At 65.4% G+C, this 47,893-nt stretch carries 39 protein-coding genes and 1 pseudogene; 23 read left to right on the top strand and 17 right to left on the bottom strand.

Going from position 1 to position 47,893, the window contains the following annotated elements; genetic code table 11:
* The first annotated feature begins 764 nt into the window (after window positions 1-764).
* From AB0J29_RS31805 to AB0J29_RS31850, 10 genes and pseudogenes are all read left to right on the top strand, one after another.
* The gene (locus AB0J29_RS31805) at window positions 765-1,760 is read left to right on the top strand and encodes an alpha/beta hydrolase family protein (protein WP_364794257.1); all 996 of its coding nucleotides are present in this window, start codon (window positions 765-767) and stop codon (window positions 1,758-1,760) included.
* A gap of 566 nt (window positions 1,761-2,326) precedes the next feature.
* Window positions 2,327-2,449: pseudogene (locus AB0J29_RS31810) on the top strand (alpha/beta hydrolase-fold protein); the annotation flags it as partial.
* 489 nt (window positions 2,450-2,938) lie between these two features.
* Complete coding sequence (locus tag AB0J29_RS31815; RefSeq protein WP_364794216.1) at window positions 2,939-3,976, top strand: alpha/beta hydrolase family protein; 1,038 nt, start codon at window positions 2,939-2,941, stop codon at window positions 3,974-3,976.
* Window positions 3,977-4,263: 287 nt separating this feature from the next.
* Entirely contained in the window at window positions 4,264-6,015 is a 1,752-nt protein-coding gene (locus AB0J29_RS31820; RefSeq protein ID WP_364794258.1) for an alpha/beta hydrolase-fold protein, read from the top strand.
* Between the two features lie 102 nt (window positions 6,016-6,117).
* Window positions 6,118-6,654: a DUF732 domain-containing protein gene (locus AB0J29_RS31825; protein WP_364794218.1), complete on the top strand. Its 537-nt coding sequence runs from the start codon at window positions 6,118-6,120 to the stop codon at window positions 6,652-6,654.
* On the top strand, window positions 6,651-7,643 hold the full coding sequence (locus AB0J29_RS31830) for a cutinase family protein (RefSeq protein ID WP_364794220.1): 993 nt from the start codon (window positions 6,651-6,653) through the stop codon (window positions 7,641-7,643). Before AB0J29_RS31825 ends, AB0J29_RS31830 begins: the two co-directional genes overlap by 4 nt.
* A 283-nt stretch (window positions 7,644-7,926) precedes the next feature.
* Window positions 7,927-8,916 carry an LLM class F420-dependent oxidoreductase gene (locus tag AB0J29_RS31835; protein ID WP_364794259.1) on the top strand — a complete coding sequence of 330 codons (990 nt, stop codon included), beginning with the start codon at window positions 7,927-7,929 and terminating at the stop codon, window positions 8,914-8,916.
* 194 nt (window positions 8,917-9,110) lie between these two features.
* Entirely contained in the window at window positions 9,111-11,027 is a 1,917-nt protein-coding gene (fadD32, locus tag AB0J29_RS31840; RefSeq protein WP_364794222.1) for a long-chain-fatty-acid--AMP ligase FadD32, read from the top strand.
* A 219-nt stretch (window positions 11,028-11,246) separates the two neighbouring features.
* Window positions 11,247-16,523 (top strand): polyketide synthase Pks13, encoded by a 5,277-nt coding sequence (gene pks13, locus AB0J29_RS31845; RefSeq protein ID WP_364794260.1) that lies wholly within the window; start codon window positions 11,247-11,249, stop codon window positions 16,521-16,523.
* Window positions 16,524-16,543: 20 nt separating this feature from the next.
* On the top strand, window positions 16,544-18,088 hold the full coding sequence (locus AB0J29_RS31850) for an acyl-CoA carboxylase subunit beta (RefSeq protein ID WP_364794224.1): 1,545 nt from the start codon (window positions 16,544-16,546) through the stop codon (window positions 18,086-18,088).
* 60 nt (window positions 18,089-18,148) lie between these two features.
* Here the strand turns inward: AB0J29_RS31850 and AB0J29_RS31855 are convergent, their stop codons facing one another.
* The gene (locus tag AB0J29_RS31855) at window positions 18,149-18,646 is read right to left on the bottom strand and encodes a peptidylprolyl isomerase (RefSeq protein WP_364794226.1); all 498 of its coding nucleotides are present in this window, start codon (window positions 18,644-18,646) and stop codon (window positions 18,149-18,151) included.
* Window positions 18,647-19,005: 359 nt separating this feature from the next.
* On the opposite strand from AB0J29_RS31855, the gene AB0J29_RS31860 reads away from it, so the two are divergent.
* Entirely contained in the window at window positions 19,006-22,350 is a 3,345-nt protein-coding gene (locus tag AB0J29_RS31860; RefSeq protein WP_364794261.1) for an arabinosyltransferase domain-containing protein, read from the top strand.
* A gap of 223 nt (window positions 22,351-22,573) precedes the next feature.
* On the opposite strand, the gene AB0J29_RS31865 is transcribed toward AB0J29_RS31860, so the two are convergent.
* Both AB0J29_RS31865 and AB0J29_RS31870 read right to left on the bottom strand, forming a co-directional pair.
* Entirely contained in the window at window positions 22,574-22,735 is a 162-nt protein-coding gene (locus AB0J29_RS31865; protein ID WP_364794228.1) for a hypothetical protein, read from the bottom strand.
* A 64-nt stretch (window positions 22,736-22,799) separates the two neighbouring features.
* Window positions 22,800-23,201, bottom strand: a complete 402-nt coding sequence (locus tag AB0J29_RS31870) for a helix-turn-helix domain-containing protein (protein WP_364794230.1) — start codon at window positions 23,199-23,201, stop codon at window positions 22,800-22,802.
* Between the two features lie 111 nt (window positions 23,202-23,312).
* On the opposite strand from AB0J29_RS31870, the gene AB0J29_RS31875 reads away from it, so the two are divergent.
* The gene (locus AB0J29_RS31875; RefSeq protein ID WP_364794232.1) at window positions 23,313-24,242 is read left to right on the top strand and encodes an NADP-dependent oxidoreductase; all 930 of its coding nucleotides are present in this window, start codon (window positions 23,313-23,315) and stop codon (window positions 24,240-24,242) included.
* Between the two features lie 360 nt (window positions 24,243-24,602).
* Here the strand turns inward: AB0J29_RS31875 and AB0J29_RS31880 are convergent, their stop codons facing one another.
* From AB0J29_RS31880 to AB0J29_RS31895, 4 genes are all read right to left on the bottom strand, one after another.
* Entirely contained in the window at window positions 24,603-24,824 is a 222-nt protein-coding gene (locus AB0J29_RS31880) for a hypothetical protein (protein WP_364794234.1), read from the bottom strand.
* A gap of 247 nt (window positions 24,825-25,071) precedes the next feature.
* Window positions 25,072-25,353, bottom strand: a complete 282-nt coding sequence (locus tag AB0J29_RS31885; protein ID WP_364794235.1) for a hypothetical protein — start codon at window positions 25,351-25,353, stop codon at window positions 25,072-25,074.
* A gap of 38 nt (window positions 25,354-25,391) precedes the next feature.
* Window positions 25,392-25,985 (bottom strand): hypothetical protein, encoded by a 594-nt coding sequence (locus AB0J29_RS31890; RefSeq protein ID WP_364794236.1) that lies wholly within the window; start codon window positions 25,983-25,985, stop codon window positions 25,392-25,394.
* Between the two features lie 206 nt (window positions 25,986-26,191).
* Entirely contained in the window at window positions 26,192-27,367 is a 1,176-nt protein-coding gene (locus AB0J29_RS31895; RefSeq protein ID WP_364794237.1) for a helix-turn-helix transcriptional regulator, read from the bottom strand.
* A 331-nt stretch (window positions 27,368-27,698) separates the two neighbouring features.
* Here AB0J29_RS31895 and AB0J29_RS31900 point away from each other — a divergent pair, with 331 nt between their 5' ends.
* Together AB0J29_RS31900 and AB0J29_RS31905 are read left to right on the top strand one after the other, a co-directional pair.
* Window positions 27,699-27,935 carry a hypothetical protein gene (locus tag AB0J29_RS31900; protein WP_364794238.1) on the top strand — a complete coding sequence of 79 codons (237 nt, stop codon included), beginning with the start codon at window positions 27,699-27,701 and terminating at the stop codon, window positions 27,933-27,935.
* A gap of 137 nt (window positions 27,936-28,072) precedes the next feature.
* Complete coding sequence (locus AB0J29_RS31905; protein WP_364794239.1) at window positions 28,073-28,480, top strand: hypothetical protein; 408 nt, start codon at window positions 28,073-28,075, stop codon at window positions 28,478-28,480.
* On the opposite strand, the gene AB0J29_RS31910 is transcribed toward AB0J29_RS31905, so the two are convergent.
* Window positions 28,464-28,937, bottom strand: a complete 474-nt coding sequence (locus tag AB0J29_RS31910) for an NUDIX hydrolase (RefSeq protein WP_364794240.1) — start codon at window positions 28,935-28,937, stop codon at window positions 28,464-28,466. The genes AB0J29_RS31905 and AB0J29_RS31910 overlap by 17 nt on opposite strands.
* 115 nt (window positions 28,938-29,052) lie before the next feature.
* Here AB0J29_RS31910 and AB0J29_RS31915 point away from each other — a divergent pair, with 115 nt between their 5' ends.
* Window positions 29,053-29,436 carry a Scr1 family TA system antitoxin-like transcriptional regulator gene (locus AB0J29_RS31915; protein WP_364794241.1) on the top strand — a complete coding sequence of 128 codons (384 nt, stop codon included), beginning with the start codon at window positions 29,053-29,055 and terminating at the stop codon, window positions 29,434-29,436.
* A 257-nt stretch (window positions 29,437-29,693) separates the two neighbouring features.
* Window positions 29,694-30,413, top strand: coding sequence for a DUF3558 domain-containing protein (locus AB0J29_RS31920; protein ID WP_364794242.1), 720 nt, complete (start codon window positions 29,694-29,696; stop codon window positions 30,411-30,413).
* A 259-nt stretch (window positions 30,414-30,672) separates the two neighbouring features.
* Here AB0J29_RS31920 and AB0J29_RS31925 read toward each other — a convergent pair whose 3' ends face one another.
* The 4 genes from AB0J29_RS31925 to AB0J29_RS31940 all read right to left on the bottom strand — a co-directional run bounded on the left by AB0J29_RS31925 (window position 30,673) and on the right by AB0J29_RS31940 (window position 36,805).
* Entirely contained in the window at window positions 30,673-30,909 is a 237-nt protein-coding gene (locus AB0J29_RS31925; RefSeq protein ID WP_364794243.1) for a hypothetical protein, read from the bottom strand.
* A 243-nt stretch (window positions 30,910-31,152) separates the two neighbouring features.
* Window positions 31,153-31,482 carry a DUF6247 family protein gene (locus tag AB0J29_RS31930; RefSeq protein WP_364794244.1) on the bottom strand — a complete coding sequence of 110 codons (330 nt, stop codon included), beginning with the start codon at window positions 31,480-31,482 and terminating at the stop codon, window positions 31,153-31,155.
* Between the two features lie 130 nt (window positions 31,483-31,612).
* Window positions 31,613-34,897, bottom strand: coding sequence for an arabinosyltransferase domain-containing protein (locus AB0J29_RS31935; protein WP_364794245.1), 3,285 nt, complete (start codon window positions 34,895-34,897; stop codon window positions 31,613-31,615).
* Between the two features lie 69 nt (window positions 34,898-34,966).
* Entirely contained in the window at window positions 34,967-36,805 is a 1,839-nt protein-coding gene (locus tag AB0J29_RS31940; RefSeq protein WP_364794246.1) for a glycosyl transferase, read from the bottom strand.
* Between the two features lie 56 nt (window positions 36,806-36,861).
* Between AB0J29_RS31940 and AB0J29_RS31945 the strand changes: the two genes are divergently transcribed.
* Window positions 36,862-37,077, top strand: a complete 216-nt coding sequence (locus tag AB0J29_RS31945) for a hypothetical protein (RefSeq protein ID WP_364794247.1) — start codon at window positions 36,862-36,864, stop codon at window positions 37,075-37,077.
* Window positions 37,078-37,134: 57 nt separating this feature from the next.
* Here the strand turns inward: AB0J29_RS31945 and AB0J29_RS31950 are convergent, their stop codons facing one another.
* Window positions 37,135-37,728 (bottom strand): TetR/AcrR family transcriptional regulator, encoded by a 594-nt coding sequence (locus AB0J29_RS31950; protein ID WP_364794248.1) that lies wholly within the window; start codon window positions 37,726-37,728, stop codon window positions 37,135-37,137.
* Between the two features lie 52 nt (window positions 37,729-37,780).
* Between AB0J29_RS31950 and AB0J29_RS31955 the strand changes: the two genes are divergently transcribed.
* The 4 genes from AB0J29_RS31955 (at window position 37,781) to AB0J29_RS31970 (ending at window position 40,243) form a co-directional block, all read left to right on the top strand.
* Window positions 37,781-38,671 carry an SDR family oxidoreductase gene (locus tag AB0J29_RS31955; RefSeq protein ID WP_364794249.1) on the top strand — a complete coding sequence of 297 codons (891 nt, stop codon included), beginning with the start codon at window positions 37,781-37,783 and terminating at the stop codon, window positions 38,669-38,671.
* Between the two features lie 177 nt (window positions 38,672-38,848).
* Window positions 38,849-39,019: a three-helix bundle dimerization domain-containing protein gene (locus AB0J29_RS31960; protein ID WP_364794250.1), complete on the top strand. Its 171-nt coding sequence runs from the start codon at window positions 38,849-38,851 to the stop codon at window positions 39,017-39,019.
* Window positions 39,016-39,774, top strand: coding sequence for a hypothetical protein (locus tag AB0J29_RS31965; RefSeq protein ID WP_364794251.1), 759 nt, complete (start codon window positions 39,016-39,018; stop codon window positions 39,772-39,774). Before AB0J29_RS31960 ends, AB0J29_RS31965 begins: the two co-directional genes overlap by 4 nt.
* Before the next feature lie 16 nt (window positions 39,775-39,790).
* On the top strand, window positions 39,791-40,243 hold the full coding sequence (locus tag AB0J29_RS31970; RefSeq protein ID WP_364794252.1) for a hypothetical protein: 453 nt from the start codon (window positions 39,791-39,793) through the stop codon (window positions 40,241-40,243).
* A gap of 195 nt (window positions 40,244-40,438) precedes the next feature.
* Here the strand turns inward: AB0J29_RS31970 and AB0J29_RS31975 are convergent, their stop codons facing one another.
* Window positions 40,439-40,897: a helix-turn-helix domain-containing protein gene (locus AB0J29_RS31975; RefSeq protein WP_364794253.1), complete on the bottom strand. Its 459-nt coding sequence runs from the start codon at window positions 40,895-40,897 to the stop codon at window positions 40,439-40,441.
* A gap of 83 nt (window positions 40,898-40,980) precedes the next feature.
* Between AB0J29_RS31975 and AB0J29_RS31980 the strand changes: the two genes are divergently transcribed.
* Complete coding sequence (locus tag AB0J29_RS31980) at window positions 40,981-42,198, top strand: MFS transporter (RefSeq protein ID WP_364794254.1); 1,218 nt, start codon at window positions 40,981-40,983, stop codon at window positions 42,196-42,198.
* A gap of 138 nt (window positions 42,199-42,336) precedes the next feature.
* On the opposite strand, the gene AB0J29_RS31985 is transcribed toward AB0J29_RS31980, so the two are convergent.
* The 3 genes from AB0J29_RS31985 to AB0J29_RS31995 form a co-directional block, all read right to left on the bottom strand.
* Window positions 42,337-44,496 (bottom strand): arabinofuranosyltransferase, encoded by a 2,160-nt coding sequence (locus AB0J29_RS31985; protein ID WP_364794262.1) that lies wholly within the window; start codon window positions 44,494-44,496, stop codon window positions 42,337-42,339.
* Between the two features lie 367 nt (window positions 44,497-44,863).
* Window positions 44,864-45,625, bottom strand: a complete 762-nt coding sequence (locus AB0J29_RS31990; RefSeq protein WP_364794255.1) for a decaprenylphospho-beta-D-erythro-pentofuranosid-2-ulose 2-reductase — start codon at window positions 45,623-45,625, stop codon at window positions 44,864-44,866.
* Window positions 45,622-47,076, bottom strand: a complete 1,455-nt coding sequence (locus tag AB0J29_RS31995; protein WP_364794256.1) for an FAD-binding oxidoreductase — start codon at window positions 47,074-47,076, stop codon at window positions 45,622-45,624. The genes AB0J29_RS31990 and AB0J29_RS31995 overlap by 4 nt, the downstream gene beginning before the upstream one ends.
* A 242-nt stretch (window positions 47,077-47,318) precedes the next feature.
* Between AB0J29_RS31995 and AB0J29_RS32000 the strand changes: the two genes are divergently transcribed.
* Window positions 47,319-47,753 (top strand): GtrA family protein, encoded by a 435-nt coding sequence (locus tag AB0J29_RS32000; RefSeq protein WP_364794263.1) that lies wholly within the window; start codon window positions 47,319-47,321, stop codon window positions 47,751-47,753.
* Window positions 47,754-47,893 lie beyond the last annotated feature (140 nt).

Below are 47,893 nucleotides of genomic sequence, written 5' to 3' on the forward strand. Positions count from 1 at the left end.
CGTCGAGACTCGCGACTTCGTCGCATGCGCTTCGACGACTCGGACGCGAGACGGGCCGCGAACGGTCGCTCGTAAGACTCGCTCCGTGGTGGTCGGTTGGGGCGGGGCGTTCGGCACTTGGTGCGCGCGCGTCGAGACTCTCGCGCGTGGGGCGCATGTGCTTCGGTGACTCGGACGTGTGACGGGCCGCGAACGGGTCGCTGGTAAGACTCGCTCCGTGGTGGTCGGTTGGTGGCAGGTTGTTGGGCACCTGATGTATGCGTGTCGGCACTCGAGTCTTGTCGGTCGCGTGCGCTTCGACGACTCGGACGCGAGACGGGCCGCGAACGTCGCTCGTCAGACTCGCTCCGAGCGGGGCGGGTAATACCGTGAGGTGACCGCCTGGTGTGTTCGCACACCAGGCGGTTTTTTTGTTTGCTGGCTCCGTTCGAAACCCGGGTTGACAACGAATCGGCTGCTGGATGTCTTCGGTAGTTGTGGGGCGGATCACTTTCCAGCAACATAGACGCATTCGCTTGTGATTGATGCATGAACAGCATGTCTACAGGTTGAATGTCCGTTTTAGGCAGAGTGAACCGTATTTGTGCCCCATGAGGGGGTCAGTCGAAGTTGCTTGAAATTTGCCGACTGGCCGTCTGGATGAAAGGTCGAGTCGAATGCGAAGTGTGCGCTGGCAACGTAGGCCCGGAAGCTCGGCCAGTTCCTCGGCTGGGGCAGCCAGTGGTTCCTGGGCGAAGAAATGGGTGCTCGGTCTGGCGACGGCAATGCTGTTACCGCTCGGGATCTGCATCGCGGGCAGTGGCGCTATTGCGACGGCGGGCTTCAACCCGGCGGCCTTCGACTTCTGGGTCGATTCCCCGGTGATGGGTCCGATCAAGAGCCGGGTGCTGCGCGCGGCGGACGGCAATACCAATCGCGTTGTCTACGTGCTCGACGGCCAGCGGGCACCGGAAACGCTCAATGGCTGGGAGATCGAGACCAACGTCCCCGAGATCCTCGCGAACTCGAATATCAACGTGGTTATGCCGGTCGGCGGCATGTCGAGCTTTTACGCCGACTGGAACGCGCCGAGTAACTTCTTCGGCGTCACGCCGGGGTCGTCGGGTTCGGCCACCGGATCCGGTGCGACACAAGCCTTTATGGCAGGGCCCGGGAAGAGCTATCGCTACGACTGGGAAACGTTCCTCACCCAGCACCTGCGATCAGCTCTGCGGGATCGCTTGGGCTTCAACCCGAATCGCAATGGTGTGTTCGGGCTGTCGATGGGTGGCAGTGCCGCGCTGGCGCTTGCGGCCTACCATCCGGATCAGTTCAGCTTTGCCGGCTCGTTCTCGGGCTACCTCAACATTTCGGCGCCGGGTATGCGGGAGGCGATTCGGACGGCGATGATCGACGCGGGCGGCTATAACGTGGACTCGATGGCGCCACCGTGGGGCCCGCAGTGGCTGCGGATGGATCCGTTCGTCTTCGCGCCGCGCTTGATCGAGAACGGCACCCGGATGTGGGTCGCCGCCGGTAGTGCGCTGCCGATGCCCGAGGATCTGAATATCCCATTCCCGGTTGCCGCGGATCGTCTCCTCAGAGGTTCGCCGCTCGAGGCAATCGCCTTGGCGAATACCAGGGCATTTCAGGTCCGCATGATGTCGTTGGGAGCGCAGAACGTGGTGTATTCGTTCCCGCCCGCCGGTCTGCATGCGTGGACCAACTGGCAGGACGAGGCCATTCGGATGATTCCGGACCTGTCCGCCAATATCGGCTGAGTATCGACCGCCGCGAACGGTCGCTCGCGCTGCGCGGACGGGTGTTGGGTGACAAGCCGCCCGGTGCACGCATCGGGCGGCTTTGTTCGTTCGGTTCGTATCGATACATTGGCCCGCTTGTTAGCTGAATGATCGCTGATTTAAGAGTTTCGGTCCTTCTGTCCGCCGAGGGTTCGTGGTGTGAGTTCGCGTTGATAATCCTCGGGACTTCATCACGATCCGGCATCGCGACGGCTTCCCCTCGGGTGCTGTTCGAAATTGCCTAGAGAAGAGCGATAACGCCGCACCTTCTACGTGCGTGAAGCATCGGTGTCGAGTGTTGATCCTCATCCGTGACCAGCGGTGAACAACGGTGCTCGCATCAGTGAAACGTCGAATCGATGTGGCCTAGCGGAGTACGCGGAATAGTTGCCATTGGCTGGTTGTGGCGTTCGGGGTGGCGCTCGCGTTGGCATGCCGTTCGGAACCGCCGCCGCCGGAGTGGCCGTGACCAGAATCTGCGCTGGGCCCTGCGCGACCGTCTCGGCTTCGATCCGTACGGCAATGGTGTGTTCGCGCTGCCCGCGGGTGGCACCGTGGCGCTGACGCTCGCGGCCTATCGGGCGGACCAATTCCGTTATGCCGGCTCGCATTCGGGCTGCCTGCATATCTCGGCGTCCGGTATGCGTGAGGCACTGCGGCGGGCGTTGGCGACGATCGTGCTGGCCAATGCGCGTGCCTTCCGGTTCCGGCTGGACTTGCTCGACCCGACGAACGTGGTCTTCGACTACCCGCCGGCGGCGTGCACACCTAGCGCTACTGGGCCGACCAAGTGCTCGCGATCCTGTCGGGTCTGAGCGCGAACCTCGAGTGCGGATTCGGACTCCCTAGTGACCCCTAATCTTTCTTCGAAATTGCCGTTCCGACACGACATCTCCGGACAAACGCGCTAAAGTCACCGCACGATCACAGCTTGTGAACGGGCGGAATTCGGCCACTCGAATACCCCGGTCTTGCTAAGGCTTCGCATGTCGAATAACCTCCAGCGAGCGCAGGTGTGACCAGATCGTTGTAGCGCCGTCACTTGTGCCGGAATATCGGGTACCGGCATGTGACGCGCGTCTCGTTGGCAACACGGGTGTTGCCGGGTCCGCATGGGCTGCGGGCGACACCACAACAGCAGAAAGAGAGCAGGATTCATGCGTTTCGGCAGGGCGGCCGCGCCGAAGAGAACCAAATCGGGACGGCGAGGCACGCCTCGTCGTTGGCGGAATCGAATTCTGGCTGTCGGTGCCGCGACGTTGGCGCTACCGATCGCCGCAGGCGTGACGGGCCCGACCGTTGCCTTGGCCGCGCCGGTGCACGGCCCCGCGCTGCGGACGCCGGCGGGTGGCTTCGAGGATCTGATGGTCCCGTCGCAGATGGGTCCGATCAAGGTCCAGGTGCAGTGGGCGGCCCGTGGTGGTGGCGCGGCGCTGTACCTGCTCGACGGTCTGCGCGCGCGTGACGACCGCAATGCCTGGTCGTTCGAGACCAATGCGCTCGATCAGTTCCGCAATGACAACATTTCGCTGGTCATGCCGGTCGGCGGTCAGTCGAGCTTCTACGCCGACTGGTACGTGCCGAGCAACACCAACGGCCAGAAGACCACCTACAAGTGGGAGACCTTCCTTACCAGGGAGCTCCCCGCCTTCCTCGAGGGCTACGGTGTGTCGCGCACCAACAACGCCGTCGTCGGTCTCTCGATGGGTGGTTCGGCTGCGCTGGCGCTGGCCGCCTACCATCGCGAGCAGTTCAAGTACGCCGCGTCCTACTCGGGCTACCTGAACCTCTCCGCGCCGGGTATGCGTGAGGCGGTCCGCATCGCGATGCTGGACGCGGGTCGCTTCAACGTCGACGCTATGGCCGCGCCGTGGAGCTCCGCGTGGCTGCGGATGGACCCGACCGTTTTCGCGCCACAGCTGCGGGGTCTGCCGATGCGGATCTCGGCGGCCAGCGGTCTGCCGGGTCAGTTCGACAACCCGAACTCCGCCGTCGGTTACTTCAACACCGCCAACGGCATGGCGCTGGAGGCGCTCTCGCTGGTGAACACTCGCGCGTTCCAGGCTCGCCTGAACTCGCTCGGTATTCCGGCCACGTACGACTTCCCCGCCGCGGGAACCCACTCGTGGAAGTACTGGGAGGCTGAGCTGTGGCAGTCCCGCAACGGCATCCTCGACGCCACCGGCGGTTGGTGAGCTAAAGGTCTGAACGGCGAACGGCGCCGTCTGCTTCTGGTCCAGAAGCAGACGGCGCCGTTCGTATCTGGCCAGGTCAACCAGGAGCGTGTCACGGTGAGAACTGATTTCGTGAGCGTGTCCTACCCGGAAACGTGCGGTGGCCGGGGTAGGAAACACTTGTGGCAGCACTCGGATTCGGCAGACGGGGGCGGCGCGGTCAACGTGACGGACGTGTGACCTGCGGTCGGGTCGCGCTGCTCGTCACCGCCATCGCGATCCCACTCGCTTCAGGTTCTTCCCCGACCATCGCACCCGCACATGCCCAGCCCGCCGCCGCACCGGCTGTCGCTGCGGCGGTGCAGCGAGTGGTGTGGCTCACCGATCGGCGGGTCGCGCTGTGGATCAATTCACCGTCGATGGCCACGCCCATCCAGGTGCAGTTGCTGCTGGCACGGGATTGGAATACGCACCCGGACGCCGGGTTTCCGGCCCTGTTCATGCTCGACGGTCTGCGCGCCACCGATGCGGAGAGCGGCTGGACCCACGACGCCGGTGCGGTGGACTTCTTCGCCGATAAGAACGTCACGGTGGTGCTGCCGGTCGGCGGTCAGTCCAGCTTCTACTCCGACTGGCTGCAGCCGGACAACGGTCGAAACTATAAATGGGAAACCTTCCTGACCAAGGAACTTCCGCCGCTGCTGGAAAGCCAGTGGCGGACCACGGATGTGCGTGGTCTGGAAGGCATTTCGATGGGTGGGACGGCCGCGATGTTCCTGGCCGGGCGAAATCCGAACTTCGCGAAATACGCCGCGTCGTACTCCGGTGTGCTCACCACGACCACCCTCGGCATGCCGCAGGCGATCGAGTTCGCCATGCACGATGCGGGCGGATTCGATTCCGCGGCCATGTGGGGTCCGCCAGGTGGTCCGGAATGGGAGAGCCACGACCCATATGCGTTGGCGGACAAGCTCAAGGGTGTCAGCCTGTATATCTCCAGCGGTAACGGCTCGATCGGACCGTTCGACCCGGCCAGCGGTATTCCGGGCGTCAGCACCAATTACGCGGGCATGGGGTTGGAGATCCTATCCCGGCTGACCTCACAGAACTTCGTGACCAAACTCGCCAAGCTATCCATCCCGGCCCAGGTGAATTACCGTCCCTCCGGCACACATTCGTGGCCGTACTGGGATTTCGAAATGCGCCAGTCCTGGCCGCAGGCCGCCGCCGCGCTCGGGGTCGATCCGAATAAACCGGCCTGCGAGACCGGGGGCGCGATCGCCGCGCTGGCGAGTGGCAACAGTTGGCTCGGCGACTGCCTCACCGGTGAGTACCAGGTGGCGGGCGGTGTCGCGCAGGACTTCAAAGGTGGTCGGGTCTTCTATACGCGGACCGATGGCGCGCACGCGGTCGGGGGCATGATCGGCGGCGGGTACCAGGCCGCGCTCGGCCCGAACGGTCCGCTCGGCCTGCCCACCGGCGACGAACGCGGGCTGCCGGATGGCCGCGGACGCATGCAGGCCTTCCAGAACGGCCTGCTCTACTGGACCCCGCAGACCGGCGCCCAGGTGGTACGCGGCGCGATTCTCGACGAATGGGGTAGGCAGGGATTCGAGCGCGGCCCCGCCGGATATCCCGTCGGACCGGAGACCAAGGCCCCCACGAAGGACGGTGTAATCCAGTCCTTTGAAAACGGCCCGTTTTACTACACGGCTAAGAGCGGGGCGCATCCTGTGCAGGGGATGATCTTGGGCAAGTACGCCGAATTGGGTTATGAGAACAGCCAACTCGGTTTCCCCACCGCCGACGAGGCCCCGCTCAAGGATTTAGGCCGCTACAGCAAGTTCGAGGGCGGAAATATCTATTGGAGCCCGCTGTCGGGTGCGTGGCCGGTGCGTTCGGGGCCGATCATGGATATGTGGTCGGTTCTCGGCTACGAGAACGGCAGGCTCGGGTATCCGACCAGTGATGAGTTCGCCGTTCCCGGCGGCATCCAGCAGAATTTTCAGACCGGGTTCATAACCGTGCGCGATGGTAAACCCGAGGTTCACGGGATTTAATTCCAACCGGTCTGTTTGCTTGCCTGCTGCGCCTATGGTTGGCTTTCCTCTAGCCTGGGTGGCGACCCGACCCCTTAGCGAACAGATCGAGGACACGAATTCATGCATCGGATCCGCGGAAAGGTTATCGGCGTAGTCGTGGCGATCGCGGCTACCGGCTTGCTCGCCGCCTGTGGCAATAACGATTCAACGGCGTCGAGCACGCCGACGCTTTCCCACACCACCACCACCACGGCGGCGGCGGCGCCGACCTCCGCCTCGACCAGCGCCGCCGAGACCGGTCAGCCGTCGCAGCAAGCCGCCCCCGAGACGCCCGCCGATACGGCAACGCCGGAGCGCCCGCAGCCGCTACCGACCAATGCCATCTCGCCCGAAGACACGTCGAAGCTCACCGATAAGGACAAGAAGTTCCTCGACGCGCTCAAGGCCGCGGGCGTAACCCCGTCCACCTCGGATATCGCGCTGAGCATCGGCACCTACGTCTGCCAGGGGGCCGCGGCGAATGCCTCCGATCAGGATCTGATGACCTTCGTCAGCGCGATGGCCGGATCGGATCCGTCCTTCGATCCGGCGAAGATGCCGGTGGAGAAGGCCGGAAAGATCTACATCGATACGGCTAAGGCGACGTACTGCCAGTGAGTGTGCGTCGCGGTTCGACGTCCCGTCGGCCCGGAAAACCGGCGGGATGTCTGCTCTTCATCGGACTGGTAGTGCTCGTCGTCATCATCGCGCTGCTGCTGTGGTTCGTACTCGCAGGTCCGCTGCGCAAGCCGAAGCCCGGCCCGAAGCCGCCGCCGGCGCCGCCGACCTCGCAGCCGGCCTGGTGCCCCGATGTGCAGATGATTTCGATACCCGGTACCTGGGAATCGAACAGCAACGACGATCCGCACAATCCGACGGCCAACCCGATCTCGCTGATGCTCAACGTCTCCGGGCCGGTATCGCAGCAGTTCCCGGCGGGACGGCTGGATGTATACACCGTTCCGTATGTCGCGCAGTTCTCCAATCCGATCGCGATCCCGCCGGACGGCCAGCAGTCCTACAACAACAGCCGCTCCGAGGGCTGGCAGCGCGCGCTCGACGCTATGGCGAACCGGTACCGCGACTGTCCACTGACCACCTATGTGCTTGCCGGGTTCTCCCAGGGCGCGGTGATCGCGGGCGATATCGCCAACCAGATCGGCGCGGGCAAGGGGCCGGTACCCGCGGACAAGGTGCTCGGCGTCATGCTGATCGCCGACGGCCGCCGCACCGGTGACAATGGACCGGGTCAGGCCATCCAGATCGGCACCGCGCCCGCGGGAATCGGCGCCGAGGTCGCGCTCAACGGGTTGAAGGTGCCCGGGATCACGATGACCGGTGCCAGGCCGGGTGGGTTCGGCGCGCTGGCCGATCGCACCTACACCATCTGCGCGCCGGGTGATCTGATCTGCGATTCACCCCGAGACGCGTTGAGCCCCCTGAACATCATGGGCAGCGTGCTGACCCTGGTCCGCGCGGTGGGCAACCCGGTACACAGCCTCTACAACGGTTACGCGGTGGACGGCGACGGCACGACCGCGACCCAGTGGACGGTGAACTGGGCCAACGGGTTGATCGAGGGAGCGCCACATCCGGCGCATACTTGACCGCCCATTCGTGACCGATCACAAGAAACCCGCCTCATCGCGGTGCTAGTCACACAAGCCTGGGCGACCACACACCACAACGCTGTAAAGTGCGCCTGATGATCGCGAAGACGGTCCTCGAGCCCCCAGCAGCATGGGCACGATGTGACCCGACCTCGCGCCCACATTTCCTTACAGCCAGGAGCATGAGTTCATGACAGAAGCCGCCGCTAGCGATCGCTTGCGGGCCGCGGAAAACGGCACTGCACCGGCCACCACGGCGAGCCGTGACGCGGATGCCGAGTTGACCGCGCTGGGTACTCCGCTGCGGCCCTTCCGCTTCGCGGCCGCGGGCGAGGGAAATAAACAAGAAGGCGGGGCCAGGAAGTTCATCCAGACCGCGCAGAACGCCGAGGAGTACGGCTTCGACACCTTCGTCGTTCCGGATCATCTGGGTGACCAGATCGGCCCGATCGCCGCACTCGGTGCGCTGACCCAGGCCACCGAGCGGATCCGGCTGGGAACCTCGGTGCTGGCCAACGGTTTCCGGCATCCGGTGGTGCTGGCCAAGGACCTTGCCACCATCGATGTGCTGTCCAAGGGCCGCCTCGAGGTCGGTATCGGCGCGGGCTGGAAGCAGGACGAATTCGTCGCCGCGGGTCTGCCGTACGAGTCGCCGGGCGTGCGCCTGGCGAAGCTCGACGAGACCCTGAGCATCCTCGATGTGCTGCTGCGTGGCCAGGAATGCACCTTCGAGGGTAAGTACTACCAGGTGCACGGTGTCAAGGGCACGCCACGGCCACGGCAGGGGCCGCGGCCGCCGATCTGCACCGGCGGTGGCGGTCCGAAGATGCTGCGCCTGGCCGCCAAACACGCCGACATCATTTCGATCGTTCCGGTCACCACTCAGAACGGCAAGGGTCTGCTCTCCGGCATCACCTTGGACAAGACCATCGAGAAGGTGAACCTGATCAAGGAAGCGGCGGGTGAGCGTTTCGCCGATATCGAGCTGAACTGGGCAATTACCGCGATCGTCATTACCGACGACCGGGAGAAGACCGCCGAGATGGCGCTGTCCGCGATCGAACGCGGACTGCATCCGGACCTCGAGGTCGACGTAAAACTGTCGGTCGAGGACATCCTCGCCTCGCCGTATGTGGCGATCGGCACATTCGAGGAGATCGCCGAACAGATCCGTCAGGTGCGCCAACTCACATCGATGTCCTATGTCGGCGTGTTCCCCACCCAGATGGACGCGTTCGCGCCGATTATTCCGCTGCTGCGGGGGGAGTGACCCGGTCTTCTCTGTAACATGTCTCTGGTTTGAGAACATCTAGCCGATAGCGGTCTACCGCGCAGACCGCAATAAAATCTGCAGGCTGGCTCTCGCATGTAGAGCGCACCCGCGGGCGATAGCGAGTCGGGGCCTCACAGGTAACAGCGGCGATGTAGCCGTCTTGCTGCGTGTGCCTCGGAGGAGATGAAGGAATGGAAGAGACTTTCGACGATTACCTGGATGAGACCGGGAACATCCGTATTCCCGAGGATCACACCCTGGTAGACCACGTCGAGAAGCACACCCGCAACGACGCGAACACGCTCGCGTACCGCTACATCGATTATTCGCGTGAGCGTGATGGTGAGACGCAGGAGCTGACGTGGCGTGAGTTCGGTATTCGGCTGCGCGCGGTGGCCGCTCGACTGCAGCAGGTGACCAACCCGGGTGACCGGGTCGCGGTTCTGGCCCCGCAGGGCCTGGATTACGTGATCTCCTTCTTTGCTGCGATCTACGCGGGCACCATTTCGGTGCCGCTGTTCGACCCGGACGAGCCGGGCCACACCGACCGTCTGCACGCGGTGCTCGGCGACTGCCAACCCTCGGCCATTCTGACCGCGAGCTCCTCCGCGGCCGGTGTGCGCCAGTTCTTCCGCTCGCTGCCCGCCGCCCAGCGCCCGCGCATCATCGCGGTCGACGCGATCCCGGACAGCGTCGGCGAGAGCTGGGTGCGTCCCGATGTCGCCGTCGATGACATCGCCTACCTGCAGTACACCTCGGGCTCCACCCGCGTCCCGGCCGGTGTCGAGATCACCCACCGGGCGGTCGGCACCAACCTGCTGCAGATGGTCGAGGCGATCAACCTGGACTGGAACTCGCGCGGTGTCACCTGGCTGCCGCTGTTCCACGATATGGGCCTGCTGACGGTGATCCTGCCCGCGGTCGGTGGCAAGTACATCACCATCATGTCGCCGAGCGCGTTCGTGCGCCGTCCGTACCGCTGGATCAAGGAACTGGCCGCCCACAACGACGGCGCCGGAACCTTCGCCGCCGCACCGAACTTCGCCTTCGAGCACGCCGCCGCGCGCGGTCTGCCGAAGAACGGCGAGTCGCTGGATCTGTCGAATGTCATCGGCCTGATCAACGGCAGTGAGCCGGTGACCACCTCGTCGATGAAGAAGTTCAACGACGCGTTCGCCCCGTACGGCCTGCCCAAGACCGCGATCAAGCCCTGCTACGGCATGGCCGAGGCGACGCTGTTCGTCTCCGCGACCAAGGCCGAGGACGAGGCCAAGGTCGTCTACGTCGACCGCAACGAACTCAACGCGGGTCGCATGGTCAAGGTCGAGCAGAGCGCCGAGAACGCCATCGCCCAGGTCTCCTGCGGTTATGTCGCGCTGTCGCAGTGGGCCGCCATTGTCGACCCGGAGACCGTCGATTCCGACGGCGGCGGGCACGAGCTGGCCGACGGTCAGGTCGGCGAGATCTGGCTGCACGGCAACAATATGGGCATCGGCTACTGGGGTCGTCCGGACGAGACCGCCGCGACCTTCCACAACAAGGTCACCCACCGTCTGGCCGCGGGGAGCCACACCGAGGGCACCGAGCTCGGCGCCAACTGGATGCGCACCGGCGACTACGGCGTGTACTTCGAGGGCGAGCTGTACATCACGGGGCGGGTGAAGGACCTCGTGATCGTCGACGGCCGCAATCACTACCCGCAGGACCTCGAGTTCTCCGCGCAGGAGTCCTCGAAGGCGTTGCGCCCCGGATTCGTCGCCGCGTTCTCGGTGCCCGCGAACCAGCTACCCGCCGAGGTGTTCGAACAGGGCAGCCATTCCGGCCTGAGTTTCGACGCCGACGATGCCTCAGAGCAACTCGTCGTCGTGGGCGAGCGCGGACCGGGCGCAGGTAAGGCCGATCCGCTGCCGATCGCCGACGCGGTCCGTGCGGCGATCTCGCAGCGTCACGGTGTGACCGTGCGCGATGTGCTGTTGGTTCCGGCCGGTTCGATTCCACGGACCTCCAGCGGCAAGATCGCTCGACGCGCCTGCAAGACTGCTTATCTGGAGGGAACGCTGCGGGGTGGTTACACCCAGCAGGCATTCCCCGATGCACCGGAAGAGTAAATGCCCGAGGGTGGCTCGACCCGAATATCGGCTCCCGGCGTTGCCCCGCACGCCAGGCGTCGATTCACGGCGTGCCCGGTACCAGACAGGTAGCTTGAGGAACTGATGGCTGACAACGAGGGCACGACCGACCAGACGACCGAGATCGTGCGCGCCGATGCGGACGCGGTCGATACCCCCGACGCGGGAGCGGTTTCGCAACCCGCCGCGAGGACCGATATGTCCGTCCCGGAGCTGCGGGAGTGGCTGCGGCGCTGGGTCGCCGACGCGACCGGTCAACCGATCGAGCAGATCACGGTGGACCGGCCGATGGAGGAGTTCGGGCTGGCCTCGCGCGATGCCATCGCGCTCGGCGGCGATATCGAAGAGCTGACCGGTGTGATGTTGGCGGCGACGATCATCTACCAGCATCCGACCATCGCGTCGCTGGCCGAGGTCGTCATCAACGGTGAGCCGGAGTTGCCGGAGGAATCCGCCGACGATTCGTTCTACACGGCCGGATACCAGCCGGGCGAGGCACACGATATCGCGATCGTCGGCCTGTCCACGCGACTGCCGGGCGCGGGCAGCACCCCCGAGTCGACCTGGGAATTCCTGATCAACCGCGGTGACGCGATTCGGGAGCGGCCCGAGGGCCGGTGGGACGAGTTCACCAGCGAGCCCGCGGTCGCGGAGGCGGTCGCCGCGGGCAATACGTTGGGCGGCTACCTCGATCAGGAGGTCGTCAAGGGCTTCGACGCGGAGTTCTTCGCGATGTCGCCGATCGAGGTCGAGCGGGTCGATCCGCAGCAGCGCCTGATGATGGAGTTGACTTGGGAAGCGTTGGAGCACGCCAGAATTCCGGCGAGTGAGCTCAAGGGTGAACCGGTCGGTGTCTTCATCGGCTCGACCAGTAATGAATTCCAGCTGATCGCCGCGCTCGGACTCGGCGCGCCGGATCCGACGGTGCCCGCCTCGGCCGAGGGGTACGCGATCATGGGCAGCGTTTCCAGCATCATCCCCAACCGGGTGTCCTATTTCTTCGACTTCCGCGGCCCCTCGGTCGCGATCGATACCGCCTGCTCGTCCACGATGGTCGCGGTGCATCAAGCGGTGCGTTCGCTGCGCGACGGCGATTCGAATCTGGCACTCGCCGGTGGCGTGAACATGCTCCTGTCGCCGATGGCGACGCTCGGCTTCGACCGCGGTGGCGGTGTCGCCAAAAACGGTCGGATCAAGGCGTTCTCGTCCGATGCTGACGGTATGGTCCGCGCCGAGGGCGGCGGTCTGGTCGTGCTCAAGCGGCTCGCCGACGCCGAACGCGACGGCGACAAGATCTACGCGGTGATCAAGGGTTCCGCGGTCAACAATGACGGCCGGTCCAACGGTCTGCTCGCGCCCAATCCGGATGCGCAGGCCCAGGTGCTGCGCTGGGCCTACCGGGATGCCGGCATCGTGCCGTCGACGGTCGACTACATAGAGGCGCACGGCACTGGGACCCCGATCGGTGACCCGATCGAGGCCGATGCGCTGGGCCGGGTGGTGGGCCGTGGTCGCGATGACGATAAGCCCGCGCTGCTCGGTTCGGCCAAGACCAACTTCGGCCACCTCGAGTCCGGTGCGGGTGCGGCCAGCCTGGCCAAGGTGATCATGGCGTTCCAGCACAATGTGCTGCCGCCGACCATCAACTTCGCCGGTCCGAGCCCCTATATCCCGTTCGACCAGGCGCACTTGAAGGTTGTTGTCGAGCCGACCGAGTTCCCGCGCTACAGCGGCACCGCGACGGTCGGCATTTCCGGCTTCGGTTTCGGTGGTACCAATGCGCACCTGGTGCTGCAGGAGTACGTGCCTGCCGCGCCGGTTGCCGCCGCGCCGGTGGCGACAGAGGTCGACGAGGAGTCGACCGATGTGATCGAGGAAGCCACCGAGATCGTCGAGGCCGCGGAAATCGTCGAGGCCGCGGAAGCGGTTGTGCCCGAGACGGAGTGGTCGACCGAGCGCGAAGAGCCGCTGCCGGTGATCATCGCCGTATCGGCCTATCTGCCCTCGCGGCGTCGGCGCGCCGCTGCGGATCTGGCCGACTGGCTGGAATCCGATGCGGGACGCGATGTTCCGCTCGCGGATGTGGCTCGGTCCACGGCCAAGCGCAGTCACGCGCGCTCGCGCGGCGTCGTGCTGGCCAAGACGCACGAGGAGGCCGTCGCCGGTCTGCGCGCCATCGCGGCGGGTAAGCCTGGCCCCGGTGTATTCACTGCCGACGCCCCCGCCGCCAACGGTCCGGTCTGGGTGCTGTCCGGATTCGGTGCGCAGCACCGCAAGATGGGTAAGCAGCTCTACCTGGAGAACTCGATCTTCCGCAAGACCGTCGACGAGGTCGACGAGTTGGTGCAGGACGAGGCCGGGTATTCGGTGCGCGAGCTGATCCTGGACGACGCCCAGGATTACAACGTCGGCACCTCGCAGGTCGGCATCTTCACCATTCAGGTCGGTCTGGCCGCACTGTTGCGCGCGCACGGCGCGGAACCCGTTGCGGTGGTGGGGCATTCGATGGGTGAGGTGGCCGGGGCCTACATTTCCGGTGGCCTCGCGCTCGAGGATGCGGTGCGCGTGATCTGTGCCCGCTCGCGCCTTATGGGCGAGGGCGAGGCGATGATCAGCGATGACGATGTGCGCAATATGGCGTTGGTCGAGCTGAGCGCCGCCGATATCGAGGCGATGCTGGTCGACTATCCGGATGTCGAATGCGCGGTGTACGCGGCGCCGACTAATACGGTGATCGGCGGTCCGCAGGAACAGGTCGCGGCGATCGTGGCCAAGGTCGAGCAGGCGGGCAAATTCGCCCGCGTGCTGCAGACCCGCGGCGCCGGGCATACCTCGCAGATGGATCCGCTGCTCGGTGAGTTGGCGGCGGAGCTGGCCGGTATCGAGCCGACCAAGTTGACGACGGGCCTGTACTCGACCGTCAACAAGGAAAAGTTCTACCGGCCCGGTAGCGATCCGGTGCACGACGAGGACTACTGGGTCAGGAACATGCGCCACTCGGTGTACTTCACCAATGCGGTGCGGCTCGCGGTGGAAACCGGCCACACCACCTTCCTGGAGTTGGCGCCGAATTCCGTTGCGCTGATGCAGGTTCTGGGCACGACCTTCGCGGCGGGCGTGCACGATGCGCAGCTCATCCCGACCCTCAAGCGCAAGGAAGACGAGTCGGCGGGCGTCATCTCCGCGCTGGCTCAGCTCTATGTGCACGGACATCGTGTCGACCTGCCGTCGCTGCTGCCCGCGGGTGACTACGCCGACATTCCGCGAACCGCATTCCTGCGCAAGCAGTACTGGCCGAAGGTGCAGATGGCCAGCGGCAGCGGCAATGCCCGCGTGCCCGGTGCGCATGTCGCGCTGCCAGACGGCCGGCACGTGTGGGAGGTACAGGCAGCGGCCGTCACCGATCTCGCGGTGCTGGTGAAAACCGCTGCGGCACAGGTGCTCAGCGAGGTGTCGTTGGGCGCGTCGGCCCCACATGCGGTGCTGCCGACCACCGGAACACTGACCACCACGCTGACTCCGCATCTGGGTGGCGCGTCGGTGCAGGTGCATGCGCGCGCGGGTGCGAGCTTCCAGTTGCTGTTCGAGGCGGTCGTCGCCTCGGCTGCGCCGCTGCCGGAACCCGTTGTCGCGGAAGCTGTTCCGGGAACCGGGGTCGCGACCACCGGAGATGCTGACCTGGAGATCGTCGAAACCTTCGGTGAGCGTTGGGATCCGGAGGGCACCCAGACCCTGGAGGAGCGGCTGGCGCTGATCGTCGCCGAGTCCATGGGTTATGCGGTCGAGGATCTGCCGATGGAGATCCCGCTGATGGAGCTCGGCCTCGATTCGCTGATGGCCATGCGCATCAAGAACCGGGTCGAATACGAATTCGATATTCCGCAGCTGCAGATCCAGGCCGTGCGTGATGCCAACCTGAACGAGGTCGGCAAGGTGCTGCACTACGCCATCGAGCATCGCGACGAGGTGCAAGCGATGGCGGATAAGCAAGCGGCAGGTGAGGAGATCGCGGTCGATGGCGGATTCATCGCCGCGGCTCGCGCGGCCGTCGCCACCGGTGCGGATCCCGCCGCCGCGGTAGCGAAAGCCGCTGAGGCCGAAGGGGTTTCGCTGGACGCCGAGAACACCTCGGTGGTGGCGCAGGCCGAGGCTATGGTCGCGGAGGCCGAGACGGCGGCCGGCATCACCGGTGCCGCCGCTGGCACCGCCGTTCCCGCGCCAGCGTCGCCGGAGCAGGTGGCCGCCGCCGAGGCGAACGAAGCTTCGATCGAGCGGGCGCTCGACGATGAGGACACCACCGTTGTGGGCGCGGCCGAGGCGGTTATCGCCGCCGTTCCCGCTGCGGAGGTCGCCGCGACTCCCGGTGCCGCGATCTTCGGTGGTCAGTCTCCGGCCGATGACGACGATGTGCCGCCGCGCGATGCCGCCGAGCGGCTGACCTTCGCCACCTGGGCGATCGTCACCGGCAAGTCGGCGGGAGGCATTTTCAATACCCTGCCGATTCTGGAGGAGGAGGTCGCCGAGAAGATGGCGGCCCGGCTCACCGAGCGGGTCAAGGCGGAGGTCACCGTCGATGACGTGCTCGACTGTGAGACCATCGAGCAGCTCGCCGAAATCGTGCGCAGTCTGCAGGACAGTGGTGCCGATGTGGAAGGGTTCGTACGTCCGCTGCGGCCGCGCGCCGAGGGCTCGAATGCGGTGCCGGTCTTCGTCTTCCACCCGTCGGGCGGCAACACGTTGGTCTACGAGCCGCTGTTGAAGCGCCTGCCCGCCGATACCCCGATGTACGGCATCGAACGGGCCGACGGCGAGATCGAGGAACGTGCCAAGCAGTACGTGCCGCAGCTGCGGCAGATCCAGGGTGACGGTCCCTACGTCCTGTACGGCTGGTCGCTCGGCGCAGTGCTCGCCATGGCTGTCGCACAAATTCTGCGCGGCGAGGGCGCGGATGTGCGGCTGGTCGGCCTGATCGACTTGGCCATTCCGACCGAGCCCGAGGACAACAGCCCCGAGGAGCGGATCCGTCGCATCGAGCGCTACCAAGCCTTCGCGAAGAAGACCTATGGCATCGAAGGCGAACTCCCGCCCGAGCAGCTGGAAGAGCTCGCACTGGCCAGTGACGAAGACCAGTTCAAGATAATCAGCGATCTGGTCAAGATCAGCGGCACGAAGATTCCGGGCGGTGTGCTCGAACATCAGCGCACCTCATGGATCGAGAACCGAGCGGTGCAGAAGACGCGGCCCGCGCGCTACGAGGGTGACGTGGTGCTCTATCTGGCCGATCGCTACCACGACGGCATGATCGAGCTGGAGCCGCGGTACGCGGATCGTCGACCCAATGGTGGTTGGGATGAATACATTCCGAACCTCGAGGTTATCCATATCCCGGGTGACCACCTCCAGATCGTTGACGAGCCGCGGATCGGAAAGATCGGAGCCGACCTCACCGCGAAACTTGTCAAGATTGCCCCATAGGGGTGCACCTGAGGAGAGAAGTGAGCACTACTGCCGAGAAACTCGCCGATCTGCGCAAAAGACTGGAACTAGCGCATGAACCGGCGGGCGAAGCGGGGGTGGCGAAGCGGGCCAAGAAGGGTATTCCGAGCGCCCGGGACCGGATCGATATGCTGCTCGATCCGGGCACCTTCGTGGAAATCGGTGCGCTGGTACGCAAGCCGGGTGATCCGACGGCGCTGTACGGCGACGGCGTGGTCACCGGGCACGGCCTCGTCGAGGGCAGGCCGGTGGCGGTTTTCTCGCACGACCAGACCGTCTACGGCGGTTCGGTCGGAGAGATGTTCGGCCGCAAGGTTGCCGCCGTCCTGGAATTCGCGAACAAGGTCGGCTGCCCGGTGGTCGGCATCAACGACTCCGGCGGCGCCCGGGTGCAGGAGGCGGTGACCTCACTGGCCTGGTACGCCGAGCTGGGGTTGCGGGTGGAGCCGCTGTCCGGGATGGTGCCGCAGGTCTCGATGATTCTGGGCAAATGCGCGGGCGGGGCGGTGTACGCACCGATCAATACCGACGTGGTGGTGGCCACCGACGAGGCCTACATGTTCGTCACCGGGCCGGCTGTGATCCGCGAGGTCACCGGCGAGGATGTCAGCCTCGAGGAACTCGGCGGCGCCGAGAGCCAAGCGCAGTACGGCAATATCCATCATGTCGCCAAGGATGAGCAGGCCGCGTTCGAATGGGTGCGCGCGTATCTGGGCTTCCTGCCGACGAGCTGCATGGAACGGCCGCCGGTCGTGAATCCGGGGCTGGAGCCGGAGATCACCGCATCGGATCTGGAACTGAATTCGATTGTCCCGGACTCGGATAACGCCGGGTACGACATGCACGACATCCTGTTGCGCATATTCGACGACGGTGATTTCCACGAGATCGGCGCATCGGCGGCGCGCAATATCATCATCGGATTCGCGCGGGTGGACGGCCGCAGCGTCGGTGTGGTCGCGAATCAGCCGATGGTGTACGCGGGTGCGCTCGACGCCAAGGCCTCGGATAAGGCTTCGCACTTCGTGCGGATGTGCGACGCGTTCGAGATTCCACTCGTATTCGTTGTCGACACACCGGGATTCCTACCCGGTGTGGAACAGGAGAAGATCGGCGTCATCAAGCGCGGCGGCCGCTTCCTGTTCTCCTACGTCGAGGCCACCGTGCCGAAGGTGACCGTGGTAATCCGCAAGTCCTACGGCGGTGGCTACGCGGTGATGGGTTCGAAACAGCTCGGTGCGGATGTGAATCTGGCCTGGCCGACCGCGCGGATCGCGGTCATGGGTGCGGAAAGTGCGGTCAGTCTGACCGGCCGCAAGCAGATGCAGGCGGTACCGGAGGATCAGCGCGCCGCGGTGCGCCAGCAGATGATCGACTTCTACAACGCGAACGTCGCCACCCCGTGGGTCGCCGCCGAGCGCGGCTATATAGACGCCGTCATCGAACCGTCGACCACTCGCCTGGAACTGCGCCGCGCCCTGCACCTGCTGCGCGACAAAAAGCTGATTCGCAACCCACGCAAACACCACCTGCTGCCGCTGTAGCCGGAATCGGGCCGCATCCCCGACGGGGTGCGGCCCGATTCTGTTCCGTGGCAGCGGAAGTCAGGCGAGAGTCGCCGACTCGATGATGACGTCGTCCTGCGGCACGTCCTGGTGCATGCCCGCCGAGCTGGTGGACACCGCGGCGATCTTGTCGACCACTTCGGAGCCCTCGGCGACCTTGCCGAATACCGCGTAGCCCCAGCCCTGCGGGGTCGGCGCGGAATGGTTCAGGAAGCCGTTGTCGGAGACATTGATGAAGAACTGTGCGGTGGCCGAGTGCGGGTCATTGGTGCGGGCCATCGCGACGGTGTACTTGTCGTTCTTCAGGCCGTTGTTCGCTTCGTTCTGAATCGGGGCCTGCGTACCCTTCTGCCGCATATCGGGGGTGAAGCCACCGCCCTGGATCATGAAACCCGGAATGACGCGGTGGAAGATGGTGCCGTTGTAGTGGCCGGCGTTCACATAATTCACGAAGTTCGCGACGCTGTTCGGGGCCTTCGCGTCGTCGAGCTCGAGCACGATCTGTCCGTGGTTGGTTTCGAGATTCACCTTTGTCATACCCCCCACCTTTCCATCCTCCGGCAGCTGGTCAGCAGTTCGGGCCAGAGTGCGATCCGCAACCACTGTCTCTGCGTCGGTGAGTTCGCCACCATCCGCTGGAGCATGACCAAAGAATCGGACCCCAGGTTTCGAGCGAAGCGAGATCGAGCATGTGCCGTTCGCGGCCCGGCTTGCGTCCGCGCCGGAGGCGCGGCCATCAAACACAGCCGAGTGGCCGAAGCGCTTACGACGGAGTCGTATGTCTCGGCCGCTCGGACGCAAGCCACCCAGGGGCCGCGAACACGTCGCGGCGGAGCCGCGGCCATCAAACACAGCGGATACCATTGCCAACCGTGCCCGACGCCGCTACTGCTGTCTTGACGAAACCGCCCGCCACGCCCGAAGTCGCACCGAGCGATTTCCGAACCGCGCGCCTCGTCGCGCTGGTCACCGGCGTGCTCGGTGCGTTGTTCGCGCTGGCTGCTCCGTTCTTACCGGTCAGCCAGACCACCGCGACGCTGAATTGGCCCCAGGACGGCGCCCTCAACAGTGTGCAGGCGCCGCTCATGTCGCAGGTGCCGATCGATCTGACCGCGAGCATTCCGTGTTCGGCGCTCGAGCAGCTGCCCAGTTACGGCGGGATGCTGCTGGCCACCGCGCCGCCGCAGGGCGACCGGGCATCGCTCGAGGCGATGTTCGTGCGGGTCTCGGACACCTCGGTGGACGTGGTCGACCGCAATGCCGTGGTCGCCTCGGCCGAGCGCGCACAGCTCGGCGGGTGCACGTCGATCACCATCAGCTCCGATATCAATCGGACCAAGGCGTCGTTCGACGGTGTGACCACGATGATCGAGCGGCCGGTCGAGGGCGCGGCGCCCGGGACGACGCAGAAGGTCGAGGTACCGCTCGAGGGGCAGCTGAGCGGTGATCTGCGGCCGCAGGTGGTCGGCGTCTTCACCGATCTGAAGGGCGCGGTGCCCACCGGTCTTTCGTTCCACATGACGGTGGACACCCGGTTCTCCTCCAGCCCGACCCCGGTCAAGTTGATCGCGATGATCGCGGCGGTGCTGTGCACGCTGATCGCACTCGGCGCACTGGCTCGGCTCGACAGCGGCGACGGGCGTGGGCACCGCCGGTTCCTGCCCGCCAACTGGCTGAAGCCGACGTGGGCGGACGGCGCGATCATCGGCACCCTGCTGCTGTGGCATTTCGTCGGCGCCAACACCTCCGACGACGGCTACATCCTGAGCATGGTGCGGGTGGCGCCGCACGCGGGCTATATGGCCAACTACTTCCGCTGGTACGGCGTGCCGGAGGCGCCGTTCGGCTGGTACTACTACGTCATCCAGGCATTCTCGGAGATCTCCACCGCGAGTCCGTGGGTCCGGTTGCCCGCGCTGTTCTGCGCGATTCTGTGCTGGCTGGTGATCAGCCGCGAGGTGGTGCCCCGGCTCGGGCGCGGGGTGCGCAACAGCAAGGTGGCGCTGTGGACCGGTGGGCTGGTCTTCCTGGCGTTCTGGCTGCCGTTCGACAACGGTCTGCGCTCGGAGCCGATCGTCACGCTCGGCGCGCTGCTGACCTGGGTGTCGATCGAGCGGGCCATCGCGACGGGTCGGCTGCTGCCCGCGGCGATGGCGATTCTGGTGGCCGCGTTCACCCTCGCGGCGGCGCCGACTGGTCTGATGTGTGTGGCGGCGCTGCTCGCCGGTATCCGGCCGCTCGTGCGGATCGTGGTGCGGCGGCATCGGCAGTTCGCGGCGCAGGGTATCGGCAAGTGGGGTTCTACGCTGCCGCTGCTCGCGCCGATCGCGGCGGCCGGTCTGCTGGTGCTGATCGTGGTCTACAGCGACCAGACTTTCGCCGGTATCCAGGAGGCCAACCGGGTGCGGCAGGTGACCGGCCCGAATCTGGCCTGGTATGAGGACTACCTGCGCTACTACTACCTGTTCGTGGAGACCGTCGACGGCTCGCTGCCGCGCCGCTTCGCCTTCCTGATCATGCTGCTGTGCCTGTTCACCACGATGTTGGTGCTGTTGCGGCGCAGGCAGGTGCCAGGCATCGCCAGCGGTCCGACCTGGCGGTTGATGGGCGTGGTCATCGGAACCATCTTCTTCATGATGTTCAACCCGACGAAGTGGACCCACCACTTCGGCGCGTACGCGGGCATCGCCGGATCACTGGCCGCGGTGACCGCGGTGGCGGTTTCGGCAAGTGCGTTGCGGGCCAGGAAGAATCGGGCGATCTTCCTCGCCGGACTGCTGTTCGTGCTCGCGATGGCGTTCTCGGGCATCAACGGCTACTGGTACGTGTCCAGCTTCGGCGTGCCGTGGTTCGACAAGCCGATCTCGCTGCACGGCCACCAGTCGAACACGGTGATGCTGGTGCTGTTCGCGCTGGCACTGGCGCTGGTCGCCTGGTCGGCGCTGCGCGAGGACTACGCCAAGCCGCAGCCGTCGGCGAAGTCGGTGCGCGGCAAGCGGATTCGCAAGTTCGCCGCCATCCCGCTGACCGTCGTCGCCGCGCTGATGGTGCTGCTCGAGGTGTTCTCACTGGTCAAGGGCGCGGTGGCGCAGTACCCGGCCTATTCGCTGGCGCGCTCGAATTTCGATGCGGTGCAGGGTAGTTCGTGCGGTCTCGCCAATGACGTGCTGGTGGAATCGGATGTGAACAAGGGCAATGGCATGCTCACGCCGATCATCGATCCGGCGAATCCGCCGAAGAACGGTGATCCGCTGGCCGGCGCCGATCCGGTCGGCTTCGATCCGAACGGTGTGCCGGAGAAGCTCAGCGCCGACACCATCGAGGTGAAGCCGGGCACCGGCAATACCTCCACCCAGTCGGTCGGTCCGGTCGGCGCGGACGGTCAGAACGCCGGCACCGACGGCGGTTACGGCGCGACCGGTGTCAACGGCAGTCGAGCCACCCTGCCGTTCGGGCTCGATCCGGCCACCACGCCGGTGATGGGCAGTTATCAGCAGGGCGTGCAGCAGCCCGCGCATCTGGTCTCCAGCTGGTATCAGCTGGCGCCGCGCTCGGATGATCGTCCGCTGGTGGTCATTTCGGCCGCGGGCCGCATCCTGTCCATCGACGACACCGGTGACACCAAGTACGGCCAGTCGCTGACCGTCGACTACGGCAAGCACCAGCCCGACGGCAGTGTGCAGATGCTCGGCACCTACCTGCCGCGCGATATCGGTCCGTTCCCGTCGTGGCGCAATCTGCGCATCCCGCTCGACGAGATCGCGCCCGATGCCGACGCGGTGCGCATCGTCGCCAATGACCCGATTCTGATCGGCGATCAATGGCTGGCGTTCACCCCGCCGCGGATGCCGAAGTTGACCACGCTCAACAGCTTTATCGGCTCCGAGCAGCCGGTGCTGCTGGACTGGGCAGTCGGGCTGCAGTTCCCGTGCCAGCGACCGCTGGACCACAAGAACGGGGTGGCCGAGGTGCCCGGTTACCGGATCCTGCCGGACCGGCCGCTGGCCATCAGCTCGACGAATACCTGGCAGGCCGAGGAATTCGGTGGCCCGCTCGGCTACAGCCAGATGCTGGCGAAGTCGAGCACCATTCCGACGTACCTGAAGAACGACTGGGCGCGGGACTGGGGTTCGCTGGAGCGGTACGACCAGTACTACCCGAATGCGGTTCCGGCCAAGTTGGATACGGGTACGGCCAGCCGTTCGGGGCTTTGGTCGCCCGGACAACTGCGCGTGTTCTAGTTCGTGAGACAGACAGGCCCGTCGAAATCGGCGGGCCTGCTCTCGTTTTCGGGGACCGGGGTGTACTCAGCGTCCACTTGTGTCCGGATTCCGAGAGAGCCACAGAATCCTGAGGTGGGTGGGCGCTCAGGCCAACAGCGTCCCGCAATGACGAAAGGCCGCGGCGTCGGCTGTAATGGCCGACGCAACGGCCTGGTGGATGGTGTTCGGTGATTCGGCGGGCTCAGACCTTCGTCATACGAACGCCCAGTTCGCGACGGAGTAGCTCCTGCGGGGTTTGGCGGGATAACACACGCAGCACCGCCGGTCGAAGCTCCCGTTGTTCATCTTCGGTGAGCAGTCCGACGAGGTCGCGCAGATCCATATCATCGAAGGCCGCGGTCATGAATAAAAGGTTACGGCCAGCTTCACGGGTGGGAAGGCTTTCGCGACCAACATTTACGACATGGTCACGCTGGTTCACCGTCGTAACGTGTACGGGCCGCCAGCACTTCGTCCATACGCTCTTCGGCCCACATTTTTATGGCGCGCATCACGGGCTGCAGGCTGTGACCGAGCGCGGTGAGTTCGTAATCGACGCGGACAGGCACCTCGGCGGTGATCCGGCGTTCGAGTAGGCCGTCGCGTTCGAGGGTGCGCAGGGTTTGGGTGAGCATTTTGGGGCTGACGCCGGAGATGATGCGGTTGATCTCCGCGTAGCGCAGCGGGCCGTCCGCCAGGGCGTTGAGTATCAGGCTGACCCATTTGTCGCTGATCCGGTCCAGTAGTTGGCGGGTCGGGCATTCAGCCACATAGGCGTCGTATTGCTGTTTTGCCAGGTCGCGGCGTTGTGCCGCGGTCGTTGTCGCCATCTGCTTCCTCCACTGCCCGTTACGCACTTGTGGGTAACTACTACCTAATGCATAGTGGATCGCCCTAGATTTGTCGACGAATTCGTATTTCGACAAGCAATGAGGAGCGTCATGCGTGCAGTAGTAGTCCGTCGACCAGGTCCGGAGGCCCTCGCGGAGCTCGTCGAGGTACCGACGCCCGAGCCGGGGCCCGGTGCGGTTCGGGTGAAAGTCGCTGCGGCAACGGTCAATCCGGTGGACCTCATGGTCCGCACCGGCGTCGGTGGGACCCCGTTCGCCGCCCCGCGTGACCAGTGGGGGGTCGGATGGGATGTCGCCGGTGTCATCGACGCCGTGGGTGCCGGTGTCGATTTCACGGTGGGGCAGCGGGTGATCGGTATCAGCGACCGTCTCGACGTGTCATTGGCCGCCCAAGCCGACTACGTCGTGCTCGAAGCCCAAAATGTCGCCCCCGCACCGACTTCCGTACCGGCGACCGCCGCGGCGACCATCCCGCTCAACGGCCTCACCGCCCTGCAGGCCCTGGCCGCCCTCGACCTGACCGCCACCGATTCCCTCCTCATCACCGGCGCGGCAGGCGCGGTAGGCGGCTTCGCCGTGGAAATCGCCGCCGCCCGGGGCATTCGAGTTATCGCCGCCGCGTCGGCAGCCGATGAGCCCACCGTTCGAGCCCTCGGCGCTACTGACTTCATCCCGCGCGAAGCGGACCTTCCGAATGCCGTTCGAGCCCTCGTCCCCGGCGGCGTGACTGCGGCCCTCGACGCCGCCGCCCTCGGCCCCGATGCCCTCGCCGCTGTCCGCGCCCGTGGCCGCTTCGTCTCCATCAGCGTCCCCACCACCCCGATCCCCCTGCGCGGCACCGAGGTAACCACCGTCCTGGTCCACGCCGACCGCTCGCAACTAGACGAACTTGTCGCCTTGGTCGACAACGGCCACCTCACCCTCCGCGTAGCCGAAACCTATCCCTTGGATCAGGTCGTAACCGCCCAGCGCCGCCTGGCGGCAGGAGGCCTACGCGGCCGCCTTGTTCTTATCCCATGATCGTGCCGGGCGCTCGGGAGAGATATGCACGACTTATCGGCTGGAGTGTGCCCTGCCCCGACGCAATGGACCATCGCGCCCGCCTGATCGATCACCTGCTATCGGGCCCGGATCGGGTCGGCTTTCTTCTGCCCGTCGGACATTGCCTTCAGCGAGTTGTCAGCTGGCTAGCTCATGGCTAGCCAGCTTCACCTCCGCCGCTAAAGGCGGTGACTGGGCATGAGCCGGAGACGGGTACGACCGTAGCCGACGCCTCGAATTGTGGTCACCGGGCGTGAAAACGGCATAGCCGGGGCCGGCGTTCGCTGGGCTTGCTGTCGCAACCAGGAAGCCTGCGGCTGCGGCCAGGGCAGGCGAGTATCAGCTTCTTCGGTGTACCGACTTTGCGCGACATGCATACTCCCCCTGTGGGATCGGTTCGACATCGATATCGACCGGTAGCCCCTCGGCGATCGTGGTGATATCAAGATCCCCGCGAGCGTCTGACAGATGGAACCAAACCAGCGTGTTGTCGGCGTCGTCGAGCTTGATCACGCCGGTACCGTTACGTGGTTTCCAGCGCCACACTGTGCCGGTTTCCATCTTTGCCCCCTCCAGTCGCGGCCTACTCGGCCGCGTTCAATGATCGCTCGAAAGCACCTCGCGCCGAGTCGATTTCATAGCTAACGCATCGAGCTTATGCCGCTGAGTCTCCTCGACTTGTTCCCGCCGAGCGGGCGTCGGTACGTCGCCGATTCTGAATGCCCTAAGTCATCTTCACTCACTTTGTGATTGCTAACCAGCCTGGGCGGTCGTCGACCCACACGTCCGGTCGGGCGAATCAGACGCCCTACCGCTCGACATACGCGCCGGGGCGGAGCGCCCCCGCCTCGACCAGGGTCCAGAACGCTTCATGTTTCGCGCCGCATGAGTCGGCGTCGCAGTTGATGCGCTGACGGAATACGCGGCGCGCTTCGTCGACGCTGTACGGATGGTGCGGTGCACGGTGGCATTGGTCGCGAGCGATACGGGCGAGTATTTCCGGGGCGGGGCGTTCACCATCGACGTGCACCGGGCGGTCGATGAGGTACGGCAGTACGTAGAAGAGCACGACACCCAACGTCAGAACCACGGCGACTGTGGCGCAAACAATTCCAGTAGTGGACACAGCTATTCGACCTCCGCGTCGCCGATCGAGATCGGCTCGACTCTGATCACGGCGTGTTCGTCGAAATCGTGGCGGTCATCCAATGCGACGGCGAACGTCCGGCCGATAAACCCGTGGTCGTCAACTGGCGCCCATGATCCGTCGATGTACTGCAACCAGCCCGCCGGGCGATCGGTTCTGGCGTTGGCGTCGCGCAACGCGAGAACGATTGCATCGCCTGCGCGCTCGATATCGGCCGTGCAGTAGCGGCAAATACCGGTGTCCGGCTCGGCATCCTCATAGGTGCAGCGGGGGCAGAGCTTCGCTCTCGGCTCACCGAGCGCCATGACACGCCCCTCAGGTGGTTCACGCTCACCGATGCCGGAGGACTCGACACCCCGGCGCCGGGACGACACTCCGGTCGCAGGTAGATGTGCCCATTCGCGAACCGCTTCCGCGAACAGCTCAACCACATCGCCCGGTGCACCGCTGTAGGTACCGGGCGGGCCGAGGAAGGGATCACGTTGCGGCAGTTGTGAATTAGCCCGTTTGATCAGCACCGAGAGTTCGGCGTGCTCGTCGTCCGACCCCATGCCTTTGCCCTCCAAGCTCGTCATTGATGAGCACCCGACGCCGAGGGCTTCAATGCCACCGACCACGGGGCTCACATCGCGGTCGGGATGCCGGATAAGGGGTATGGGTTTCGGTCATCACCCGGCGTCGGGGCTATCGCAAGCCTCGCGCCGTGGGTGGGAAGGTGTCTGTGTCACTTCTGGAATCAGTTCACCGAAAGTGACACAAAAATATGTGATGAGCAGCGAATTCAGTACTCGAGACGGACCAGCTCGGCCAGCTCGCGCATGTCGTCGGTGAGGGTGCGACGCTGCTGGACGATCGTCGCGAGGATGTCACGCGCATAGCGCTGCTGCGCAAGCCATTCCGGTGCTGCCGTGCGGAGCTGCTGCAATGTGTGCATGGCTTCGCCGTACTGGCGTAACTGGGTGTGCGCGTTGGCGACGTCGAGCCGGTGCCGGAGCCGACCGGCCGCTGTCGGCGAGAGTACTGCTGTCGGCAGGCTTTCCGCGATGGCGAGCGTCTTGCTCGGCTGCTCGGCGATTACCGCGCATTCGCCGGTGATCTGCGCGACCGTCACAGGCCCGAACAACCTATTCGGATTCGGGTCATACAGCACCTCGCGGCCGATCCGGTCGGCTGCTGCACGCGCCAAGCTCAGCGCATCTTCGGTCTCGCCGGGCGAGTTGTCCCGTACACCAACGTTCGCGACGTACAGCCACAGCCGACCCCACAGCGCGAGTTGTGAAACCGTGGCGCGCGAGAACCGCGGCTCGATGTCGTCGGCCCACTTGACTGCCAACTCGCGGGCAATGTCGAGCCTGCCTTGACGGAGGGCAGACCACACGAGAACATTCACCGCGCCGACCGCTATTCCGCGTTCAGGGGCGGCATCGATGGCTTGGTCCAATGTCATTGCCGCAATATCGAATTGCCGATTCTGCGTCAGCATCCAGCCGGTCATGCTGAGCAGGCGGGCGCGTATCGCGCGGCCTTCGCGATCGGTAAGAGCGTCGGCATCGCGAAGCAGTGCCGGAAGCACCGCCGAGAGCTCCCCGTACCGGTGCTCGTCGATCATCGGCATCAGTGCCTCGTACGCTGCGTGCACACCTGCGTTCGTCGGCTGCTCGTCGATTGTGTCGTTCGCGTCCAGACCGGCGAGTGCTCGGCGTACAGGCTCCCAGATATCCGACGTTTCGGCGTCGGCGTACTCGGCGTCGGCGTGTCCACCCTGAAGCGTCGACGTACGCGTCCGGAGTGCGATAGCGAGCTTTCGTAATGTCTCCAGACGGACACTTGCCCGGTCGCCCTGCTCGAGCTTCCGAATCAACGACAGTGAAACGCCAGAGTTGCTTGCCAATTCGCGCTGGCTCAATCCCCGCCGCTTCCGCGTTGACTTAAGTCGGTCCCCGAGATCCGCACTCATGTCCACCACGCTACGGCTGTTTCACGACCACGTCACTGGGCCGGTCTGGAGACTTCTGGTCCTCCGCACTGCGCGCGTGCTGCGGGCAGTTAGCCCAGCAGGTCCCTGCTGGCATCAGCCGTCGCGGATGGGATCTGTCCAAACCCGGCGAAATCCTTTGTATCCCGAAGTGCCGCATCGAGGCCCCTGCGCGATTGGGTGTAAGTGCGACCTATCCGCGTAAAATAGCCTGCGCGCCGTTCGATCAGCGAGCTGACCGTCGGCACCGGAGTCGGTACCCGCAGCATTCGGGGGATTGCACGGGATGCGCCACCGCTGTAACGTCCACCGTATGCAGGCTGAGGGGGTGCACACTGCGCGAGGGAAGATCTGGCGCTGGAACAGAAAGCGTGCAACTGGGATTGTGGAATCCATGACTGGTGGCCAAATCTGGTTCGGCTTGGATTCTCTGCGCGGAAGAAACTTCGACGAAATCAATATCGGGGATATTGTTGACGTCGATTACGAATTCGCTCAACAGGATTCCCACGATCGACGTGCTGTACTTATAAACTGGGTTGAAGCCTAGACACGTTCAGATCATCAGCAGCGCCGAAACAGCCTGAATTGCAACGAAACTGGCTGGTTGCAGAGTTCACTTGAGCCTGCGACGGCCTGACGTCACGGTCTGCCGCGCGGTTGGACGAATCGTCCTGTGCGACATCCTTGAACGCCGCCGAGCGTGCGTTCGGCCGCGGAGATTCCGGCCGCCCCGAATGGCTGGACTACTTCGATGGTGCGTACCTGTCAGCCAAGACCGCGCACTGCTTTCGGGATTTGGGCGACCTCGCCCGTGCGGCTCGCTATGCCGAACAATCCCTCGACATGTCCGACGGCTATCTGCGAGGCCGGGCATTCAACCTGTGCCTGCTGGCATCAGCCGTCGCGGATGCGGATCCACATGAGGCGGTCCGCATCGGCAACGAGGCGCTTGATCTGGTGGGCAGCCTCGAGTCCCGGCGTAGCTACTCCTACCTTCGCGAGGTCCGGTTCTGCCTCGCGCCGTACGACGAACTCGACGACGTCGCAGACTTCCGTCAGCGCGTGCTCGCCGCGACTAGAGCGACAGACTGATAGCGCGGTACAGCGCGACGACAGTCGCGGCGCCGACAATCTCTTCGCGGTCGATCATTGCGACCGCATCCGGTAGCGGGATCCACTCGATCCGCTCGGCCTCGTTGATGTCCGGCTGATTGTCGGTCAAGTCGGCGCCATGCGCAAGGTAGATCAACTGCGGCTGATCGAGCGTGCCGATCGCGGGCTGGTAGGTGACCAGGTGTTCCATCGTGCGCGGCCGCCAGCCGGTCTCTTCTTCGACTTCCCGAGCCGCCGCCACTGCAACGTCCTCGGCACCGTCGACATAGCCCCCGGGCAGCTCCCACACCCAACGGTCGATGATGAACCGATGGCGATACATCAACAACGCCTCGCGCTTGTCGTTCAGTACCAGGGTCATCGCGCATCGCGGCATCCGCGCCACGTACTGCGTGAACCTGACACCGTCGGGAAGCTCGACATCAACGGTGGACAATCGGATATGTCGATTCTCGTCGACGAGGCGCTCGCCATGAATCGTCCACTGGGTCGGCTCACAAGTCGAAGGTAGCAATCAATCGCGCCTAGTTCGCTGCCATGGCCGCCCGTTGATGGAACTGACGACGAAACACCACGGGGACCGCCGGTTTCACGTCCTGTTAGCCGAGCAGGCGCTACTGACGACCGTTGGCAACGATTCGGTGATGATAGGCCAGCTCGACCGCCTGCTCGTCGCCGCAGGCCTCCCTCGTGTCACCCTTGGCATCGTCCCGGCCATCGCCGAGATTCCGCAGCAGACAACCAATTTCGTGATGTTCGACGATCGCATGACCACCGTGGAAACCATCACGGCCGAGCTTACCGTCACCCAGCCACGCGAGATCGTGACCTATGGGCGAACATTCGACATGCTCGCCAAGTTGTCCGTCACCGGTGACTTCGCCCGCGCGTTGATCCTGGCCGCCGTCGATCGCAGACGAACGACGTCTCAGTAGCGCGGCTACGCGAGCACTGCGTCGACATCGACCAGGCCCGGCGCAGGAGCGACGGGCCGCGAGGCCGCGCATAACATCGACTTCCGCTGTGACGCCGCGAATCTCGCGGAGGGCCGCGACCAATCCACCGCAGGCCAAGCAGACGCGCACCCACGCTCCAGCTACAGTCGGACCGGCACAGCACCCGTCGGTGCGAGCAAAGGGGGCCGATCCAACGGCCGGTCAGCCACCCAGCCTGACAGGGGGACGATTCGAACGTGACTCAGCGCCAGAGTGCATTCGCAGTACGCCGATCACGACGGCTCGGGCAGACTTCCCGGACGGCACCGGCAACAGCTGTCGGCCTCCTCGCTGTCATCGGGCTGCTCGCCGCGTGCAGCACCACCGAGACCGTCGATACCGCACCCGGTACCACCATCGGTGCGTCCGCCGGCCCCGAGTCCTCGACTCCACCGTCCGGGCCAACCCCGGGGTCGGCGGCTATCAAGGTGCCGGTGCTGCCCGCAGCCGACCAGGTCGTGCCCCGGATTGTCGCGTTCGACCCGTGCTTCCGCGTCAATGATTCGCTCATCGACCAAGTCGGCTTCGATCCGGACACCCGCGAACGCTATGCCGCCGAGGTTACGTCCATGCTGACCTTGACACACATCGGCTGCACTTTCCTCCGGTCCCAGACGGTCAACGGACAATCGGCGCTCACTGGCTCCCTCTCCATCACCACCAGCACGAAAAAGTTGGCGGAGGTCAGCGGCTCCGAGCGGAACGAGGTCATCGACTCCAACCCGATCAACGGTCGACCGGCCGTTGTCTACCGATCACCGTTGACCATCCCCACCTGCGATGCCGCCGTCGAGTCACCGGACGGAACGCTCGTGGTCTCGCTGACCGTCCCGCCCGCGCCCGTCCCCGTAGCCGAGCCATGCGGCCAGATCCGTGAGGTGGCCACCGTCATGGCGACGGCGCTCGACAGCAACTGAATAAGTGATTTCAACTCGATGAGTGAACCAACATCGAAACCCAAGGGATCACTCAGTGGTCGACAACATCAAACCAATTTTGGACTAAGAGAGAACTACTCGAACGTCCGCACAAGGATCGCGTTGACCACGTCAACGCCCGGCTAACGTTCGGATCGTCAGCAGCGCCGAAACGGCCTGAACTGCAACGAAACTGGCTGACCGCCGAGTTCACTTGGGGCGATGGACGGTTCTCATCCCCTCGCCCCTCGAATTGTGTTCAGGCCGAAAGAAGTTGACTCACGCGCTGGTGGGAAGTGCCGATCAGTGCCGCTATATCGCGCACGGGCAGCCGCTTTGCGGCCAGCGCCGCCGACTTCGCCGTGGTCTGCTCTTGAATGTCATCGGCCTTGGCGCGCAGTTCCTCTGACCGTCCCAGCGCCTCGGTTGACGCCGCGTCTTCGGTATCCGCTCTGACCAGCTCAGCGAAACTATCGCCGCCGGTCAGCCGAGCCATTGCACGAGCAGCAAATGAACCTCACGTTGCTGCTCGAGCACAAGGTAGACGACCTGACCCGCAGAGCCGGGCCGAACAGTTAGTAGCGGACTGCGCCGTCGGGGTTGGCCGCGTGCTGTGGATGTCCAGCTCGAGGTTGCAGCTCTAGCACGGTCAGCACTTCCGCGTAGTCCGCCAGCGCTGGAACCGGAAGTGCCGCGACCTGTTCGAACGTTTCCGGGTCTGGGATTATTCGGTACAACCTCAGCTGACCTGTCGTCGTGCGATCAGTGCCCGCATATCCTCGATAGAACCTGCGCCCGGATTGGCCCCGAACCGCTGGATCTGCTCAGCCTTGGCCTGTAACCGGAAGTAGGCGCCGGGCTCGCGCACCTCGGTGAATGCGATATGCCGCCATTTGGTCAGCAGTTCGAGGATGCCGGAAAGTTCCTTGCTGTTCTTGGCCCCGTCCAGCACGATTTCCCACTCGTGATCGAACTCGGCGAGCAGTGTGGGAGTCAGCGCCGCACGGATCGCTGCCGGTTCCGACGCGGGGAAAGTCACGGGTTCGGACAACGGTGCGGGAGAAGCCATCCCCCACCATAGCCGCCGATGTCGTCAAACGGCGGCGTCTGGGGCACGCTCCAGCCGTACTACCGTGCAACGGGCGTGCAGGTCAGCGCGCGATGACACGCATGGAGCCGACGGGGAGTCAGCCCACGCGCTATCGGGCTCGGATCGGGTCGGACTTCTTCCAGCCGTTGACCGTTGCGACGGTTGTCGCGATGGTCGCGGGTTCGGCGGTGGGGTCGTAGGGGGTGAATTGTTCCAGGGAGCCCCAGTCTCGCGACCAGTCGTGGTTGAGGTAAGTGGGGATGGTTTGGGATTTCAGGAGTAGACCGGTCCAGCCGAGGGGGCCGCCGCCGATATCGTCCTGCCAGGCATTGGAGGCGTCGGAGCCGACGCGGTCGGGCAGGATGCGCCAGCGGGGGACCTCGGCGACGCCGTCGTGGTGGTCGAACGGGCGCTGGCAGGGGAAGGCCAGGCCGACGTGCCAGTCCAGCAGGACCGGAGCGGTTTCGCCGACAACGGAATTCAGCGTGACCAGATGCGGCAGCCGGGGCGGGGTGACGGCCAACCACTGCTTCTGGGTGATGTCGTTGTCGACCGCGACCAAGCGCACCGCGTTCACTCCGGCGGGCAGCTTGTCCAGTGGCACACGGAGATTGCGCCAGGACGGTGCGGGTCCGATATCGAGCGGATCCACCGAACCCAGCGTCTGTACCTCGCCGTCCGCCCCGCGCACGCCGTACTCGAGATGCAACTCCTGCCCGTAGGTGACCACACCGTCGGCATCGACCGAGCGGATCCGGCCCGCCGCGGTAATGGCGAGCACCTGGTAGGCCGGGTCGTTGCGCATGCTTTCGGTCACATCGAGCCGGTACCACTGCGAGGTGAGCTTGGCCTGCTGCTGGTCGGCCCCCTCCTGGTAGCTGCCCATGATCGGGGTCCGCGCCGGATCCAGACCGAACGGCAATGCCACTGTGCTGCCGGTGATTCCGGCCTGCTGACTGGTGCCGCCACCGGTGCCCGCACCGGTTGTGTTGGTGGTCTTGTTCTTCGAATCCTTGTTCACCGAGTTCGCACCGCCGGTCACCGTTTCCTCGGCATCGGCGGTGAGGTCGGCGGCCACTCCGTTGGGCGTGAATCCCTTTGATTCCGCGGCCAATCCGTCGGCGGGGGAGCCGGTGTAGGGAAGCAGCAATGAACTCGCGGTGTCGGTCTCCACCAGCACCTCGTTGGCGAGCGCACAGGTATTGCCGTTCAGCGATTCGAGATTCGACTTGGCGATCGAGTACGCCGGGTACTGCGTGACCGCGGCCTTGGCCAGCGACGCCACCTCGAACAGCACGAGCAGCGCCGCCGCGATCGTCAACGGTGCGGAGGCGTAACGTTCGAAACGGCTTGGCGCATCGGTCTTCTCGCGATACGGCTCGCGATAGTGCAGCCACACCGCGACGATCAGTGCCACCCCACTGAGCCCAAGGAACAGCGTGGACAGGCCCTTACCCGCGAGCAGTGGCGCCTTGTCCCACCACGGCACACCGTAACTGGATACATACCACCAGCCATTGGAGCCGGTGAAGGTGATCGCCAGCAGGAACAACACCGCCGCCGCGAACAGCGCCCGGTTGCGTGGCGAGCGAATCCCATTGGCACCCACCGCGACCGCCGCCAGCGCCGCCAATGACCCGGCCAGCCCGGCGTATACGCCGAAGTGGTGGGTCCACTTGGTCGGCGTGAACATCATGAACAGCAGCGAGGCGAAGACTATGCCGAGAATCCGCACCGACGGCCCGCGCGAGGTCCCCGGAATCCGGCCCTTGCGCAGCACCTGCAGCACACAGACCAGCAGGCACAGCAGCATGACCAGCACACCGAACCGCCGCGCCAGCGATCCGTCCGGTGAGAGCATCAGCAGCGAATCCCACCGCGTCCGCTCGTCGAACCAGGCCACATTCGGCCCGACGAGGGTGCGCACCCGAGTCGCTTCCATGACCGTCGCCAGCGTCTGATCGGCGAAAACGACCACCAGCACGAGTGTTCCGGCGGCGAGCCCCGGTGCCAGCAATGCGGCATACCGGAAGAACGTGGCCGAGCGCGAGGTGCTGCGGTCGGTCCCATCCGCGAGTGAGCCCGCGGCATCACGCGCTCGCCGAATAATGATCTGTAGCACCGGCCGCGAACCCGCGATCAGTGCGGCCACACAGATCAGCCCCGTCGGACCGGCGGCCAGCGAGAACCCGGCGATCAGCACCCCCACCGCGGCGGGCAGCAGCCGTCCGGTCGCAATGGCCCGCTCGATCGAGCACCAGGTCAGCAGCGCACCCGCGGCGATCAGCGGTTCGGGTCGCAGTCCGTTGTCGTAGGGCAGCCAGAAGGCGAGGAAGACCAGGCCGGCGGTCCACAGCGCCACCTTGTTCCTGCGCACCCGAGCGCCCAAGCGCGGCAGCACCTCTCGGCTGATCACCATCCAGCACACGATTCCGGCGGCCAGCGTCGGCAGCCGAATCCACGGGCTGGCATCGGAGATCTTGGTCATCCAGGCCAGCACCTCGTAGGACCAGCCGAACGGCGCCTCGGGCACCGCGAACCACCGGTAGTAGTTGGCCATGTATCCGGAATGCTCCGAGGCACGCGCCATATTCAGGATGTATCCGTCATCGGAGGTGTTCGCGCCGATGAAATGCCAGAGCACCAGGATGCCGAGTATCGCCGCATCGGCCAGGGTGAACCGCCACCAATGCGCGGGCAGGAACCGGCGCGCCCGCCGACCATCGGCATTGTCGAGCAGGTGCAAGGCGACCAGCGCGATAATCGTGCAGATCGCCGCGGCGGTCATCGCACCCAGCTTCAGCGCGGACGGAGTCGACGAGAAGCGGGAATCGATATCGGCGTGCAGCTTCGCACCAGCGAGCTTCGCGGCGTCGAGATCGGTGAAGACGCCGACCACCTGCGGACGGATATCGCGCGTGACGGTGTTGCGGAAGGGCGTACCGTCCTGACGCTTCGCACCGACGAATTCGACCGAAGTCGCCGCCGCCGAGGTAGTGATGGTGACGGCCTCGCAGCCGGCGATCTCCGCGACCGGCGCGGACAACAGCGGCACATCACGCTGCAGCACCGCGAGCGTGCCATCGGTGACCGAGACGATCAGTCCCTTGGCACTGGCCTGACCCGAGGCGTGCGGAATCGTCGACAGCACGGTGCCCGATCCGGCGGCGGTCACCACCGAACACGGCAGCGTCGCATTCAACCGCAGCGGCACGTACGAAACCAGCGGCGCCTCGACACTGGTACTGCCCGCCTGGGGCCAGTCGAGCGCGGCCTGATCCTGTTTCACCGGAAGCAACGGCGTCAACAGCGCCAGCACGAATCCGAGCAACCCGGAGACGAGGGCGATCAGGCGGTTGCGGGTGAACGCTGCAGAAGTTCGGTCCGGTCGCACGAGGCACCATGCTAGCCACCCGCGTTGGTGACGCTGGCCACGAGATGATCCACGGTGTGCGCTGCTCGCCTATCGTAGCGGCCGGACGTCCCAGAGCCACACGTCATCGACCTGTCGCGGCGCTATGCCGAGCAGCTGCGTCACGGTGGTGCGCAGCACCTCGGAGTTCTTGGTCGCAGGCAGGACCACCACGTCGGCCTCCCAGAAGCGCAGATCGTCCAGAGCCTGGGCGCGGGTGTCGGCGTCGATGGGCGGTACGACGCCGGAGTCCTGCGCACCGACGAGCAGGGCCGTGGTCGGGCGGAAGTCCGGTCCGTAGATGCCCTTCTTGTTCGCGCCGGTCGGGCCGACGAAATAGCCACCGGCGAGCGCGAAGTCGAAATTCGCGTCGACCTGCCAGCGCAGGGCCTGCGCCTCGGCGGGACGCGGCGGCGGCACCAGCACCACGGAACCGCCGCTCACGTACTGCTTTACCGTCCCGTTGGCGAAGAACTCCGGAGTCGGTGCGCGCTTGATCACCGGAAGGACGGTCGGGACGAGCGGAACCAAGGCCAGGGCGAGCGCCGGGAACCAGGCGAGCGGACGCCAATCGACCGGCGACTGCCGCCACCAGGTGACCGCCCGCTGGGTCGCCAGGGCCAGCACTGCCGCGATGGCCGGAATCGCGGCCATGGTCAGCCGGGTCTCCAGCACTGTATTGAGCAGCGGAACATGTTCGGCCCAGCGCCACGGCAATTCGATCCCGGTCGACTTCTTGCCGAGCATGGCCACCGCACCCAGCGACAGCACCCCGAAGACCACCATCACCGCGGTCGCGGCGCGGACCACCCGATCGCGCCACAGCAGCGCCACCGTCACGAGCAGCAACAGCAGCAGTGGCCAGCCGAAATAGGCGTTCTGCTCGGTGTCGTTCATGGACACGTACTGGCCCGGCGCGAACATTCCACCGAGCGATTCGGCGGGGAACTGCACGATGGCCTTGAGATCGTTGCCCATCGGCCCGTGGTCGATCGAGCGATAGCTCTGTGGCCCGAAGAACTGCCACCACAGCGGAATTTCGGTGAGCATCAAGGTGATCACCGCCGCCAACGCGACGGTCGGGGCGAGCGCGCGGACCACCCGCCAGCCCGTGCGCGGTGTGTGCAGGTAGTACCCGACACCGAAAAGTCCGAAGGCGAGCGCGAAGATCAGCAGCGGTTCCTCGCCGAGTGCGATCTGCGTCGCCACCAGCAGACCGAGTGCGACCGCGTCGCGAACTCGCCTGCGCGGCTTCGTATCCGCATGTGCCACCCGTCGCGCCATGCGGATCAGCAACAACGCGATCACCGGAAGCAGCACCAGCAGCACGAAATTCGGGTGCGCGTTGGCATGGGAGATCATCGCGGGCGCGAAACCGCAGAACAGTCCGCCGATCGCGGCAGCAAGCCGGGACTGCACCAGTTCCCTGGCGAACAGCCAGTACCACGCCAAGGCGGTGGAGGCGAGGCCGAGGGTGAGGACGAGTACGAAGGTGACGGTCGGTCCGAACAGCAGCGTCACCGGCGTCAACGGCACCCCGACCCCGAACATGGCCGTATTGGCCATCATGTTCACCCCGGCCGGGAAATTCTGCAGATTCGTGCCGAGCGGATTCTCCAGGTGCGCCACCGAATGCGCGGTGACCGCGAAGAACCACTCCCACATGGTCTGGTCCTGACCGCTCTTGATCAGGTACCCGCTCTGAGTATTGCGCCACTGCCCGGACAGCACCGTGAATGCCGATGCCAGATAGCCCACCGCGACGACCAGATCACTCCGATCGACCCGGAGCCGTCTGCGCTCGGCGGTGCGCTGCGCGGATCTGGCCCCGCCAGCCGTTGTCGATTCCCCTGTGACGACGCCTACTGCTGGTGGTGCCTCGACCTGCAAAACAAACTTCTCCCCGTCAGTGGTCAGATCAGCGGTCCACGGTAACCGATCCCCCGGTGAGCTGTCCCGTCTTCCCGCGCCCTGGACTGATACTCACCGCCCCAGGCTGGCATGCAGCGGACGCGGAAGATTTCGCCGATACTGTCGGAGCCATCCGGCGCGGCATGGACAGCCAGGTGTCCGACGGCGTCCAGCGGGCACTGGGTCGCCCGGCCCGCGATTTCACTGAGTTCGTCAAGGCTGTGGTCGCAGCGGGGGGCTGGAACAGCTGAACGACCAGAATCTCCGCCGCATCAGATCCACCGTCGACTACCCAAGCCAGGCAACGGCTACGTGCTACGGGCCTGCTGGTCGATCATGGACACCAGGGTGGAGACGAGTTCCTCGGCCGTGGTGTGCCACTTGTCCGCGGACAACTGCCCATTGACCTCCATGACCGTTATCCCGTGCGCGCTGGTCAGCAGTAGAGCGGCGAATCGATTGACGTGCTGTGCGCCGACCAGATCGCTGACGATGGCGAGGAATTCGTCCTGGGCGCGTTCACCTGCGAGAGTCGCCGCACCGATCGCGGCCGGATCGCCGGCCGGATAGGTGAACATCAGCAGGTACAGGTGCGGCTGCCGACGGCCGATCGTCATCAGAGCGGTCAGGGCGCGGTGCAGCTTGTCGGCCGGGGTCGCGTGTGGGTCAGCGTGCACGGCCCGCACATCGTCGGCGAGCCGGTTCAATGCCTCGGTGGCGATGGCGGTCAGCAGGCTGTCCTTGTCGGGGAAGTGCCGGTAGGGGGCCCCGCGGGTGACCCCGGCGCGCGCCCCGACCTCGCGCAAGGTAACCGCGTCCGGACCGCCGCGGTCGAGGAGAGCGGAGGCCGCGTCCAGCAGGGCGCGTCGCGTCGCGGCGGTTGATTCGACGCGGCTGACCATGCCACTCACCATACTGTTGACACTGTCATCTGAGAAACCTACCGTCTTTGAGATGACAATGTCATCTGAAAGATCGTCGGAAACCCGAGGCTGTGTCGTCGTCACCGGGGCCTCGACCGGGATCGGCGCGGCCTCCGTGCGCGAACTGGCTCACCGCGGGTTCCACGTCATCGCCGGAGTCCGCCGCGACCAGGACGCCGACGCGCTTCGCGCCGACGGCATCGAGCCGGTCATCCTCGACATCACCGAGCCGGACCACATCGCGCAGCTGGCCGCGCGCCTCCGCGGCGACTCCCGACCAGGTGCGCTGCGGGCACTCGTGAACAATGCCGCCATCCAGGTCAACGCCCCCGTCGAGACCTTGCCGTTGGCGGAGTGGCGAAAGCAGTTCGAGGTCAACCTCTTCGGTCACATCGCCGTCACCCAGGCACTGCTGCCCGCGCTGCTGTGCCACTCGGGCCGGGTGGTCAACATCAGCTCGGTCGGCGGGCGGGTCGCCATGCCCACGTACGGCCCGTACGCGGGTGCGAAGTTCGCCCTCGAGGCGGTCAGCGACTCATTGCGCAGGGAACTGGCGCCGCTGGGCGTGCACGTGGTCGTAGTCGAGCCCGGCGCGGTCCGCACGCAGATGTCGGACCGGGTCATCGCCGCCACGAATCAGCAGGCCGCCGCCATGTCACCGGATCAGCGCGACCGCTACGGCAGCCTGATCCAGGCGGTGAATGCGCATGCCGCCCACCACATTCCGAACGGCAGGACCGCCGCCGACGCGGCCCGGGTGATCGCGAAGGCCGTGACTGCCGGAAAGCCGCGCACCCGCTATACCGTGGGCCTGGACGCGGCCATGATCACCCGCCTGTCACGGGTGTTGCCGGACCGAGTGCTCGACCGCGTCCTCGCGATCAACCTCCGACCGCACTACCCGAAGGCCACCGCCGCATGATTCCCGTGGTCCTGAACGCGGCAGCTGATCATGCCTGGTTCCCGACGGTCATGACCCAGGATCGGCAGCGGGCCATTCGTCGTGGCACTACTCGATCGGGCGGGCGCCCCACAGGAACTGGTACTCGACCGGGAATGAACGGTTGACCACCCCGCACGCCCGTGATGCTCAGAAGCCATGGCAACGAATGATGAAGAACAGCAGATCGGTGAGCTCGTCAATTGCCTCAGCCGCAAATATCCCCAGCTCACGGCTGAAGCAATCGCTACGGCAGTGCGTGAAGCGCATGAGCGATTCGTTGGACGCCCGGTCCGCGACTTCGTGCCCCTTCTGTGTGAACGTCGATGAGCACCGCTCTGGGACCGGATTACGCGCTCTACGACCTGTGGAAGCCCATCGCTGCGCTCGGCGCGGTGCCGCAGTACATAACAACCACCGAACGCCGAAAGGCACTGGCCTCCAGTGGTACTGGCCGGAATGTCGGCCTGTTCGAGCTCACCCGCCGTTGGTCCTACCGTCGGCGCGGCGACTACGACGAGACGAAGAGACACCCGACATCACAATCGGGTGTCGAACCGCGCACTGCGAGAAGCGATTCCGGGGGAGCGCCAGGTGGTGTCGATCAGGCTGGGCCGGTGTGTGTCGCGGATGTCGGCGGCGAAGTAGGTGCGGAAGCCGGTCCAGCCCCGATGGAACCAGACTGCGCTTCGGTGCGTCAGAGGAGGTGTAAGAGAACCACTTCGAGCTTCGGGGGCATCATGCACAGCACCAAAACCGGACTGCAGCTGATCGGCGCGATCGCGTTTGTTGCGACGTTCGCCGCGGGCACGACAATCATCGGAATGAGTTCTGCGAGTGCCCTGCCCTCTGTCACAGCATCAGAGCCTGGATGGCAGTTCGAGTTCGCCGCCACGTACCAGGCGACGGTGTCTTGCTATTTCGAGAACCTGGACAGAACCGATGCAACTGGTCCGTTCAAATTCACTGGCACGGGAAAGTCTGAATCAGCGGCAGTGAACGACGCCAAGAGCAAGGCTCAGGCGGCCGTGCCGCAGGGTAAGAAGGTGAAGCACTGCCGCACCGAGAAAGTGCAGAAACGCTGATAGAAGGGACTACTGGATGGATGACGACGATCGCCGCGTCTGGCAGATCGCGGTGGGACTGGGACTTCCTGCGGCCACCGGACCCGGATCCCTTAGCAGCGATGAGATCCACCCGATCGCCTTGCAGCTCGAGGAGAGTGCTCACCGTGTCCGGGGACTCAACCGCATTCCGTGCTACACCGAGTTCGGTCCGGTCCTCGAACTCGACGAGTTCGCGCACCGGTTCCGCGGCGAAGAATACGACCCAGCGAAAGTGCCGGTCGAATGCACACTCGCCGTTTATGTGACCGATACCGAGCTCGACGAACTGCTGCGGACCGTGGTGGCAGACCTCGGCATCGGTGACGACGGATACTCCACCTCGGCGGGCCGAGAGGTCACGGTAGGTTTGCGGGCTATCTCGCTGGAATCACCGGACAACAGCTTCTACCGGCAGCTCGTGGACCAGTTCAATGCGGTCCAGCGGTAGCCGGGCAGTCAGGTGATATCGCCGGAGTGCTGATCGACATGGCCATCTCCACGGGGAAAGAAGCGATCGGTCCGAACTCCGTTCGAGGCCCACCGTTTCTGTCGTTCTGGGGTACACCCAATCCGACGCGCGTTGATCGGCCTGGTGTGCCATCGACGGTTGGACCCGCGTGGCCCATATGGATCCAGCGTATTTCTATCGGGTCTTCTGCACGTGGGTGGTGTCGGTGTCGAGGAGGGTGCCGTCGGCGCCGGTCGGCACGATTTCCGGGACCGGGGTGCCGTGCTGGTCGACAAGGGTGGAGTGGGTCTCGTTGGGGGCGAAGGCGTGGCGTTCGCCCCACTGTCGCAGCGTGACGATGATCGGGAAGAGGTCGCGGCCAGCGTCGGTGAGCACGTACTCCTGGCGGCGGCCCGATGGTGCGGTGCGCTGAGCGAGGAGCCCATGAGCGGTGAGCTTGCGCAGACGGTCGGAGAGGATGTTGCGGGCGATGCTGGTGCGTCGCTGGAACTCCGTGAACGACCGTGCCCCGTCCATCGCGTCGCGGATGACGAGAAGGCTCCATTTGTCGCCGACCAGGTCGAGCGTGCGAGCGGCGGGGCAGTCGGAGTCGGTCCAGCCAGAGTTCGGGGCGCGCATGGTAGTGCGCGACATGACACCTCCCGATGAGTTGCGGATTGAAACCATTATGCCGTAGAAATTGGTTGCAATCTGCTACTGATTGGAGTGTGGGTGCGATGAACATGTGGCAGCGGTTGCTGCTCGCCGTGGTGTGTGGTGTCGCGGTAGCGAGTATTTATGCCGCGCAGCCGATTCTGGGGTCGATGGGACGCGATCTCGGGGTGTCGGCAGATCTCACCGGGTGGATCGTCGCGACCGCCCAGTTCGGCTATCTGGCAGGGCTGGTGCTGCTGGTGCCACTCGGTGATGTGGTGGTCGACCGGCGCCGACTCATCGCCGTGCACCTGGCGCTCACCGCAGTGGGCATGATCCTGACGGCCTCGGCGCCAGCCGCATGGCTGGCGTTCGCGGGGCTCGCCGCGGCCGGGCTGTTCGCGGTCGTGGTGCAGACCACTGTGGCCTACGCCGCGTCAATTTCACTGCCCGCCGAACGCGGACGGAACATCGGTGTCGTGACATCGGGCGTTGTGGTCGGCATCCTGGGCGCGCGGGTCGTCACCGGCCTGCTCGCTGAGATGTGGGGCTGGCGGGGCGTCTATGCCGTGCTCGCGGTGCTGTCACTCGGGCTCGCGGCACTCGTGCTCGTCGCACTGCCGTCGGAGGAATGCCCCAACCCGCCCGCGGAGTACCGGCGGGCCGTCGTCTCGCTCGGCGGACTGTTCGGGCAGCGCCTATTTCTAACGCGCGGGCTCATCGCGTTCTTCTTGTTCGCTTCGTTCGGAACCCTGTGGAACGGATATTCCCTGCCGCTGGCGGGCGCGCCGTGGCATCTGAGCGAGAGCCAGATCGGACTGTTCGGCCTCGCCGGCCTCGCCGGCGCACTCGGCGCGGGACGCGCGGGACGGTGGGCGGATGCCGGACGGGCGGCCCTGGTCACCGGTCTCGCGCTCACCCTGCTCATCCTCTCGTGGGCAGCGACCGCGCAGCTGTCGTGGTCACTGTGGCTGCTCATCATCGGAATCGTGGTTCTCGACTTCGCGGTTCAAGCGGTGCATGTGAGCAACCAGCACTTGCTCACCGCCGCGCATCCCGATCGCGTCAGCAGCGTCATCGGCAGCTACATGGTCTTCTACTCGCTCGGCTCCGCTCTCGGCGCAGCCGCAACCACCGCCATCTTCACCACCCACGGCTGGGCGGGCTCCAGTCTCCTCGGGGCCGGATTCGCGGCCTGCGCGCTGGTCGTCTGGGCGACCGACCGGCGACTTCCCCGCGATAGCGCGAACCTCCGATCCGCGAAAGTAGGCATGCGCCAGGGGCAAGAGGCATCGGGCTGACCAAGCCGGACAATGGCCCCAGATCACAGCATGCTGTCGGCGAGTCTGGTCCGCCCACATAGCAATCCGGGTTTGTGACGGGTTCCCTCCGGACTCATCGGATGGAGCCGCCGCACTACTCCCACCTGTGCCGGAGCTTCACCGATTGACCACGACCAATGTGAAGGGGCCGATATTGGTCGTGGTGAAGTGCGGGTCCGTGAAGAGCTCCTTGGGGAAGCTCACGGTGTAGCGCTTCACATTGGGGTCGTTCGGGTAGACATCCTTGGCCAGGCGCAGGGTGTAGGCATCGCCGCTGCTGCGGAAGAGGAAGGCGTCCGGTGCGCGCCACGGGCTCTTGTCGAGTGCGTCCACCAGGGCGGCGGAGGAGTCCAGCTTGCTCCACGACTCGATGGTGGCGGCGCGGCCCGCGAAATCGGCCAAGAGGTTCGCATAGTGCGAGGTGAGCGCCTGGAAGCCGTAGTACGGGTAGAAGGAAAGGAAGCTGGTGTCGGCGGTGAGGACCACCGAATCCGAGCGTGGACGGCCGGTCTGCGCCAGGAGTGCCGCATCGATGTCGCGGTAGTGCGACGCCGCACCCGGTGCGCGCTTATCGGCGCGTTCGCCGTTGCCGTCGGTATCGGTATAGGCGGTGGTGATCTCCGGCTTCAGCAGCTGCGGAATGTCCTGGGTGAACGCGAGCGCGCCGACGATGGCGACCACCACAACAACGAATTTGAACTGTTTCTGCTGGTTGAATGCCTGGTAGACCGCCTTTGCGCCCTCCACGAAGCCGAATGCCCCGGCCGCCGCCAGCAGCACTTCGAGCACGGGCGTCAACCGGAACGAGAGCAGGGTGTTACCCGCTGCGGTCATCGTCATCGACAGCAGACACCACAGATAGATCGCCACCACGCCGATCCCGAGCGCCTGCGCCCGCCGCGACGACGCCGCCCGCACCACCAACCACGCCGTCCCGATCAGGAAGAACGCCCCGGACAGCGAGAACTCCGCCATCGGAAACGGTAATTGCGCCCCGCCCTCGGGCAGATAGTGGAATGCCGTCCCCGAACTCGGCATCGTGCCACCGAGCAGCTTCAACACGAACGGCAGCCACACGATCAGCGCGACCAGACCCGCGATCGCCCCCATGACAACCAGCCGAACCAGCGGCGGCAGCACCGCCCGCCACACCGAACCCGCCCCGCCACGCTGCGCGCGCACCGCGAGCCCCGCCGAAACCAACCCCATCAGCCCGACCGCGAACGCCGCTACCCCGAAATACAAGGTGTAGAACGACGCAGCCATGCCGAGGAACAGCCCGGCGCCGATCACCGCGCCCCAGCCCCCAGCGGTTCCGGTACCGCTGGCCGCTGCTCCTTCGTTCCCCGCTGCGGCTTTGTCACCCGCTGCGCCTTCGCGGCCAGAGGCGACCGCAGCGGCATCCGAGGTCGCGGCACCGACTGCCACACCACTGTCCGCTGTACCGTCGCTTCCTGAGGTTGTGGCACCTCCTGAGGCGGCAGTGCCAGCTGAGTTTGCGGCGTCACCAGCGGCTGCGGACCCTCCCGACGCTCCAGCGCCACCAGATACCGCAGCACCAACGGCGGTGCCCGACCGCTCGAGCGGCCGGTACAGCGCCCCCCACGCAAGGATCAACGCGGGCGGCAGCAGCAGCACGATGACCGCGCTGTAAGCCTCCGGCGAGGCATAGGCCACCGTCGCCGCGGTCGTCGCCGCACTGACCCCGATCGCCCAGTCGGCGCGAATCAGCTTGGACCACAAGACGAGTGCGATCACCGCGACCACCGCGAGCGACCCGATGGCATACGGCTTGAACGCCTCCCAGCCGTCCATCCCGAGCACATTCGCGACCCGACCGCCGATCCAGAACCATCCGGCCGGATAGAACGGCGGCAGGTCGGCGTAGGTCATATCGTGCAGCGCCGCGCTATCGGTCAGCCGCGTCAGATATTCGGTGCGGAACTCCTGGTCCACCGAGACGCCGAACAGGTACAGCTTGGTCGCCGCCAGCGGCATCCCCAACGTCACCGTGACGAACGTCGAAATCCCGAGCCACGACAGCACTTTCGCCACCCACTGCCACCGCCGCGCCCGCACCAGCCAGATCGCCATCGCCAACAGCACCGCGGCACCGACCTGCCCGACAGTGGTCAATGATCTGGTGACATTGGACGAGTTGAATGCCGGCCACTGCACCATCGAAAACGCCACAAGCCCAATGGCCGCCACGATCGCGGCCACCACGGCGGCCAGCAGCGCCTCGCCCACCCCGGAGCCGATATGCCGGATCAACAGCGCCCCCCGGCGGCGCTCCGGTGCGGAGTGCTCGGCGCGTTCTGCCGTGACTGTGCTCAACGGAGTGCTCCTTCGACAATGCGACGGCTCGAGGTCGGCTCCGAACTTGCCACGCCGCCCGGCTGCTCGCACGGGCAGGGTGCCGAATGCCGCATCGACCGGTCCCGGCGAACCGCGACGGTGGTATCCACCGAAATGACGACGATGGTATCCATCAAAATGACACCGTGGCGTGCCCCGATATCGGACTTGTTGCCGCGTCGGCATCGAACCCGCCGGGCAGCCACGGAATCCCGTGTCGCGGATAGAGACGAGCCGCACCTGTCCCACGCAAACGCGTGCGCGGGACAGGTGCGGCTCGGCGAGATCAGATCGGCAGCTTGCGGAAGATCGGGCGCGGGATGTGGCGCAGGATCATCATCACGAAGCGGAAGGTGCCGGGCGCCCACACGAGGTCCTTGCCCCGCTGGGACGCCGAAACCGCCAGTGCCGCAATATCTTCCTTATTGACGGTGAGCGGAGCCTCTTTGACGTGCGCGGAGAACCTGGTCCGCACCATGCCCGGCCGGATCACCAGTACGCGCGGGCCGTGCGGGCGCAGCGCCTCGCCGAGTCCGAGGTAGAAGCCGTCCAGCCCGGCCTTGGTGGAGCCGTAGACGAAGTTCGAGCGGCGCACCCGCTCACCGGCCACCGAGGACATGGCGATGATCCGCCCGAAGCCCTGCTTTTTCATCTTCGCCCCGACCAGCACACCGACCGAAACCGCCGCGGTGTAGTTGACCCCGGCGACCTGCACGGCCTTGCGCTGGTTCTGCCACAGCTGTTCCGGATCGCCGTCCAGGGCGAACGCGACGATGGCGACATCCACATCGCCGCCGTCCCAGGCCGCGTCGATGACCTTCGGATGGCTCTCGGTATCGAGTGCGTCGAAGTCGATGACATCGACCTGAGTCGCACCGGCCGCCTTCATCTCGGCGACGGCGTCCTCGCGCAGCGGATCACCGGGCAGTGCGGCCAGGATGATGCGCGCCGGACTCTTGCGCAGGTACTCGGCGCAGATCGCCAAGCCGATCTCCGAGGTACCGCCAAGCAGCAGGATGGTCTGCGGGTTGCCTACGGCATTAATCACTGGAGCTCCAGCCTTCTCGCCATATCGGACATGAAAACGCCTGTGGGATCGACACTTCGGCGGATCTTGATCCACTCGTCGATCCGCGGGTACATCTGATGGAAGGTCTCCGCGGTGGTGCGCGAATCCTTCGCGGTGTAGAGCCGCCCGCCGAACTCCATGACGCGGCGGTCGAGATCGCTGACGAGCTCGTTGAGGCCGGGCCGGATCGGGAAGTCGCAGCAGATGTTCCAGCCCGGCATCGGGAAGCTCAGCGGAGCTGGGTTGCCCGGACCGAACAGCTTGAAAACATTCAGCGCCGAGATGTGCCCGGATGCCTGGATGTCGATGATGATCTTCTTGAATTCCTCGACCGCTTCGGTCGGCACCACGAACTGGTACTGCAGGAAACCGGCCGGACCGTAGGCGCGGTTCCACTCCGCGATCATGTCCAGCGGGTGGTAGAACTGCGTCAGGTTCTGGATCTTGCCGGTGTAGGTGCCGCCCATGGCGTAGTACGCCTCGCCGACCGCGCCCAGGCTGAGCCGGTTCGCGGTAAAGCTCGGGAAGATGTTCGGCACCGTCATCAGTTGCGGTGCATCGAATTTCAGCGGATTCTTCTGCTTCTTCTTCGGCAGTTCTTCCACCTTGGCCAGCCGCCCGCGAGTGATGCAGGCGCGGCCCAGCTTCGGCGGCGCGTTCATGACATCGAACCACGCGCTGGAATAGGTGTAGTTGGCCTCGGACCCGTCGCTGTGCGCGGCGATGGTCTCGTCGAGCGTCGTGGTCTTCACGCCGTCATTGAGGAAGTACGCCGTCTCGGTGGGCGCCATCTCGATGGTCGCGCGCAGGATGATGCCGGTGAGTCCGTTGCCGCCGACGGTGGCCCAGAACAGCTTGGCATTGCGCTTGGGCGTGACGTGCTGCACCTGCCCGTCGGCGGTGAGCAGATCGATCGAGCGCACATGGTTGCCGAAGCTGCCCTCGCTGTGATGGTTCTTGCCGTGGATATCGGAGGCGATGGCGCCGCCGATCGTCACCTGACGGGTGCCGGGCAGCACCGGAACCCACAGCCCGAACGGCAGCGCCGCCTTCATGAGCTGGTCCAGGCTGACGCCGCCGTCCACATCGACGATCCGGGTGTCCCGGTCGATCCGGTGGATATTGTTCAGCGCGGTCATATCGACGACGAGGCCACCCGCGTTCTGCGCGTGATCGCCATAGGAGCGGCCGAGCCCGCGCGCGATGATGCCGCGACGCAGGTGGGCCGGCTTGGAGTCATTGTCCTCGGCGACCATGGCGACGGCCTTGGCGATCAGTTCGGGATCGTTGGTCGAGAGCACTTCGGAGGATGTTGGCGCGGTGCGACCCCACCCGGTCAATGTCTTGGTCCGCGTCGGCAGCGCGAAGGTGCCGTCGGCGACATTGCCGGAGTAACCGGTTGTGGTGGCGGTCGGAGCTTTCGTGGACATCGGCATAGAGGCTACATGCATGAGCCGATATCCGGTCGGGGTCGCCGTACTGCCCAGTATGTATGGTCCGACATCGGTTCCGTCGCCCCGGACAAACGGGCAATCGACGCTCGGTCCGCGTGTCCGATGTCACCGGCGTTACGCTCGTCGGCGTGCAAGCCGAACCCCACCTGCCGCTCCCGGCCGAACAGCCGCTGGTCGCCGAGCCGGCCGGCGTGACCGACGGGCCCGAAGGCGGCAGCCTGCGTGACCACGAAGGGACCCGGGAGCGCAGAATCGAATCCAGCACTGATGTCGACCTCAAGACCCAGATCATCCGCTTCACACTGACCGGCGGCCTGTCGGCCATCGTCGACTACGGGATCTACAGCTTCCTGCTGAACCTCATCGGCCTGCCGGTCGCCGTCGCCAAATCGATCAGCTTCATCGCGGGCACCACCACCGCCTACCTGATCAACCGGCGCTGGACCTTCCAGGCTCCGCCGAGCCGGGCCCGGTTCACCGCGGTGGTGATCCTCTACGCCGTCACTTTCGCCGTCCAGGTCGGCATCAACCAGGTGCTCTACGCCACCCTGCCCGGCGATTGGTGGCGCCAGCCGCTGGCCTTCGTCATTGCCCAGGGCACCGCCACGGTCATCAACTTCGTCGTCCAACGCGCGGTCATCTTCAAGCTGTGAGCTGTATTTTTGGCCGCGCGGGCGCGGCGTGTTCGCGGCCCCCTGCTGTCTCGCGTCCGAGTCGTCGAGACTCGCGACTTCGTCGCATGCGCTTCGACGTCCGGCGGACTTCACACCTGTTTGCACCAGCGAATTCATCA

The sequence above is a fragment of the Nocardia sp. NPDC049707 genome (assembly GCF_040674855.1).
Classification (GTDB): domain Bacteria; phylum Actinomycetota; class Actinomycetes; order Mycobacteriales; family Mycobacteriaceae; genus Nocardia.

Coding starts and splice junctions, on each gene's coding strand:
- AB0J29_RS31965 (WP_364794251.1), top strand. CDS start 39,016: ATGAGCACCGCTCTGGGACCGGATTACGCGCTCTACGACCTGTGGAAG.
- AB0J29_RS31890 (WP_364794236.1), bottom strand. CDS start 25,985: ATGACGAGCTTGGAGGGCAAAGGCATGGGGTCGGACGACGAGCACGCC.
- AB0J29_RS31875 (WP_364794232.1), top strand. CDS start 23,313: ATGCGTGCAGTAGTAGTCCGTCGACCAGGTCCGGAGGCCCTCGCGGAG.
- AB0J29_RS31805 (WP_364794257.1), top strand. CDS start 765: ATGCTGTTACCGCTCGGGATCTGCATCGCGGGCAGTGGCGCTATTGCG.
- AB0J29_RS31815 (WP_364794216.1), top strand. CDS start 2,939: ATGCGTTTCGGCAGGGCGGCCGCGCCGAAGAGAACCAAATCGGGACGG.
- pks13 (WP_364794260.1), top strand. CDS start 11,247: ATGTCCGTCCCGGAGCTGCGGGAGTGGCTGCGGCGCTGGGTCGCCGAC.
- AB0J29_RS31995 (WP_364794256.1), bottom strand. CDS start 47,076: ATGTCCACGAAAGCTCCGACCGCCACCACAACCGGTTACTCCGGCAAT.
- AB0J29_RS31825 (WP_364794218.1), top strand. CDS start 6,118: ATGCATCGGATCCGCGGAAAGGTTATCGGCGTAGTCGTGGCGATCGCG.
- AB0J29_RS31975 (WP_364794253.1), bottom strand. CDS start 40,897: ATGTCGCGCACTACCATGCGCGCCCCGAACTCTGGCTGGACCGACTCC.
- AB0J29_RS31865 (WP_364794228.1), bottom strand. CDS start 22,735: ATGACCGCGGCCTTCGATGATATGGATCTGCGCGACCTCGTCGGACTG.
- AB0J29_RS31955 (WP_364794249.1), top strand. CDS start 37,781: ATGACAATGTCATCTGAAAGATCGTCGGAAACCCGAGGCTGTGTCGTC.
- AB0J29_RS31870 (WP_364794230.1), bottom strand. CDS start 23,201: ATGGCGACAACGACCGCGGCACAACGCCGCGACCTGGCAAAACAGCAA.
- AB0J29_RS31950 (WP_364794248.1), bottom strand. CDS start 37,728: ATGGTCAGCCGCGTCGAATCAACCGCCGCGACGCGACGCGCCCTGCTG.
- AB0J29_RS31980 (WP_364794254.1), top strand. CDS start 40,981: ATGAACATGTGGCAGCGGTTGCTGCTCGCCGTGGTGTGTGGTGTCGCG.
- fadD32 (WP_364794222.1), top strand. CDS start 9,111: ATGGAAGAGACTTTCGACGATTACCTGGATGAGACCGGGAACATCCGT.
- AB0J29_RS31895 (WP_364794237.1), bottom strand. CDS start 27,367: ATGAGTGCGGATCTCGGGGACCGACTTAAGTCAACGCGGAAGCGGCGG.
- AB0J29_RS31855 (WP_364794226.1), bottom strand. CDS start 18,646: ATGACAAAGGTGAATCTCGAAACCAACCACGGACAGATCGTGCTCGAG.
- AB0J29_RS31960 (WP_364794250.1), top strand. CDS start 38,849: ATGGCAACGAATGATGAAGAACAGCAGATCGGTGAGCTCGTCAATTGC.
- AB0J29_RS31880 (WP_364794234.1), bottom strand. CDS start 24,824: ATGGAAACCGGCACAGTGTGGCGCTGGAAACCACGTAACGGTACCGGC.
- AB0J29_RS31900 (WP_364794238.1), top strand. CDS start 27,699: ATGCAGGCTGAGGGGGTGCACACTGCGCGAGGGAAGATCTGGCGCTGG.
- AB0J29_RS31915 (WP_364794241.1), top strand. CDS start 29,053: ATGGAACTGACGACGAAACACCACGGGGACCGCCGGTTTCACGTCCTG.
- AB0J29_RS31925 (WP_364794243.1), bottom strand. CDS start 30,909: ATGGCTCGGCTGACCGGCGGCGATAGTTTCGCTGAGCTGGTCAGAGCG.
- AB0J29_RS31970 (WP_364794252.1), top strand. CDS start 39,791: ATGGATGACGACGATCGCCGCGTCTGGCAGATCGCGGTGGGACTGGGA.
- AB0J29_RS31930 (WP_364794244.1), bottom strand. CDS start 31,482: ATGGCTTCTCCCGCACCGTTGTCCGAACCCGTGACTTTCCCCGCGTCG.